55 protein-coding genes, 2 tRNA genes and 1 rRNA gene (2 of these 58 only partly in view) are annotated in these 56,072 nt (G+C 73.4%); 39 read left to right on the top strand and 19 right to left on the bottom strand.

All coding sequences use genetic code 11. The features are described 5' to 3' along the window. Positions 1-1,904 carry the 5' portion of a trehalose-phosphatase gene (gene otsB / locus Q3W71_RS10420; RefSeq protein WP_302919656.1) on the bottom strand. Its footprint begins 658 nt before the window's first position, so 1,904 of the gene's 2,562 nt are visible here — the first part of the coding sequence; the start codon lies at positions 1,902-1,904; its stop codon lies off the left edge, out of view. A gap of 41 nt (positions 1,905-1,945) precedes the next feature. Then, the gene (locus Q3W71_RS10415; protein ID WP_302919101.1) at positions 1,946-3,346 is read right to left on the bottom strand and encodes a trehalose-6-phosphate synthase; all 1,401 of its coding nucleotides are present in this window, start codon (positions 3,344-3,346) and stop codon (positions 1,946-1,948) included. A 315-nt stretch (positions 3,347-3,661) separates the two neighbouring features. Here Q3W71_RS10415 and ettA point away from each other — a divergent pair, with 315 nt between their 5' ends. The 4 genes from ettA (at position 3,662) to Q3W71_RS10395 (ending at position 7,212) form a co-directional block, all read left to right on the top strand. Next, the gene (gene ettA, locus Q3W71_RS10410; RefSeq protein ID WP_302919100.1) at positions 3,662-5,338 is read left to right on the top strand and encodes an energy-dependent translational throttle protein EttA; all 1,677 of its coding nucleotides are present in this window, start codon (positions 3,662-3,664) and stop codon (positions 5,336-5,338) included. Between the two features lies 1 nt (position 5,339). Continuing rightward, positions 5,340-5,783 (top strand): thioesterase family protein, encoded by a 444-nt coding sequence (locus Q3W71_RS10405; RefSeq protein ID WP_302919099.1) that lies wholly within the window; start codon positions 5,340-5,342, stop codon positions 5,781-5,783. Further along, entirely contained in the window at positions 5,780-6,496 is a 717-nt protein-coding gene (locus tag Q3W71_RS10400; protein WP_302919098.1) for a hypothetical protein, read from the top strand. Before Q3W71_RS10405 ends, Q3W71_RS10400 begins: the two co-directional genes overlap by 4 nt. A gap of 131 nt (positions 6,497-6,627) precedes the next feature. Continuing rightward, the gene (locus Q3W71_RS10395; protein WP_167179355.1) at positions 6,628-7,212 is read left to right on the top strand and encodes a YbjN domain-containing protein; all 585 of its coding nucleotides are present in this window, start codon (positions 6,628-6,630) and stop codon (positions 7,210-7,212) included. 126 nt (positions 7,213-7,338) lie between these two features. Here the strand turns inward: Q3W71_RS10395 and Q3W71_RS10390 are convergent, their stop codons facing one another. The 5 genes from Q3W71_RS10390 to Q3W71_RS10370 all read right to left on the bottom strand — a co-directional run bounded on the left by Q3W71_RS10390 (position 7,339) and on the right by Q3W71_RS10370 (position 12,469). After that, positions 7,339-7,770 carry a globin gene (locus Q3W71_RS10390; protein WP_302919097.1) on the bottom strand — a complete coding sequence of 144 codons (432 nt, stop codon included), beginning with the start codon at positions 7,768-7,770 and terminating at the stop codon, positions 7,339-7,341. 63 nt (positions 7,771-7,833) lie between these two features. Then, on the bottom strand, positions 7,834-9,273 hold the full coding sequence (locus Q3W71_RS10385; RefSeq protein WP_302919096.1) for an MFS transporter: 1,440 nt from the start codon (positions 9,271-9,273) through the stop codon (positions 7,834-7,836). A gap of 234 nt (positions 9,274-9,507) precedes the next feature. Continuing rightward, positions 9,508-10,656: a mechanosensitive ion channel family protein gene (locus tag Q3W71_RS10380; RefSeq protein WP_302919095.1), complete on the bottom strand. Its 1,149-nt coding sequence runs from the start codon at positions 10,654-10,656 to the stop codon at positions 9,508-9,510. 126 nt (positions 10,657-10,782) lie between these two features. After that, positions 10,783-11,763, bottom strand: a complete 981-nt coding sequence (locus Q3W71_RS10375; protein ID WP_302919094.1) for an ATP-dependent DNA ligase — start codon at positions 11,761-11,763, stop codon at positions 10,783-10,785. Between the two features lie 331 nt (positions 11,764-12,094). Continuing rightward, positions 12,095-12,469, bottom strand: a complete 375-nt coding sequence (locus tag Q3W71_RS10370) for a hypothetical protein (protein WP_302919093.1) — start codon at positions 12,467-12,469, stop codon at positions 12,095-12,097. Between the two features lie 381 nt (positions 12,470-12,850). Between Q3W71_RS10370 and Q3W71_RS10365 the strand changes: the two genes are divergently transcribed. Next, positions 12,851-13,384, top strand: a complete 534-nt coding sequence (locus tag Q3W71_RS10365) for an HNH endonuclease (RefSeq protein WP_109902624.1) — start codon at positions 12,851-12,853, stop codon at positions 13,382-13,384. 7 nt (positions 13,385-13,391) lie between these two features. Here Q3W71_RS10365 and Q3W71_RS10360 read toward each other — a convergent pair whose 3' ends face one another. From Q3W71_RS10360 to Q3W71_RS10350, 3 genes are all read right to left on the bottom strand, one after another. Continuing rightward, positions 13,392-14,222, bottom strand: coding sequence for a class F sortase (locus Q3W71_RS10360; RefSeq protein ID WP_302919092.1), 831 nt, complete (start codon positions 14,220-14,222; stop codon positions 13,392-13,394). A gap of 12 nt (positions 14,223-14,234) precedes the next feature. Further along, the gene (locus Q3W71_RS10355) at positions 14,235-14,774 is read right to left on the bottom strand and encodes a hypothetical protein (protein WP_302919091.1); all 540 of its coding nucleotides are present in this window, start codon (positions 14,772-14,774) and stop codon (positions 14,235-14,237) included. Positions 14,775-14,859: 85 nt separating this feature from the next. Continuing rightward, positions 14,860-15,327, bottom strand: a complete 468-nt coding sequence (locus Q3W71_RS10350) for an Lrp/AsnC family transcriptional regulator (RefSeq protein WP_302919090.1) — start codon at positions 15,325-15,327, stop codon at positions 14,860-14,862. 146 nt (positions 15,328-15,473) lie between these two features. Here Q3W71_RS10350 and Q3W71_RS10345 point away from each other — a divergent pair, with 146 nt between their 5' ends. From Q3W71_RS10345 to Q3W71_RS10280, 14 genes are all read left to right on the top strand, one after another. Next, positions 15,474-16,376, top strand: coding sequence for a tryptophan 2,3-dioxygenase (locus tag Q3W71_RS10345; protein ID WP_302919089.1), 903 nt, complete (start codon positions 15,474-15,476; stop codon positions 16,374-16,376). 14 nt (positions 16,377-16,390) lie between these two features. Then, positions 16,391-17,689 (top strand): kynureninase, encoded by a 1,299-nt coding sequence (gene kynU, locus Q3W71_RS10340; RefSeq protein WP_302919088.1) that lies wholly within the window; start codon positions 16,391-16,393, stop codon positions 17,687-17,689. A gap of 76 nt (positions 17,690-17,765) precedes the next feature. Beyond that, complete coding sequence (locus Q3W71_RS10335) at positions 17,766-19,100, top strand: NAD(P)/FAD-dependent oxidoreductase (RefSeq protein WP_302919087.1); 1,335 nt, start codon at positions 17,766-17,768, stop codon at positions 19,098-19,100. Between the two features lie 26 nt (positions 19,101-19,126). Continuing rightward, positions 19,127-20,608 (top strand): 2-hydroxymuconic semialdehyde dehydrogenase, encoded by a 1,482-nt coding sequence (locus tag Q3W71_RS10330; RefSeq protein ID WP_302919655.1) that lies wholly within the window; start codon positions 19,127-19,129, stop codon positions 20,606-20,608. Between the two features lie 46 nt (positions 20,609-20,654). Beyond that, complete coding sequence (locus Q3W71_RS10325; RefSeq protein WP_302919086.1) at positions 20,655-21,464, top strand: 2-keto-4-pentenoate hydratase; 810 nt, start codon at positions 20,655-20,657, stop codon at positions 21,462-21,464. Positions 21,465-21,503: 39 nt separating this feature from the next. Next, complete coding sequence (locus Q3W71_RS10320; RefSeq protein WP_302919085.1) at positions 21,504-22,448, top strand: acetaldehyde dehydrogenase (acetylating); 945 nt, start codon at positions 21,504-21,506, stop codon at positions 22,446-22,448. Next, positions 22,445-23,500, top strand: a complete 1,056-nt coding sequence (gene dmpG / locus Q3W71_RS10315; RefSeq protein ID WP_302919084.1) for a 4-hydroxy-2-oxovalerate aldolase — start codon at positions 22,445-22,447, stop codon at positions 23,498-23,500. The genes Q3W71_RS10320 and dmpG overlap by 4 nt, the downstream gene beginning before the upstream one ends. Then, positions 23,497-24,270: a 2-keto-4-pentenoate hydratase gene (locus Q3W71_RS10310; RefSeq protein ID WP_302919083.1), complete on the top strand. Its 774-nt coding sequence runs from the start codon at positions 23,497-23,499 to the stop codon at positions 24,268-24,270. The genes dmpG and Q3W71_RS10310 overlap by 4 nt, the downstream gene beginning before the upstream one ends. A 211-nt stretch (positions 24,271-24,481) precedes the next feature. Further along, positions 24,482-24,913, top strand: a complete 432-nt coding sequence (locus Q3W71_RS10305) for a RidA family protein (protein WP_302919082.1) — start codon at positions 24,482-24,484, stop codon at positions 24,911-24,913. Then, complete coding sequence (locus Q3W71_RS10300) at positions 24,910-25,434, top strand: 3-hydroxyanthranilate 3,4-dioxygenase (protein ID WP_302919081.1); 525 nt, start codon at positions 24,910-24,912, stop codon at positions 25,432-25,434. Before Q3W71_RS10305 ends, Q3W71_RS10300 begins: the two co-directional genes overlap by 4 nt. Beyond that, positions 25,434-26,474 (top strand): amidohydrolase family protein, encoded by a 1,041-nt coding sequence (locus tag Q3W71_RS10295; protein WP_302919080.1) that lies wholly within the window; start codon positions 25,434-25,436, stop codon positions 26,472-26,474. Before Q3W71_RS10300 ends, Q3W71_RS10295 begins: the two co-directional genes overlap by 1 nt. A 49-nt stretch (positions 26,475-26,523) precedes the next feature. Beyond that, positions 26,524-27,987: an amidase gene (locus tag Q3W71_RS10290; protein ID WP_302919079.1), complete on the top strand. Its 1,464-nt coding sequence runs from the start codon at positions 26,524-26,526 to the stop codon at positions 27,985-27,987. A 72-nt stretch (positions 27,988-28,059) separates the two neighbouring features. Further along, the gene (locus tag Q3W71_RS10285; protein ID WP_088992340.1) at positions 28,060-28,344 is read left to right on the top strand and encodes a hypothetical protein; all 285 of its coding nucleotides are present in this window, start codon (positions 28,060-28,062) and stop codon (positions 28,342-28,344) included. Beyond that, a complete protein-coding gene (locus Q3W71_RS10280) occupies positions 28,331-28,738 on the top strand; it encodes a DUF5130 family protein (RefSeq protein WP_302919078.1) in 408 nt (135 codons plus the stop codon). Before Q3W71_RS10285 ends, Q3W71_RS10280 begins: the two co-directional genes overlap by 14 nt. 303 nt (positions 28,739-29,041) lie before the next feature. Here the strand turns inward: Q3W71_RS10280 and pepN are convergent, their stop codons facing one another. Continuing rightward, positions 29,042-31,591, bottom strand: a complete 2,550-nt coding sequence (pepN, locus tag Q3W71_RS10275) for an aminopeptidase N (RefSeq protein WP_302919654.1) — start codon at positions 31,589-31,591, stop codon at positions 29,042-29,044. A 220-nt stretch (positions 31,592-31,811) separates the two neighbouring features. On the opposite strand from pepN, the gene Q3W71_RS10270 reads away from it, so the two are divergent. The 4 genes from Q3W71_RS10270 (at position 31,812) to Q3W71_RS10255 (ending at position 34,929) form a co-directional block, all read left to right on the top strand. Next, on the top strand, positions 31,812-32,435 hold the full coding sequence (locus tag Q3W71_RS10270; protein WP_302919077.1) for a disulfide bond formation protein DsbA: 624 nt from the start codon (positions 31,812-31,814) through the stop codon (positions 32,433-32,435). A 248-nt stretch (positions 32,436-32,683) separates the two neighbouring features. Further along, positions 32,684-33,106: a hypothetical protein gene (locus Q3W71_RS10265; protein WP_302919076.1), complete on the top strand. Its 423-nt coding sequence runs from the start codon at positions 32,684-32,686 to the stop codon at positions 33,104-33,106. 82 nt (positions 33,107-33,188) lie between these two features. Then, a complete protein-coding gene (locus Q3W71_RS10260; RefSeq protein WP_302919075.1) occupies positions 33,189-34,394 on the top strand; it encodes a DUF1015 family protein in 1,206 nt (401 codons plus the stop codon). A 64-nt stretch (positions 34,395-34,458) separates the two neighbouring features. Further along, the gene (locus Q3W71_RS10255) at positions 34,459-34,929 is read left to right on the top strand and encodes a ribose-5-phosphate isomerase (protein WP_302919074.1); all 471 of its coding nucleotides are present in this window, start codon (positions 34,459-34,461) and stop codon (positions 34,927-34,929) included. Between the two features lie 69 nt (positions 34,930-34,998). Here Q3W71_RS10255 and Q3W71_RS10250 read toward each other — a convergent pair whose 3' ends face one another. Together Q3W71_RS10250 and Q3W71_RS10245 are read right to left on the bottom strand one after the other, a co-directional pair. Then, positions 34,999-35,352, bottom strand: coding sequence for a hypothetical protein (locus Q3W71_RS10250; RefSeq protein WP_302919073.1), 354 nt, complete (start codon positions 35,350-35,352; stop codon positions 34,999-35,001). Positions 35,353-35,376: 24 nt separating this feature from the next. Continuing rightward, positions 35,377-36,600, bottom strand: coding sequence for a GNAT family N-acetyltransferase (locus tag Q3W71_RS10245; RefSeq protein WP_302919072.1), 1,224 nt, complete (start codon positions 36,598-36,600; stop codon positions 35,377-35,379). 111 nt (positions 36,601-36,711) lie between these two features. On the opposite strand from Q3W71_RS10245, the gene Q3W71_RS10240 reads away from it, so the two are divergent. Then, positions 36,712-37,278, top strand: a complete 567-nt coding sequence (locus Q3W71_RS10240) for a hypothetical protein (RefSeq protein ID WP_302919071.1) — start codon at positions 36,712-36,714, stop codon at positions 37,276-37,278. A 169-nt stretch (positions 37,279-37,447) separates the two neighbouring features. On the opposite strand, the gene Q3W71_RS10235 is transcribed toward Q3W71_RS10240, so the two are convergent. After that, positions 37,448-37,714: a hypothetical protein gene (locus tag Q3W71_RS10235; protein ID WP_302919070.1), complete on the bottom strand. Its 267-nt coding sequence runs from the start codon at positions 37,712-37,714 to the stop codon at positions 37,448-37,450. 146 nt (positions 37,715-37,860) lie between these two features. After that, positions 37,861-40,950, bottom strand: a complete 3,090-nt coding sequence (locus Q3W71_RS10230; protein ID WP_302919069.1) for an Hsp70 family protein — start codon at positions 40,948-40,950, stop codon at positions 37,861-37,863. A gap of 217 nt (positions 40,951-41,167) precedes the next feature. Between Q3W71_RS10230 and Q3W71_RS10225 the strand changes: the two genes are divergently transcribed. Then, positions 41,168-41,965: a trypsin-like serine protease gene (locus tag Q3W71_RS10225; protein WP_302919068.1), complete on the top strand. Its 798-nt coding sequence runs from the start codon at positions 41,168-41,170 to the stop codon at positions 41,963-41,965. Between the two features lie 125 nt (positions 41,966-42,090). Here the strand turns inward: Q3W71_RS10225 and Q3W71_RS10220 are convergent, their stop codons facing one another. Next, positions 42,091-42,915 carry an HAD family hydrolase gene (locus tag Q3W71_RS10220; protein WP_302919067.1) on the bottom strand — a complete coding sequence of 275 codons (825 nt, stop codon included), beginning with the start codon at positions 42,913-42,915 and terminating at the stop codon, positions 42,091-42,093. Positions 42,916-43,030: 115 nt separating this feature from the next. On the opposite strand from Q3W71_RS10220, the gene Q3W71_RS10215 reads away from it, so the two are divergent. The 6 genes from Q3W71_RS10215 (at position 43,031) to Q3W71_RS10190 (ending at position 46,962) form a co-directional block, all read left to right on the top strand. Next, positions 43,031-43,513, top strand: coding sequence for a GNAT family N-acetyltransferase (locus Q3W71_RS10215; protein WP_302919066.1), 483 nt, complete (start codon positions 43,031-43,033; stop codon positions 43,511-43,513). A gap of 126 nt (positions 43,514-43,639) precedes the next feature. Continuing rightward, entirely contained in the window at positions 43,640-43,978 is a 339-nt protein-coding gene (locus Q3W71_RS10210; protein ID WP_302919065.1) for a PadR family transcriptional regulator, read from the top strand. After that, the gene (locus Q3W71_RS10205) at positions 43,975-44,802 is read left to right on the top strand and encodes an ATP-binding cassette domain-containing protein (RefSeq protein WP_302919064.1); all 828 of its coding nucleotides are present in this window, start codon (positions 43,975-43,977) and stop codon (positions 44,800-44,802) included. Before Q3W71_RS10210 ends, Q3W71_RS10205 begins: the two co-directional genes overlap by 4 nt. Further along, a complete protein-coding gene (locus tag Q3W71_RS10200) occupies positions 44,799-45,482 on the top strand; it encodes a hypothetical protein (RefSeq protein ID WP_302919063.1) in 684 nt (227 codons plus the stop codon). The genes Q3W71_RS10205 and Q3W71_RS10200 overlap by 4 nt, the downstream gene beginning before the upstream one ends. Before the next feature lie 2 nt (positions 45,483-45,484). Further along, positions 45,485-46,360: an ATP-binding cassette domain-containing protein gene (locus tag Q3W71_RS10195; RefSeq protein ID WP_302919062.1), complete on the top strand. Its 876-nt coding sequence runs from the start codon at positions 45,485-45,487 to the stop codon at positions 46,358-46,360. Positions 46,361-46,371: 11 nt separating this feature from the next. Continuing rightward, entirely contained in the window at positions 46,372-46,962 is a 591-nt protein-coding gene (locus Q3W71_RS10190) for a hypothetical protein (RefSeq protein ID WP_302919061.1), read from the top strand. Between the two features lie 77 nt (positions 46,963-47,039). On the opposite strand, the gene Q3W71_RS10185 is transcribed toward Q3W71_RS10190, so the two are convergent. Further along, positions 47,040-47,429 carry a hypothetical protein gene (locus tag Q3W71_RS10185; protein ID WP_302919060.1) on the bottom strand — a complete coding sequence of 130 codons (390 nt, stop codon included), beginning with the start codon at positions 47,427-47,429 and terminating at the stop codon, positions 47,040-47,042. 474 nt (positions 47,430-47,903) lie between these two features. On the opposite strand from Q3W71_RS10185, the gene Q3W71_RS10180 reads away from it, so the two are divergent. Further along, positions 47,904-48,674 carry a hypothetical protein gene (locus Q3W71_RS10180; protein WP_302919059.1) on the top strand — a complete coding sequence of 257 codons (771 nt, stop codon included), beginning with the start codon at positions 47,904-47,906 and terminating at the stop codon, positions 48,672-48,674. Between the two features lie 54 nt (positions 48,675-48,728). On the opposite strand, the gene Q3W71_RS10175 is transcribed toward Q3W71_RS10180, so the two are convergent. Continuing rightward, positions 48,729-48,802: transfer RNA gene (locus Q3W71_RS10175), tRNA-Gly, on the bottom strand. Positions 48,803-49,113: 311 nt separating this feature from the next. On the opposite strand from Q3W71_RS10175, the gene Q3W71_RS10170 reads away from it, so the two are divergent. The 6 genes from Q3W71_RS10170 to Q3W71_RS10145 all read left to right on the top strand — a co-directional run bounded on the left by Q3W71_RS10170 (position 49,114) and on the right by Q3W71_RS10145 (position 54,557). Then, positions 49,114-49,187 (top strand) — tRNA-Pro (locus tag Q3W71_RS10170). A 138-nt stretch (positions 49,188-49,325) separates the two neighbouring features. Beyond that, the gene (gene tig / locus Q3W71_RS10165) at positions 49,326-50,672 is read left to right on the top strand and encodes a trigger factor (RefSeq protein WP_302919058.1); all 1,347 of its coding nucleotides are present in this window, start codon (positions 49,326-49,328) and stop codon (positions 50,670-50,672) included. Positions 50,673-50,845: 173 nt separating this feature from the next. Continuing rightward, positions 50,846-51,487: an ATP-dependent Clp protease proteolytic subunit gene (locus Q3W71_RS10160; protein ID WP_088992361.1), complete on the top strand. Its 642-nt coding sequence runs from the start codon at positions 50,846-50,848 to the stop codon at positions 51,485-51,487. Between the two features lie 10 nt (positions 51,488-51,497). Continuing rightward, positions 51,498-52,160: an ATP-dependent Clp protease proteolytic subunit gene (locus Q3W71_RS10155; RefSeq protein ID WP_088992362.1), complete on the top strand. Its 663-nt coding sequence runs from the start codon at positions 51,498-51,500 to the stop codon at positions 52,158-52,160. A gap of 207 nt (positions 52,161-52,367) precedes the next feature. After that, a complete protein-coding gene (clpX, locus tag Q3W71_RS10150; RefSeq protein ID WP_109900974.1) occupies positions 52,368-53,663 on the top strand; it encodes an ATP-dependent Clp protease ATP-binding subunit ClpX in 1,296 nt (431 codons plus the stop codon). 96 nt (positions 53,664-53,759) lie between these two features. After that, complete coding sequence (locus tag Q3W71_RS10145; RefSeq protein ID WP_302919057.1) at positions 53,760-54,557, top strand: carbon-nitrogen hydrolase family protein; 798 nt, start codon at positions 53,760-53,762, stop codon at positions 54,555-54,557. Between the two features lie 6 nt (positions 54,558-54,563). On the opposite strand, the gene Q3W71_RS10140 is transcribed toward Q3W71_RS10145, so the two are convergent. Continuing rightward, positions 54,564-54,791, bottom strand: coding sequence for a hypothetical protein (locus tag Q3W71_RS10140; RefSeq protein ID WP_302919056.1), 228 nt, complete (start codon positions 54,789-54,791; stop codon positions 54,564-54,566). Between the two features lie 1,170 nt (positions 54,792-55,961). Between Q3W71_RS10140 and Q3W71_RS10135 the strand changes: the two genes are divergently transcribed. Then, positions 55,962-56,072 (top strand): 16S ribosomal RNA (locus Q3W71_RS10135) (it continues 1,406 nt past the right edge of the window).

Here is a 56,072-nt window from a genome sequence, read left to right as displayed (position 1 = left end):
CGCCACTCGTCCTCGCGGACCGAGCCGCGGGCGTCGGCGACGGCGGCGATCAGGTCGGCCACCGGGCCGAAGACGTCCAGCTGGAGCTGGTGGTTGGCCAGGTTGCCGACCCGCACCGGGCGGGAGCCGGCGTAGCCGGGCAGGGTGTCGATGACCGCCTCGGCGCCCAGTTCGTAGCCGTCCACGGTGTAGAGCGGGTGCAGCCGCTCGGGGTGCCCGCCGGTGCGCTCGACGACGCCGTCGATCCACCGCAACAGCCCCTCGGCCTCCTCGGTCGAACCGAGGTCGACCAGCGCCCGGGCGGTCAGCGCCGCGTCGCGCAGCCAGCAGTACCGGTAGTCCCAGTTGCGGACCCCGCCCAGCTCCTCCGGCAGGGAGGTGGTGGCCGCGGCCAGGATCGAGCCGGTGGCCTGGTGGCAGAGCCCGCGCAGGGTGAGCGCGCTGCGGGCGACCAGGTCCCGCGCGGTGTTCGGCAGCCGCAGCGAGGCGACCCAGTCCTTCCACGGCTGCTCGGCCGCGGCCTGCCGCTCGTGGATCGGCAGCCGGTGGTGTTCCAGGCTCTGCGTGCCGAAGCGCATCTCCAGCACCACCTGGCCGCCGGCGGCACGCAGGTCGACGACCGCCTTCGCGGTCTCGTAGACGCCGTCGCCGGTCACCTCCCACTCGACGCCGGGGGAGTAGAGCGCGACCGGCTCGTTGGAGCCGAGCACCAGCAGGCCGTCGCCGAGCGGTTGCAGCTGCACGGCCACCTGGCCGAACTCGGGCCGGGGCGCGAATTCGATCCGGGCCCGGCCGGTGCCGGTGAGCACCCGGACCAGGGTGGAGTCGCCGCTGACGATGACCGGGCCGTCCGGCGTGGTCTCGCTGTCCGGCGTGTCGAGCCAGTCGGTGACGGTCAGGCCCGACCAGCGGGTCTCCACCGTCATCGTGCCCGAGCGGTACCGCTGGCCCAGCGGGATGCCGCCGCGTTCCGGCGCGACACTGAAGTATCCGGCCGGGCTGCCGCCGACCAGGTCGGCGAAGATGGCCGCCGAGTCCGGCTTGGGGTGGCAGAGCCAGGTGACCTTGGCGTCCGGGGTGAGCAGTGCGACGGTGCGGCCGTTGGCCAGCATCGAGTGCCGCTCGATCGGCACCGCCCGCTCGCCGAAGAGCCAGTGCCGGCGGGTCTCCAGCAGCAGCCCGAGGGCCCGCGCCGCCTCGATCGGTTCGGCGACCCGGAACTGCGCCTGGGTGTCGCCGGGCCCGATCTTGATGCCGACGTCCGGCCCGTGCAGGTTGCCGAAGGCGTTCTCGTCGGTGACGTCGTCGCCGATGAAGAGCACGGCGCTGGCGGAGAGCTGGGTGCGCAGCTGGTCGACGGCGGTGCCCTTGTGGGTGGCCACCACCGACAGCTCGATGACCTCCTTGCCCTGGGTGACCGTGACGCCGTCCCAGGTGGCGGGGCCGCTGCGGACCGCCTCGATGGCCGCCGCGGCGACCTGCGGGTCCACCCCGCGGGTGTGCACCGCGACGCTCGCCGGCTTGCGCTCCAGCCGGATGCCCGGGTGAGCGGCGGCGATCTCGCGCAGCGCGTCGCGCAGCCGGGTGCGTACCGCGATCAGCTCGGGGGAGAGCCGCTCGACGAAACCGATGTCGAACTCGGAGCCGTGGCTGCCGACCAGGTGGACCTCGCTGGGCAGCCGGGAGAGCGCGGCCAGGTCGCGCAGCGCCCGGCCGGAGACCACCGCCACGGTGGTCTGCGGCAGCGCCGCGAGCGCGCGCACCGCCGCCACCGACTCGGGCAGCGGTACGGCCTTGCTCGGGTCCTCGACGATCGGCGCCAGCGTGCCGTCGTAGTCGCAGGCGATCAGGAGCTGCGGCACCCGGGCGATCCGGCCGATGGCCGTGCGCAGCTCAGCGTCCATCACCCCGGTGACGATGGGCGCCGCGTCGCTGACGGACGCGTTCACGCGGCCTCCGCCTCGGGCACACCCAGCTCGGTGAGGAACGACTTGGCCCAGTGACCCACGTCGTGGGTACGCAGGTGGCGTTGCATTATCCGCATCCGGCGGCGGGCCTCCGGCTTCTCCACGTGCACGGCCCGCAGCAGCGCGTCCTTGACCGCGTCCGGGTCGTGTGGGTTGCACAGGAACGCCTGGCGCAGCTCGGTGGCGGCGCCGGCGAACTCACTGAGCACGAGCGCGCCGCCCTGGTCGGCGCGCGATGCGACGTACTCCTTGGCCACCAGATTCATTCCGTCTCGCAGCGGGGTCACCATCATCACGTCGGCAGCGACGTACATCGCGGCCAGTTCACTGCGACTGTACGACTGATGCAGATAATGCACCGCCGGCACGCCGACCCTGCCGAATTCGCCATTAATCCGACCAACCTCGCGCTCGACCTTGACCCGAAGTGCCTGGTAGTGCTCGACCCGCTCGCGGCTCGGCGTGGCCACCTGCACCATGACGGCCTCCGGGACTGTCAGCTTTCCGTCAGCCAGCAGCTCGCGGAAGGCCTTGAGCCGCAACTCGATGCCCTTGGTGTAGTCGAGCCGGTCGACGCCCAGGATGATCGTCTTGGGGTTGCCCAGTTCCTCGCGGATCTCCTTGGCCCGGGCCTGCACCGCCGGGTCGGCGGCCATCCGTTCCATCTCCCGGGTGTCGATGCTGATCGGGAAGGCGCCGGCCTTCACCTGGCGCCCGTCGACCTGGATCATCTGCCCCTCGTAGCGGAGCCCGAGCAGGTGCCGGGCCAGCCGGACGAAGTTCTGCGCGGCCAGCCGCTGCTGGAAGCCGACCAGGTCGGCGCCGAGCAGGCCGCGCAGGATCTCGGTGCGGAACGGCATCTGCATGAACAGCTCGATCGGCGGGAACGGGATGTGCAGGAAGAAGCCGATCCGCAGGTCCGGGCGCAGTTCCCGGAGCATGGCCGGCACCAGCTGGAGCTGGTAGTCCTGCACCCAGACCGTGGCGCCCTCGGCGGCGACGTCCGCCGCGGCCTCCGCGAACCGGGCGTTGACCAGCCGGTACGCCTCCCGCCAGCGCCGTTTGTAGGCCGGCGTCTCCACGGCGTCGTGGTAGAGCGGCCAGATGGTGGCGTTGGACTGCCCCTCGTAGTAGCGCTCCAGCTCCTCGGCGCTGAGCGGCACCGGGTGCAGCCGGATGCCCTCCAGGTCGAACGGCTCCGGGGCGGCGCCCGTGCCGCCGGCCCAGCCGACCCAGGTGCCCTGGTGCTCGGCGAGGACGGGGTGCAGGGCGGTGACCAGCCCGCCGGGGCTGCGTCGCCACTGGCGTCCCTCGGGTGTGCTCACCTCGTCGACCGGCAAGCGGTTCGCCACTACGACAAAGGAGCTGCGGACGGTCACGTTCGGCCACCTCCGGGTGCTGACGGGTCAACCGCATGAGCGTACTGAGCGTAGCTGCGGCGTCTGGGGCCCCGTGCCGGAGTTCCCTACCCGTCCCACCGGCGCCGAACCCTGGAGGTGATCTTGTCAACAGACCGGCCGGCGGACCGCCCGCCGGCACGCCCGCGGCGGGGTGATGTGGGCGTCGCGACGCGTACCTGTCAGGATTGACAGCGGCGTGCGTGCGGCCGGCCCCGGCCGGCGGCCGCGGGTGACGACCAGCCCGCGCCCTCGCCCGCCGGCTCCCAGTCGCAACCTACGGAGGTAGCCCGCACCGTGGCCCAGTACATCTACGTCCTGGAAAAGGCGCGCAAGGCGCACGGCGACAAGGTCGTGCTCGACAACGTGACGCTGAGCTTCCTGCCGGGGGCCAAGATCGGTGTGGTCGGCCCGAACGGCGCCGGTAAGTCCAGCCTCCTCAAGATCATGGCAGGGTGGGACCGGCCGAGCAACGGCGAGGCCCGGCTGATGCCCGGCTACACCGTGGGCATGCTGGCCCAGGAGCCGCCGCTCAACGACGCCAAGACCGTCCTCGGCAACGTCGAGGAGGCGGTCGCCGAGATCAAGGCCAAGCTCGAGCGGTTCAACAAGATCGCCGAGCAGATGGCGACCGACTACTCCGACGAGCTGATGGAGGAGATGGGCAAGCTCCAGGAGGAGCTGGACAACGCCGACGCGTGGGACATCGACTCCAAGCTCGAACTGGCCATGGACGCGCTGCGCTGCCCGCCGCCGGACGCCGACGTCACCAAGCTCTCCGGCGGTGAGCGCCGCCGGGTGGCGCTGTGCAAGCTGCTGCTGGAGGCGCCCGACCTGTTGCTGCTCGACGAGCCCACCAACCACCTGGACGCGGAGAGCGTGCAGTGGCTGGAGCAGCACCTGGCCAAGTACGCCGGCACGGTGATCGCCATCACCCACGACCGGTACTTCCTGGACAACGTGGCCGGCTGGATCCTGGAGCTGGACCGCGGCCGAGCCATCGGCTACCAGGGCAACTACTCCACCTACCTGGAGAAGAAGGCGGCCCGGATGGCCGTCGAGGGCCGCCGCGACGCCAAGATGAAGAAGCGCCTCGACGAGGAGCTGGAGTGGGTCCGCTCCAACGCCAAGGCCCGGCAGACCAAGTCCAAGGCCCGCCTCGAGCGGTACGAGGAGATGGCCACCGCGGCCGAGCAGACCCGCAAGCTGGACTTCGAGGAGATCCAGATCCCGCCGGGTCCCCGCCTGGGCAGCACCGTGATCGAGGTCAACAACCTGGTCAAGGCCTTCGGCGACCGGGTGCTGATCGACGACCTGTCGTTCTCGCTGCCGCGCAACGGCATCGTCGGCGTGATCGGTCCGAACGGCGTCGGCAAGACCACCCTGTTCAAGACCATCGTCGGGCTGGAGGAGCCGACCTCCGGCTCGGTGAAGGTCGGCGACACCGTCTCGCTGTCGTACGTCGACCAGAGCCGGGCGGGGCTGGCCGGTGACCGGACGGTCTGGGAGACCGTCTCCGACGGGCTGGACCACCTCCTGGTCGGCAAGGTCGAGATGCCGTCCCGGGCGTACATCGCGGCGTTCGGGTTCAAGGGCCCGGACCAGCAGAAGCCGACCAAGGTGCTCTCCGGCGGCGAGCGCAACCGGCTCAACCTGGCGCTGACGCTGAAGATCGGCGGCAACGTGATCCTGCTCGACGAGCCGACCAACGACCTCGACGTCGAGACGCTCGGCAGCCTGGAGAACGCGCTGCTGGAGTTCCCCGGCTGCGCCGTGGTCATCTCGCACGACCGGATGTTCCTCGACCGGGTCGCCACGCACATCCTGGCCTGGGAGGGCGACGACCAGAACCCGGCGAAGTGGTTCTGGTTCGAGGGCAACTTCGAGGCGTACGAGAAGAACAAGATCGACCGGCTCGGCGCCGAGGCCGCCCGGCCGCACCGGGTGACCTACCGCAAGCTGACCCGCGACTGACGTGGCCGACCGGTTCGTCTACCACTGCACCCTGCGGTGGTCCGACCTGGACGCGTACGGCCACGTCAACAACTCGCGCTTCCTCACCCTCTACGAGGAGGCCCGGGTGGCGTTGATGTTCGCCGGCGGCCGGGCGTGGGGAGTGGGCTCGTTCGCCGACGGCGTGGTGATCCGCCGGCACGAGGTCGACTACCTGCGCCCGGTCGACTACGCCCTGGGCCGGGCCACCGCGGAGACGGCGCCGACCGTCCGGATCGAACTCTGGGTGGAGGAGATCCGGGCCGCCTCGTTCACCGTCGCCTACGAGTTGTACGACGGCGAGGTGCTGGCCAGCCGGGCCCGCTCGGTGCTGGTCCCGTTCGACCTCGACCGGCAGCTGCCGCGCCGGGTCACCGCCGAGGAGCGCCAGTTCCTCCTGGCGTACGCCCCGCAGGGCGCGGCGTGACCGCGGCCGGTCACCCGGTCGACGCCGCGGGTGGGCACGGGATCGCCGACGTCGCCGACGCGGGCGCCTTCCTCGCCCGGCTGGTCCGGCTGGACCGGGGTGCCCTGGTCCGGCTCCGGCCGGCCGGCGCGCCGGGGCGTACCGCCCTCTGGGCCCGCCTGCCGTGGGGGGTGCTGGTGGTGCGCACGGTGGCCGGCGCGGCGCCGGGCGACGTCACGGTGGGCGCGGGCGACCTGCTGGCGGCGCTCACCGAGGGGCGGGGGGAGTTGCCGGCGCGACGCGACGCGCAGTGGCGGTGGCCGCTGCCGCCGGCGGCCAGTCGCCGGGTGGAGACGCTGCCCGGTGGTGAGCTGCGCCGGATCGCCGAGGCGGCGGCGGGCACGCTGCGCGCCGCCAGCACCCACGGGGTGGCCGGACGGGCGGTGGGGCAGCGGGCGCTGCGCGACGCGCTGCTCGACCACGTGCCGGTCGTGGTGACCCCGGACGACCCGCCGGGCGAGCCGGTCGAGGTGACCCAGCGGCTGGTCCAGGGGCTGGTCCGGATGGGCTTCCTGGGCGCGCCGGGCGGCGGCTCCGGCGACACCGACGCCGCCGACGTCCAGGTGCGTACGGCCGGACGTTGGGTCGGCCTGGTGGGACCATACGGAGCGACCTGGTCGCAGACGGCCACTGATCTTGCCGTACGGCCCTCTGGTGGTCATCCGTTCGGCTGACCCCTGGTCATTCTTCTGGTTTGGGGCTCCCGTTGGGGGGATGCTTCAACCCGGCTGTCCGGGTACCGTCCATCCTCGGATCCAACGCACCGTAGGCGACTGGATCCGCTGGGGAGTGAGGTGCGCGAGCGATGCCGTGGTGGTCATGGCGCCCCGGTCCCGCCAACGGCGGCGATCCGGAAACTCGAAGCGGGATCACAGTGGAGGGCACCGTCCGGGTCGGGCCACCGACCCCCCGGCAGCCGGAGGACGACTCCCCGGCCGTCGACCGGCCCGCCATCCCGGAGATGCGAGCCACGGTCGAGCCGGTCACCCTCGGCCGGGTCTGCGAGGCGCTCGACCTGCTCGACGTGCGTTACCTGGCCGACGGTGACGGCAACCTGCTGGCCATGTGGGAGCGGCACGCGGTGCTGGTCACCCTCGAAGGCCCGGAGGACGAGATCCTGGTGATGCGGGCGCGTCCACACGCGACGGTCCCGCCCGACTGGGCCGACCGGGCCTACCGGGTGGTCAACGAGTGGAACCACACCCGCCGGTTCTGCAAGGCCTACGTCGGCGACCCCACCGAGCGCGGCCAGCTGCCCATCTACGCCGAACTCCAGGTGCCCTTCGGTGCCGGGACGCACGACGCGCTCCTGGTCGAGATGCTCGACTGCGGCGCCGCGGTGGCCACCAGCTTCGTCGACTGGCTGCACGACGAGGGCGCCCTGCTCTGACCGCCCGCCCGCCCGGGCCGCGGTCCGCCGGGCGTGGTCGCCTGTCTACCGGGCCGGCCGCCCGCCGGCTGGCCTACCCGGGCGTGGCTGCCGGGTCGCGAGGCGTGCCCGCCGCCGTGCCGACGGCTACGGCGTCCCGGCGGCCGGGTCCTCCATCACGTTGACCATGAAGTACGCGGCCCGCTCCAGGTAGTCCCAGAGCGCGGTGGCGAGCTCCGGCGGCAGGTCGAGGCGGTCGACGGCCGTGCGCATGTGCCGCAGCCAGGCGTCCCGCTCGGCCGCGCCGATCCGGAACGGCGCGTGCCGCATCCGCAGCCGCGGGTGCCCCCGCTGGGCCGAGTAGGTGTTCGGGCCGCCCCAGTACTGCATCAGGAACAGCGTCAGCCGGTCCGCCGCCGGGCCCAGGTCCTCCTCCGGGTACATCGGGCGCAGCAGCGGGTCGTCGGCGACCCCCGCGTAGAACTCGTCGACCAGCTTGCGGAAGGCGGGCTCACCGCCGATCGCCTCGAAGAGGGTCACCGAGGGCCGGGGACGGTCGGACTCAGCAGCGGGATTCACCGTTCCATCCTGCCAGGTGCCCCCGGGCCGAACCCGGGGGAGGGACCGGGGTACGGGTGTAAGTCAGCTCACCGCGTGCCGGGGCCGCCCCGGTTCGCCGGGCCGGCCGGCGACCGGACCGCCGCCCCCGTCCGACGGCCGTTCGCCCGCCCCGCCCTCGCCCCGGTCCGGCGCGCCGCCGGTCTGCTCCACGGTCGGGTCCTCGGCCGGCTCGGCGGCCGCGCCGCTCGCCCGTTCCGCCGCGGTGACCGCCGCGTCGACGCTGGCCCGGCTCGGCCAGCGCAGCGCCACCAGGGCCATCAGCAGGACGCCCGCCGCGCTCCACCACCCGACCACCGCCGGGATCGGGAACCGCTCGGCGAGCAGCCCGGTGGCCAGCACCGCCACGCCCTGGATCACCTGCACCCCGCTGGCCATCACGCCGAACGCCCGGGCCCGGAAGCCGCTGGGCAGGGCGCGCACGAACAGCCCGTTGGCCATCGGCAGCATGCCGGCGACCGCGAACCCGCAGGCGCCGGCGAGCAGGGCCACCACCGCCGGTGGCGGGTCGAACAGGGCGGGCACCAGCACCGCCGGGGCGAGCACCGCGAGCGGCCGCATCAGTGCCAGCCGCCGGTCCGGCCCGAACGCCCGGCCGACCACCAGCCCGCCGAGGATGAAGCCGACCGGGTTGGCGGCCATGATGACGGCCTGCGCGACGCCGGTGTCCATCCCCTCGCCGCCGTGCTCGCTCGCCCAGGCCGCGGCCAGCCCCTCGGGCACGATGGAGAAGAGCATGGCGCTGAACACCAGCACGGCGATGGCCCGCAGCACCGGGGTGCCGAACACGATCTGGAACCCCTGGCCGGTCTCCCGGAGCAGGTGGCTGCGGTGCGCGGCGGTCATCGCCGGCGGCCGGTCGGAGACCCCGAAGCGGGTCAGCGCGGCCGAGACGGCGAACGTCGCCGCGTTGATCAGCAGGGCGACGGCCGGGTTGAACGCCGCCACGGACGCGCCGACGAGGTAGCCGACGACCTGCGCGGCCTGGCCGGCGCTGGCGTTCAGGGAGAGCCCGAGGACGAGCCGGTCGCCGGTGAGCACCAGCGGCATCAGCGCGGACTTCGCGGCCTGGCTGGGCGGGTTGGCCAGGGTGGCGGCGAAGAGCAGCACCAGGATCGCGTTGACCGGCATGTTCGGGATGGCGATGACCGCCATCAGGGCCATCCGGATCAGGTCGCAGGCGACCATCACCTGCCGGTAGCGGTGCCGTTCGGCGAGGGTGGACAGCAGCGGGCCGCCGACCAGCCAGGGCAGGTAGCTGATCGCGAACGCGACGGCGGAGAGCGCCACCGAGCGGGTCTCCCGGTAGACCAGGAGGGTGACGGCCGCCTTGGCGATGTAGTCGCCGACCCAGGAGAGCGCGCTCGCCGCGAAGATCGCCCGATACTCGCGCTGGGCGAACACCTCGTGGAAGGTGGCCGGCCCTTCCCGAGAGGGTCGCTCGTCGGACACCGTCGCCTCCATCGTTTCCCGGGTGCAACCGCTCGTGGCGTACGCGCCCGGGAAACCGTCGTCAGATCTACGGATCAGCGAGGACGTGATCACGTTCCGGGGGGAACGCGTGCCCCGGATTCTGCCCGATCGTCTGACAACTGGCTAGGGCGAACGGCTTGATCGTCGCATCCCCGACTGAACGAACGGACGATACCCGAGGGGCCGGCCGGCCCGCGACCCCATGCTGCTCGGCCACCCGGCCACTCAGGTGGCGCCGCCCTGACCGGTCTCGCCGGGGCCGCCGGCGGCCATTCCCGGGTAGAGGCGGGCGGCCGCGATCCGGGCGGTGATCCCGGAGTTCTCCAGCGCCTCGGTGAGCCGGCGGCGCAACTCGCGGCCGACCGCGAACTGCCCGTCGGCGGTGGTCTTGACGACGGTGCGGATCACCGCGCCCTCCACCGTCATCTGCTCGACCCCGAGCACCTCGGGCGCCTCGACGATCTCCGGCGACAGTTCCGGGTCGACCGCCACCGACGCGGCGGCGGTGCGCAGCACCGCGGTGGCCTCCTCGGTGCCGGCGAAGCCGATCGGCAGGTCGACCACGACCAGGGCCCAGCCCTGGCTCTTGTTGCCGACCCGGACGATCTCGCCGTTGCGGATGTACCAGAGCACCCCGCGCCCGTCCCGGACGGTGGTCACCCGCAGCCCGACCGACTCCACCACCCCGGTCGCCTCGCCCAGGTCGACCGTGTCGCCCACGCCGTACTGGTCCTCGATGAGCATGAACAGGCCGGCGATCAGGTCCTTGACCAGACTCTGCGCGCCGAAGCCGAGCGCCACCCCGGCGATGCCCGCGCTGGCCAGCAGCGGGGCGAGGTCGAAGCTGAACTCCTTGAGCACCATCAGCAGCGCGATGCCGAAGATGAACGCCGTGGTCAGGCTGCGCAGCACCGACCCGATCGCCTCGGCGCGCTGGCGCCGCCGTTCCGGCACGAACTCGCCCGGCTCGGCCGCGGCGGTGGGGATCCGCTCCCGCAGCGGCCGCAGCATGGTGGGCACCCCGGCGGCCGTGGTGGTGCGCACCAGCCGGCGGATCGTCCGGTGCACCAGCCACCGGGCGGCGACCGCCAGCAGCAGGATCAGCACCACGCGCAGCGGCTTGAGCAGGATCCAGTAACTGCCCTCGGCGAACCAGACCGAGTTGGTGATCTCCCAGGCCGCCTTGCAGAGCGCCTCCTCCAGGCACTGGGGGCTCGGCGTCGGGTCCGGGCTCGGCGCGGGTTCGGCGAGGAACAGGCTGACGGAACTCACCGTGTCTTCGTACCGCACCCCGGGTGGGCTCTCCGCGCCGACCCACCGCCGGGGTGACCGGTGCCGCCGGTACGCCCGCCCACCGGGTGCGAAACCGGTCATCGTGGCGGGCGCGGAGGAAGCCTCACCGGGGGACCGGCGCCGTCGAGGCGGCGGTGGCCGGCTTCCTCGCCTCGTGCGGTGGCGCGTGGGACGCCGCCGCCACCGACCGGCCGGCGCCGCCGATCCCTACCCCGGCTCGTCGAGCAGCAGCGGCACGTCGTGGGCGGACAGGTCCAACCGTGGACGCAGGTACCGGACCCCGTGCCGCCACCGGTGATGCTCGTACGCCGTGTCGACCTCGATCTCCGCCACCACGATCGGTTCCACCTGGGTGTACCGCAGGGGCTCGGGACGGTCGAGCTGGCCGGACCAGGCGGCGGGGAGCGGCTGTGGCCACGGGTGGGTCACCGGGCCGCCCGGACGCCGCGCCCGCGGGGGTGTGAGCAGGGCGCTCAGCTCGCGGCGCTGCCCCTCGCCCAGGGGGTGCGTCCGGCCGGTGTAGCGCAGCCGCCCGCGCCGGTCCAGACGCCCCACCAACGCGCTCTCCGGAGCGTCGATCGTCCCCGTGACACCGCCGATCACCGCCTCGGTGGTGCAGTAGGCCCGGAACTTCCGCCAGCCCCGCCGGCCCGCCTCGTAGCGTCCGCCCAGCTCCTTGATCATGACACCCTCGACGCCCGCCGCTGTCCAGCTGCCCAGCCACTCGGCCGCCTGGGCCACGTCGGTCGTCTGCGGCGACAGGGTGATCGCCGGGGGCGCTCCCGCCAGCAGGTCGACCAGGAGGGCACGACGATCGGCGAGCGGGACGTCGAGGAGCGGCCCACCCGGCGGCGCGCTGAGCACGTCGAACACGACGTAGTGAGCGGGGTGGCGGCGGGCGGTGGCGAGCAGCTGCCGGCCCGCGGTCACCCGACGTTGCAGCAGAGCGAAGTTCGTCCTCTCCCGCTCCCAGGCAACCAGCTCCCCGTCGAGCACCACACCGGGCGGTACGGCGGCCCGTACCGCCCGGGTGATGTCCGGGAAGTAGGTGCTGAGGTCGCGGCCAGCGCGGGACTGGAGGTGGACGCCGGCGGCCGAGCGGAAGGCCAGCGCTCGCCAGCCGTCCCATTTCGGCTCGTACGCCAGCCCGGCGCCCTCGGGTACGGCGTCGACCGCCACGGCGAGCATCGGCGTGATGGGCGGTCGTAGCGCCGCGCCGGCGGCCGGGCCCGCTCTGCGCCGGGCCGGGCTCACCGTGCCGGTGGCGCCGCCTGTCGGTCGCGAATCGCTGTCACCCCCGCCTCGGATACTCCAGGGTGCGGCTGCGCTCGCGCTGGTAGATGCGGAAGGTTGGATACCCGGCCCCGGCCACGCGAGCCCGACCCGGGCCGGCGCCGTCGAGGTCCGGCGCGCAGCGGTGCGTCGAGGGGCCACCGGTCGATCAGCGGTCGGTGCGGGACCGGTCCCGGGAGGTGACCCCGGGGGCGCGCTGGCGGTTCACCCGCACGCCGCCGGCTGGTCAGGGTGCCCGCCGGCCGTCGATGGCGCGCCGGAGCACCTCCGCGGCGGCCAGCCGTCCGGCTGCCCGGTTGATCGCCGCCGACGAGTCGACGTCGTGGACCAGGATGCGGCGCAGCACGACCCGGACCGGGGGCGGCTGTCCGCCGCAGAGCCGGACCAACTCGGTCCGGATCCCGTCGGTGAAGCCGTCGACGCACTCCTGGCGCAGGTCGGCCGGGCCGGGTGGTCGTCCCTCGAACCGTGCGGTGAAGGCGTAGGCCGGATGTGGCTCGACGTCCGCGAGCACGACGGCGATCCCGCCGCAGGCCGTCTGGGTGCCGTGCCGCACGTGCACCGCCCGGATGGGGGTGGTCCAGTCCGGCTGGTCGGTCATCGCCTGATCATCGCAGCGGCCGTCCGGTCGGGGATCGTTCTGTCCGGGGTCATCGGCATCTTCGAGCCCCCTGGCCTGCGTGGACGGCAGGGCGGCGAGCGAAAGATCATCGGGCCCGGATCCGGCGCACCTGACACCGGCAGGGGGCCGTCGACCGCTGTCCCGTGGCGGAAGAGTTCACCCAGGTCGGCACGGCGATCAGCCGCAGTCCGGATGATCTCTCTGCCAGATGAGAGATTAGTACGTGCAATCCCGGTTCCGATCAGGGACTATTGGCGCAACGGATGTCGGTGATCCGGCCGGCGTCGGCCGCGGTGAGCGCTGTGCCCGATCCCGGTCGACGGTGGCGAGTGGGGCCGCTGGACCGGGAGGGTGAGCGCGATGCCTGACATACGACCCACGGTGGGCTCCGGCGCGCTGGTCCTCAACGCCACCTACGAGCCGCTGTGTGTCGTGTCCGTCCGTCGTGCCGCCATCCTCGTGCTCTCTGCCAAGGCCGTCTGCGTCGCCGACGGCGACGGTGTCCTGCACAGCGCCCGCAACGCGTTACCGGTGCCGTCGGTCGTCCGGCTCACCCGGTTCGTCCGGGTGCCCTACCGCACCCACGTCGGGCTGTCCCGCCGGGCCATCTTCGCCCGCGACGGCTGGCGGTGCGCGTACTGCCGGGGGCCGGCGGAGACCATCGACCACGTCTTCCCGCGCAGCCGGGGTGGCCGGCACGCCTGGGAGAACGTGGTGGCGGCGTGCGCCAAGTGCAACCACACCAAGGGCGACAAGACCCCGGCCGAGCTGGGCTGGCGGCTGCACGCGCTGCCGGCCGCCCCGAAGGGCGTCGCCTGGCGGGTGCTGGGCCACCGGGCGCCCGACCCGCGCTGGGCCGACTGGCTCGACCTGCGGGAGCCCGAGGCGGCCTGAGCCCCGCTCACCCGTCGCGCGCCCGCACCAGGGTGGCGAAGACGACCACGTTGTCGGCGTAGCCGGTCTCCCCGCCGACCCAGCGGCCGCCACAGGTGATCAGGCGCAGGTTGGGGCGGCTGAAGTCGCCGTACACCTCGTCCACCGGCAACCGCTCCTTGTCGAACCGCTCCACCGAGTCCACCTCGAAGACCGCCACCGAGCCGTCCTCGCGGCTGACCTCGACCGGGTCGCCCGCGCGCAGTTGACGCAACCGGTGGAACACCGCCGGCCCGGTGCTGGTGTCGACGTGCCCGACGATGACCGCCGGCCCGTACTGGCCCGGGGTCGGGCCCTGGTCGTACCAGCCGGCCTCCTGGGCGCGGTCGGCGTCCGGCACGGCGATGCTGCCGTCCGGGGCGATGCCGACGTTGTGCACGGGCGCCGCCAGGTCGATCGGTTGGCTGCTGATGCCCACCGGCCGGCTCGCCGGCAGCACCGGGAACTTCTTCGGTGGCGGCCGCAGGCTGGCGGTGAACCGGTCGGGCAGCATGCTGATCCCGGTGACCCGCTCCACCCCGAGCATCGCCACGATCAGCACCATCAGCGTGCCGATCACCAGTACCGGCAGGCCGGGGTTGGCCGCGGCCAGCCGTCGACCGGGCGCCCAGCGGTGCCGGGGTCGGGCCGGCAACGGCCGGGTGGCGGGGTCCGGCGTGGCGACGCTGGCCGAGACGGCCTCGCCGGCCACCCGGCGCAGCCGCCGGGTGGTGGCCACCACCGCCCGTCCGGACGCCCGCAGCGCCCGGCGGGCGGCCGCCCGGCCCGGTCGCGGGGTGCGCGCGCGAGAACCGGCCATGGCGGCGGGGGGTCAGGAGCCGGCCCCGGTCCGACGGCGGTTGCCGAACACCCCGAAGGCCACCACCACGGCGACCACGGCGACGCCGCCGACCAGCAGCAGCGAGCCGGTGCCCCGGCCGCCGGCGGTGGCGCCGCCCCCGGTCGCCGGCCCCTTGCTGGGCTGCTCCATGTTCAGCACGGTCAGCGTGGTGGTCGCGGTCTTGCCGTTCTGGCAGCGCAGGTCGACCGGGTAGTCACCGGGCTGTTTGTTGGCCGGGATGGTCGCCTGACCGGTCAGGAAGCCGTTGTCCGGTCGGAGCACCACCCGCCCGAACGCGTCGGAGTGCACCTCCGCCTGCCGGTTGTTGCCGTTGTCGCAGCCGGCCCGGATGCTCACCCGGGTGCCCGCCTGTGCGCTGTTCGGCGTCACCTCGACGAAGACGTTCTCGGCGGCCCGGGCCGGCGTCGCGCCGACCAGGACGAAGGCCCCGATCACGACGAAGACCCCGAGCAGCCGGATGATGGTCGACGGGGCGCGGAGCACGCCTCCGTCCGGTCGCAGACCCCGCATGATCCTCCCTCCCGGCACCGGTGTACCGGTCCTGCTGGGGCGACCCGGCGTGCTTTCCCCCTGGGTGCGGGGCTAACCGGGCCGGTCAGCGGCGCCGGGTGGCGGGGCCGTCGGCGGGCGGCAGCGGGGTGACCGGATGCCAGTCCAGCGGGGTGGAGAGCACCATCGTGCTGGACGGCTGGCCGTACGGGGCGAGCCGGTCGATCACCGCCTCGAACTCGTCGATCGAACCGGCCGCGACCTTGAGCATGCTGCACGCGTCGCCGGTGATCCGGTGGATCTCCAGGATCTCCGGCCACCCGGCGACCTCGGGGTCGTGCAGGATGCACCGGGCGCCGTAGCAGGACATCCGGATCAGCGCGACCACCGTGCGTCCGGCCCGGGTGAGGTCGACGTGCGCGTGGTAGCCGGTGATCACGCCGGACTCCTCCAGCCGGCGGACCCGCTCGGCCACCGCGGGCGGGGAGAGGTGCACCCGCCGGGACAGCTCGCTGAAGGAGAGCCGCGCGTCGGCCTGCAACTCCCGTAGCAGCGCCCAGTCCATGTCGTCCATGAGCAGACCTTACGTTCTCCAACCGGAACCGCCGAACCGCCTTCGCGACGGCAGGTCGTCCCGGCGCAGCGCCGTTGAACAGGCATTCCGTTCGCCGCTGTGACCGGGAGATCATGTCGCCACCCGGCTCACGGAGGAGACGACAGGTGAAGCAGACGGAGCTGCCGGCGCCCGCGCCGGCCGCGGTGGTGCGCCCCACCACCCCGCAGCAGCGGGCCGCTCGGGCGCAGCGCAACGGTGGCAAGCCGACGCTGGAGTTCGCCGAGCGGGTGCCGTACGACGCGTACGTCCGGGCCAGCACCCTGCACCGGTTGCAGGAGCCGCTCAGCGACGACCCGGGCGAGATGTCGTTCCTGGTGGTCAGCCAGATCATGGAGCTGTACTTCAAGCTCACCTGCCACGAGCTGCGGGAGACCCAGCGGCTGCTGCGCGCCGACCGGGTGTGGGACGCACTGGCCCCGCTGCGCCGGGCCGCCCTGCACCTGGAGGGGTTGAACGCGGCCTGGAAGGGGCTGCGCTGGATGACCCCGGCCGACTTCAACCGGTTCCGCAACCTGCTCGGCGAGGGCTCCGGCTTTCAGTCGGCGATGTACCGCCAGCTGGAGTTCCTGCTCGGGCTCCGGGACCCGGCGCTGATCCGGCCGTTCCGCCGGCAGACCGAGGTGTACGCCGAACTGACCGCCGCCCTGGCCGCGCCGAGCGTCTGGGACGACGTGCTCGCCCTGCTCGCCGGGCACGGCCACGAGCTGCCGGCCGAGCTGCTGGAGCGGGACGTGGCCGTCGAGCACGAGCCGCACCCCGCGGTGGAGGCGGCCTGGGTGCGGGTCTACGCCGACGCCGGGCCGGAGAACCACCTGCGCCTGCTGGGCGAGGCGCTGACCGAGGTGGCCGAGCAGTTCGGCGACTGGCGGCAGCACCACGTCAAGGCCGTACAGCGGACAATGGGCGCCAAGGTCGGCAGCGGCGGCTCCGCCGGTCTGGCGTGGCTGCAGCGCAGCATGGCCCGGGTGGTCTTCCCCGAGCTGTGGTCGGCCCGGACCGCGATGTGACCGGAGAACGAGACATGGACACCCCCGCACCCCTCGCCGCCGGTGAGGCCGAGGCGCGCCGCCTCGACGCCGCCGACCGCGGCCACCGCCACCTGTTCCACGTGCCGCCGGCCGAGGGCGGCCGCTACCCCGAGGTGGCCTACCTGGCCGGCAACTCGCTCGGACTGCAGCCCCGGGCCACCCGTACCGACCTGCTCGCCGATCTCGACGCCTGGGGCCGGCTCGGCGTCGAGGGGCACCTGGAGGCGGAGCGGCCCTGGCTGCCGTACCACGAACTGCTCACCGGGCCGGCCGCGCGACTGGTCGGCGCCCGGCCCGCGGAGACCGTGGTGATGAACTCGCTCACCGTCAACCTGCACCTGCTGATGGTCAGCTTCTACCGGCCCGCCGGCGCCCGCACCCGGATCGTCATCGAGGACAGCGCCTTCCCGTCGGACAGCTACGCGGTGCGCAGCCAGGCCCGGTTCCACGGGCTCGACCCGGACGAGACGGTGGTCCGGCTCCGGCCCCGTCCCGGCGAGGACACCCTGCGCACCGAGGACGTCACCGGCTACCTCGCCGCCGAGGGGGACCGGGTGGCGCTGGTGCTGCTCGGCGGGGTCAACTACCTCACCGGCGAGCTGATGGACATCCCGGCGATCACCGCCGCCGGCCGGGCCGCCGGGGCGACGGTCGGCTGGGACCTGGCGCACGCCGCCGGCAACGTGCCGCTGGCCCTGCACGACTGGGACGTCGACTTCGCCGCGTGGTGCTCGTACAAGTACCTCAACTCCGGCCCCGGCGCGCTGGCCGGCGTCTTCGTCCACGAGCGGCACCTCGGCGACCCCGACCTGCCGCGCTTCGAGGGCTGGTGGAGCACCGACGCGGCCACCCGGTTCGAGATGACCCCGGTCTCCCGGCCACCGGCCACCGTGGAGGCCTGGCAGATCTCCAATCCGCCGATCTTCGCGATGGGCCCGGTGCGGACCTCGCTGGAGATCTTCGACGCCGTCGGCATGCCCGCCCTGCGCGAGCGCAGCATCCGGCTCACCGGCTACCTGGAGCGGCTGCTCGACGAGGTGACCGCCACCCGGCCGCTGACCGTGGTCACCCCGCGCGAGCCGCAGCGCCGCGGCTGCCAGCTGTCGGTGCGGATCGGCGCCGGCAGCGCCGCCGAGCTGACCAAGCGGCTGCGCCACGAGCACGGCGTGATCGCCGACGCCCGGGAGCCGGACGTGGTCCGGTTCGCCCCGGTGCCGCTCTACTCCACGTACCACGACTGCTGGCGGGTCGCCGAGGCGCTCGCCGCGACCGTCGGGGAGGTGACCGCATGAGCGAGCGGAGCGCGCGAATCATCAGGCTCAGCGCGATGGCGCCTCATGGTGGCACGCAGCGGAGCGGAGGGCCGGCATGAGCGCCGAACGGGACGAGATCGCGGTGGTCGGCGCCGGCCTGGCCGGCTGTCTGCTGGCCTGCTTCCTGGCCCGGCGCGGCCACCGGGTGGCACTCTACGAGCGGCGGCCCGACCCGCGTACCGGGCGGGTGGAGCGGGGCCGCTCGATCAACCTGGCGCTCTCCGAGCGCGGCCTGGACGCGCTGCGCCGGATCGGGCTGGCCGAGCAGGTGATGGCGGACGCGCTGCCGATGCGCGGGCGCATGATCCACCCGGTGGACGGCGAGCCGCAGTTCCAGTCCTACAGTGCGACCGGCGACCTGGCGATCAACTCGATCAGCCGGGGCGCGCTGAACAACGCCCTGCTGGACGCCGCCGCCGCGCTGCCGGGGGTGCGGATCGCCTTCGACCACCGGCTGGTCGGCCTCGACCCGGCCAGCGGTGAGATGACCTTCGAGACGCCGGCGGGCAAGACGACCGCCAGCGCGCCGGTCGTGCTCGGCGCCGACGGCGCCGGTTCGGCGGTACGCGGCCAGCTGCTCGGCCACGGCCTGCTCACCGAGAGCCTGGACTTCCTCGACTACGGCTACAAGGAGCTGACCATCCCGCCGCTGGGCGGCGACTTCGCCCTCGACCCCGAGGCGCTGCACATCTGGCCGCGCGGCACCTCGATGATGATCGCACTGCCCAACCCGGACCGGTCGTTCACCTGCACGCTCTTCTGGCCCACCCACGGCACCGCGAGCTTCGCCTCGCTGGGCAGCCCGGCCGCGATCGAGCGGCACTTCGCCACCCACTACCCGGACCTGCCACCGCTGGCGCCGAACCTGGTCGACGACTACCAGCACAACCCGGTGGGCGTGCTCGGCACGGTGCGTTGCACGCCGTGGCAGGTGGACGGTCGGGTCGGGCTGCTCGGCGACGCGGCGCACGCCATCGTGCCGTTCTACGGGCAGGGCGCGAACTGCGCGTTCGAGGACGTGGTGGAGCTGGACCGCTGCCTGGACGAGTGCGCCGACGACTGGGCGGCGGCGCTGCCGCTGTTCCAGGAGCGCCGGCGGGACAACGCCGAGGCGATCGCCCGGATGGCGCTGACCAACTTCGTGGAGATGCGGGACAAGGTCGCCTCGCCGGTGTTCCAGCTGTGGCGGCGGGTGGAGCACGCACTGGAACGGGCGCTGCCCGGCCGGTACGTTTCGCAGTACGAGCTGGTCTCGTTCTCCACCACCCCGTACGCGGAGGTGCGGCGGCGGGTGCGCCGGCAGCACCGGGTGCTGGGGGCGGTGGCCGCCGGTGCGGTGGCGGCGCTGGTCGGTGCGGTCGGCGCCGCGGTCAGCCGAGGGAGGCGCTGATGACGGTGGTCTGGGATCCCCGGTTGATGACCGGGCGGGCGCCGGACGGGCCGGGCCTGCTGCGCAACTTCGTCGCCGGCGAGTTCGTCCCGGCCGGGAAGACCTTCACCAAGGCCAGCCCGGTGACCGGGGAACCGGTCTTCGAGGTGGCCGAGGCCGACCGGTCCACGGTGGACGACGCGGTGGCCGCCGCCCGGGCGGCGCTGCGCGGGCCGTGGGGCCGCCTCGGCGAGCGGGAGCGGGCCGAGGTGCTGCGCCGGGTCGCGGACGAGCTGGAACGCCGCTTCGACGACCTGGTCGCCGCCGAGGTGGCCGACACCGGCAAGGCCATCTCGCAGGCCCGCACCCTGGACATCCCGCGCGGGGCGGCGAACTTCCGGGCCTTCGCCGAGATCGTGGCGACCGCGCCGACCGAGTCGTTCACCACTGTCACCCCGACCGGGGGCCGGGCGCTGAACTACGCGGTCCGCAAGCCGGTCGGCGTGGTGGCGGTCATCGTGCCGTGGAACCTGCCGCTGCTGCTGCTCACCTGGAAGGTGGCCCCGGCGCTGGCCTGTGGCAACGCGGTGGTGGTGAAGCCGAGCGAGGAGACCCCGGCCTCGGCGACGCTGCTCGCCGAGGTGATGGCCGCGGCCGGGGTGCCGGCCGGGGTGTTCAACCTGGTGCACGGCTTCGGCCCGGACTCGGCCGGGGAGTTCCTCACCCGGCACCCGGACGTCGACGCGATCACCTTCACCGGCGAGTCGGCCACCGGCAGCGCCATCATGCGGGCCGCCGCCGACGGGGTGAAGGCGGTCTCCTTCGAGCTGGGCGGCAAGAACGCCGGGCTGGTCTTCGCCGACGCCGACCTGGACGCGGCGGTGGCCGGCTCGGTGCGGTCCAGCTTCACCAACGGCGGCCAGGTCTGCCTCTGCACCGAACGCATCTACGTGCAGCGGCCGGTCTTCGCCGAGTTCACCGAGCGGCTGGCGAAGCGGGCCGGCGAGCTGGCGTACGGGTGGCCGGCCGACGAGGCCACGGCGAACATGCCCCTGATCTCGCACGCCCACCGGGACAAGGTGCTCGGTTACTACGACCTGGCCCGCACCGAGGGCGCCGGGGTGCTGACCGGGGGCGGGACGCCCCGCTTCGGCGACGCCCGCGACGGCGGGGCGTACGTGCAGCCGACGGTGCTCACCGGGCTCGGCCCGGACGCCCGGACCAACCGCGAGGAGATCTTCGGCCCGGTGGTGCACGTGGCCCCGTTCGACGACGAGGACGAGGCGTACGCGCTGGCCAACGGCACCGAGTACGGCCTGGCCGCGACGGTGTGGACCCGGGACGTCGGCCGGGCGCACCGGGCCGGGGCCCGGCTGGACGCCGGGATCGTCTGGGTGAACACCTGGTTCCTGCGCGACCTGCGCACCCCGTTCGGCGGGGTGAAGGCGTCCGGCATCGGGCGCGAGGGCGGCCTGCACTCGCTGGACTTCTACTCCGAACTCACCAACGTCTGCGTGGACCTGTCATGAGCGAGCGCAGCGAGCGAATCACCAGGCGCAGCACCGGGGAGCCGAGATGAGCGATTACGAGGCCGCGGCCCGGGAACTGGTCGAGGCGCGGGAGAGCGGCAAGCCCTGCCCGCCGCTGCGCGGGCGGCTGCTGCCCGAGGGGGACGTCACGTCCGCGTACGTGGTGCAGCAGCTCCAGGTGCGGCAGTGGCTGCAGCGGGGGCACCGGCGGGTGGGCGCGAAGATCGGGCTGACCTCCCGGGCGGTGCAGGAGAGCTTCGGCGTCTACCAGCCGGACTTCGGGGTGCTGCTGGACAGCATGGCGGTGCCCGACGGCGCGGAGGTCGGCCTGGACCGGCTGCTCCAGCCCCGGGTGGAGGCGGAGGTGGCCTTCGTGCTCGGCACGGACCTGCCCGACGAGCGGGTCACCACCGCCGACCTGACCCGCGCGGTCGACCACGTGCTGCCGGCCATCGAGGTCGTCGACTCCCGGGTGGCCGGCTGGGACATCTCCATCGTGGACACCGTCGCCGACAACGCCTCCAGCGGGCTGTTCGTGCTCGGCACCACGCCGCGCCGGCTCACCGACGTGGACCTGCGGCTCTGCGGGATGGTGCTGGAACACGCGGGGGAGCCGGTCTCGGTCGGTGCCGGGGCGGCCTGCCTGGGCAACCCGCTGCACGCGCTGGAGTGGCTGGCCCGCACGATGGCCCGCTCCGGCGATCCCCTGCGCGCCGGTGACGTGGTGCTCTCCGGGGCGCTCGGCCCGATGGTGCCGGTCACCCCGGGCGCGGCGTACGAGGCCCGGATCTCCGGCCTCGGCTCGGTCCGGACCTGTTTCTCGTCCTCGGAGGGGCATCGTGAGCGCGAGGAGTGAGCTCGCGAGCCCGCAGTCGCGAACAGAGGGAGACACCGCATGACTGTCGGGGTGGCCGTGCTCGGGTCCGGCAACATCGGCACCGATCTGATGATCAAGGTGCTCCGGCTGTCGGAGGCGCTGCGGATGGTGGCGATGGCCGGCATCGACCCCGGGTCGGACGGCCTGGCCCGGGCCCGGCGGCTCGGCGTGGCCATCACCGCCGAGGGCGTGGACGGCCTGGTGGCGATGCCCGAGTTCGCCGACGTCGAACTGGTCTTCGACGCCACCTCGGCCGGCGCGCACCGGCGCCACCACGAGGTGCTGCGCGCGCACGGCCGGACCGTGGTGGACCTGACCCCGGCCGCCATCGGCCCGTACGTGGTGCCGCCGGTCAACCTCGACGAGCACCTGCACGAGGGCAACGTCAACATGGTCACCTGCGGTGGGCAGGCCACCGTGCCGATCGTCGCGGCGGTCGGCCGGGTCACCCCGGTGGTGTACGGGGAGATCGTCGCCTCGATCGCCTCGAAGTCGGCCGGGCCGGGCACCCGGGCCAACATCGACGAGTTCACCGAGACCACCGCCCGGGCGATCGAGGTGGTCGGCGGTGCCGAGCGGGGCAAGGCGATCATCGTGCTGAACCCGGCCGACCCGCCGCTGCTGATGCGGGACACCGTCTACTGCCTCTGCCCGGACGCCGACGCCGACCGGGCCGCGATCGCCGCCTCCGTCGCCGAGATGGTGGCGACCGTCCAGGAGTACGTGCCGGGCTACCGGCTCAAGCAGGACGTGCAGTTCGACCGGGTGGACAGCTACCTGCCGACGCTGGGCCGGCACCTGACCGGCCTGCAGGTCTCGGTCTTCCTGGAGGTCTCCGGCGCCGGACACTACCTGCCCGCGTACGCCGGGAACCTGGACATCATGACCTCGGCCGCGCTGCGGACCGCCGAGCGGCTGGTCGCCCTGCGGGCCGCCGGCACGACGGAGGTGGCCGCGCGATGACCGATCTCTACATCCAGGACGTGACGCTGCGCGACGGCATGCACGCCATCGCCCACCGCTACACCGTCGACCAGGTCCGCACCATCGCGGCCGCGGTGGACGCGGCCGGGGTGGCCGCGATCGAGGTGGCGCACGGCGACGGCCTCGCCGGGTCCAGCGTCAACTACGGCCACGGCGCGGCCAGCGACGCCGAGTGGATCGCGGCGGCCGCCGAGGTGCTGACCAGCGCGAAACTCACCACCCTGCTGCTGCCCGGCATCGGCACCATCGCCGACCTGAAGGCGGCGAAGGCGCTCGGGGTGACCAGCGTGCGGATCGCCACCCACTGCACCGAGGCGGACATCTCGGCCCAGCACATCTCCTGGGCCCGGGAGAACGGCATGGACGTCTCGGGCTTCCTGATGATGTCGCACATGTTCGACCCGGCCGGGCTGGCCGGGCAGGCCAAGCTGATGGAGTCGTACGGGGCGCACTGCGTCTACGTCACCGACTCCGGCGGTCGGCTGCTGATGTCCGACGTGGCCGAGCGGGTCGACGCGTACCGGCAGGTGCTGGAGCCGGAGACGCAGATCGGCATCCACGCGCACCACAACCTGTCGCTGGGGGTGGCCAACAGCGTGGTGGCGGTGGAACACGGCCGGATCCTCGGCGCCGGGCCGCTGGGGTCGCCGCACGGCCGGACCGTCCGGGTGGACGCCTCGCTGGCCGGCCAGGGCGCCGGGGCGGGCAACGCCCCGCTGGAGGTCTTCGTCGCGGTCGCCGAGCTGCACGGCTGGAAGCACGGCTGCGACGTGTTCGCCCTGATGGACGCGGCCGACGACCTGGTCCGCCCGTTGCAGGACCGGCCGGTCCAGGTCGACCGGGAGACGCTCTCGCTGGGCTACGCCGGGGTCTACTCCAGCTTCCTGCGGCACGCCGAGCGGGCGTCCGCCAGGTACGGGGTGGACGTCCGGTCGATCCTGGTCGAGCTGGGTCGGCGCCGGATGGTGGGCGGCCAGGAGGACATGATCGTGGACGTGGCGCTGGACCTCGCCGCCAAGGAGGAGTCGTGATCGGGCCGGACATCGCGGGGATCGCCGAGAAGCTGGGTGCGGCCGCCGACACCGCCACCGCGATTCCGCAGCTCGCCGCCGAGACCGGATTGGACGTCGACGGCGCGTACGCGGTGCAGACCGCGCTGCTGCAACGCCGGATCGACCGGGGCGAGCGGCTGGTCGGGCTGAAGATGGGGCTGACCAGCAGGGCCAAGATGGCCCAGGTCGGCGTGGACGAGGTGATCTGGGGCCGGCTCACCGACGTGATGCGGGTGCCCGACGGGGGCAGCGTCGATCCGGCCGACCACATCCACCCCCGGGTCGAGCCGGAGGTGGCGTTCCTGCTGGACCGGCTGCCCCAGCCGGGCGAGCCGGTCGGCGAGTTCCGGGACGCGGTCCGCGCCGTCGCGCCGGCCATCGAGCTGATCGACTCCCGCTACGCGAACTTCACCTTCTCGCTGCCCGACGTGATCGCCGACAACACCTCGGCCGCCGCGTTCGTGGTCGGCCCGTGGTCCCCGGTGCCGGACGGGCTGGACAACCTCGGCGTGCTGCTGGAGATCGACGGCCGGGTGGCGCAGGTCGGCTCGACCGCGGCCATCCTCGGCGATCCCCGCCGGGCGCTGGACGAGGGGATCCGGCTGGCCGGCCGGCACGGGGTGCGGATGCAGCCCGGCTGGGTCTTCCTGGCCGGCGCCGCGACGGCCGCCGTGCCGTTGCGTCCGGGCGCCCACGTCCGGGCGGTCGTCGAGAAGCTCGGCACCGCTTCGCTCCGGGCGGCGTCGTGATCGGGCGGCGCGTGGGGATCGGCGTGGGGGGTCCCGGGCAGCCCACCCGGCTCCGGGCGGTCAGGCTTGATCCCTCCGCCGGGCGGGCTGCCCGGAACCCGGTCGTGGTCGCCGTCCGCGCGTCGGCCGGTGGGCCGCGTCCCCTCGCCGGGCGGGCTGCCCGGAACCCCGTCGTGTTCGCCGTCCGCGCGTCGCTGCCAGGTGGTGGGTCATGAGCGGGGTCGAGGCGCGCGTCGTCGCCGGGAAGGCTGTGCCGCGGGGCGCGTTTCCGCACGTCAAGGTGGCCGGTGGGTTCGTCTTCGTCTCCGGTACGTCGTCCCGGCGGCCGGACAACACCTTCGCCGGTGTCGAGGTGGACGAGTTCGGCACCACCAACCTGGACATCCGGGTGCAGACCCGGGCCGTGATCGAGAACATCCGCGACCTGCTGCGGTCGGTCGGCGCCGAGCTGTCCGACCTGGTGCAGGTCACCTCGTACCTGGTGAACATGAACGACTTCGGCGGCTACAACGAGGTGTGGGCCGAGTTCTTCGACGCCACCGGGCCGACCCGCACCACCGTCGCCGTGCACCAGTTGCCGCACCCGCACCTGCTCATCGAGATTCAGGCAGTGGCCCTTCTCCCCTCAGGAGGTCAGTCGTGAGCGAGATCGCCGAACCGTTCAGCTTTCCCGGGTGGATCGCGGAGAACCAGCACCTGCTCAAGCCGCCGGTGGGCAACAAGGAGATGCTGCCGGGCAGCGACGACTTCATCGTCATGGTGGTCGGCGGGCCGAACCAGCGCACCGACTTCCACGTCGACCCGTACGAGGAGTTCTTCTACCAGGTCAAGGGCAACATGCACGTCAACCTGATGACCCCGGAGGGGCCGCGGACGGTGCACATCCGCGAGGGTCAGATGTGGATGCTGCCGCGCAACACCCCGCACTCGCCGCAGCGGCCGGAGGCCGGCTCGATCGGCATGGTGATCGAGCGGGTCCGCGAGGAGGGCACCCTGGAGAAGTTCCAGTGGTACTGCCAGGAGTGCGGGCACAAGGTGCACGAGGTGGAGCTCCAGGTGCGCGACATCGCCGCCGACCTGCCCCCGGTCTTCCAGGCCTTCTACACCGACGAGAACGCGCGGACCTGCGACAACTGCGGCGCGCTGCATCCGGGGAAGGGCTGATGGCCGCTGCCGTCGAGGGCCGGCCGGGCCGGTCCCCGGTGGTGGACGTGCACACGCACGTCGTACCGAAGGGTTGGCCGGACCTCGGCGCCGCGTGCGGCGGGTCCGGCTGGCCGTGGCTGCGGGTCGACTCCGAACGCGCCGCCATGATCATGGTGGGCGAGACGGAGTTCCGCCCGATCGGCGCGTCCTGCTGGGACGCGCCGACCCGGCTGGCGGACATGGCCGCCGACGGTGTCGACCTCCAGGTCGTCTCGCCCACCCCGGTCTTCTTCGGCTACGACCGGCCGGCCGACCAGGCGGCGAAGGTGGCCCGGATCTTCAACGACCTCACCCTGGAGGTGACCGCGGCCGGCGGCGGGCGGCTGGTGCCGTTCTGCCAGGTGCCGTTGCAGGATCCGGCGGCCGCCTGCGCCGAACTGGACCGCTGCCTGGCCGCGGGGCACGCGGGCGTCGAGATCGGCAACCACGTGGGCGACCGCGACCTGGACGACGGCGGCATCGTCGAGTTCCTCACCCACTGCGCCCGGGTGGGCGCGCCGGTCTTCGTCCACCCGTGGGACATGCCCGGCGGCCCCCGGTTGGACCGGTGGATGGCCCGCTGGCTCACCGGCATGCCGGCCGAGACCCACCTGTCGGTGCTGGCGCTGATCCTCGGTGGCGTCTTCGACCGGGTGCCGGAGACGCTGCGGATCTGCTTCGCGCACGGCGGCGGCAGCTTCCCGTTCTGGCTGGGCCGGGCGGACAACGCCTGGCACCGCCGCGGCGACCTGGTCCGGGGCTCCTCGACCGCCCCGCCCAGCAGCTACGTCGACCGGTTCTGCGTCGACTCGGTGGTCTTCGAGCCGGCCGCGCTGCGGCTGCTGGTGGACACCATGGGGGAGGACCGGGTGCTGGTCGGCAGCGACTACCCGTACCCGCTGGGCGAACGGCCGGTCGGGCAGGTGGTCCGCAGGGCCGACTTCCTCACCGCCGACCAGCGCGACAAGCTCCTCGGCGGCAACGCCCTGCGCTTCCTCGGCCGGTCGGAGTCCGACTGACCGGTCGTGTCTGCGTGCCCGGCGGCAGGTGGGCGGGCAGGATGAGGGGATGGCCGAGCCGCACGACCTGACCGCGCTGGAGCAGGCCGCCGCGATCGCCGGTGGCGAGCTGTCCAGCGTGGAACTCGTCGAGCACCACCTGCACCGGGTCGCCGCGCTCGGCGACACGGTCGGGGCGTTCGTCACCGTCACGCCGGAACTGGCGCGGGCGGCCGCCCGGGCCGCCGACGCGGTGCCGGTCGAGCGGCGCGGGCCGCTGCACGGCGTACCGACCGCGATCAAGGACCTCACCCTCACCGCCGGGGTGCGGACCACCTTCGGCTCGGCCGCCTTCGCCGACTTCGTGCCGCCGGTCGACGCCGACGTGGTCCGCTTCATGCGCGCCGCCGGGCTGGTCAGCCTCGGCAAGACCACCACATCGGAGCTCGGCTGTTCGCTCTACTCCGAGGGGCTGGTCGCGCCGCCGGCCCGCAACCCGTGGCACCTGGCGTACACCGCGGGCGGCTCCAGCGGGGGCGCGGCGGCGGCGGTGGCGGCCGGGCTGGTGCCGGTGGCACAGGGCTCCGACGGCGGCGGCTCGCTGCGCATCCCGGCGTCGCTGTGCGGCCTGATCGGCTACAAGCCCAGCCGCGGGCTGGTCTCCGGCGGCCCGCTCGGCTTCGGCGCCTTCGGCCTGCCCACCAGCGGCCCGATCGGACGGACCGTGGCCGACGTGGCGGCCCTGCTCGACGTGCTGGCGCAGCCGGTGCCGGGGGAGCCGTACCTGCCGCCGCTGCCGCCGGCCGGCGGCTACCTGGCCGCGGCCCGGCAGGCCGCCCCCGGCCGGCTGCGGATCGGCCGGTTCACCGCCCCGATGCTCGCCGACGAACCGGTCCACCCGGACTGCGTCGCCGCCGTCGACCGGGCCGCCGCGCTGCTCACCGCGGCGGGCCACGAGGTGGTCGAGGTGCCGCCGCCGCTCGGGCCGGCGGCGTGGCCGCTGTTCGAGATCGTCTGGTACGTGCTGGCGCTCGCCCCGGTGCCGCCGGAGCTGGAGAGCCGACTGCTGCCGCTGACCCGCCACCTGCGGGCCCGCGGCGCGGCGATCTCCGCGGCCACCCTCACCACCACGCTCGGCGAGCTCCAGGCGCAGGTACGCCTCGGTGTGCACCGCACCGCCGGCTGTGACCTGCTGCTCTGCCCCACCCTCGCCGCGCCGCAGGCGCCGGTGGGCTGGTTCACCGAGGGCGGCGACCCGGCGGAGGATTTCGACCGGCAACGCCGGTTCTCGCCGTACTGCGCCATCTTCAACGTCACCGGCGATCCGTCCGTCTCGCTGCCGGTGGGCGTGACCGCCGAGGGTCTGCCGGTCGGGGTGCTGCTGACCGGCCGGTACGGTGACGACGCGCGGCTGATCGCCACGGCTGCGCAACTGGAGGACTCCAGTGGCGGGTGGGATCGCCACCCCGCAATCTGGCGGGCCGTCGGCTCCGCTAACGTGAATGGCAGCGGAGTCGGGCGGTCGGCGCCATGATCGTCCACCCGACCCGGATGCTCTGGTCTCTCTTTCCGCCTGGGGGCGTTGGGATTGTCTGTTACCGAGACGTTGCTGGTCTTCGTCGGCATCCCGGCGGCCGCGGTGCTGGTGATCGCCGGTCTGGCGTACGCCGGTAGTCGTGGCGGCGGTGGCGGCGCCAAGCGCTACCGGCCGGGTCGGCCCTTCGACTTCACTCCGGTCTGGTTCCTGGCCCGTCCGGAGCAGCTGGCCGACTCGGCCGGCACCGCCCTGGCAGCGGGCGCGCAGGCGCCGGCGCTGACCAGCCGCAAGCAGGAGCAGGCCGGCGAGATGGCGCCGGCCGGTGGAACCGGAGGCGCAAGTGACCGTTGGTGAGAAGCAGGCCGGGCCGGACAATCCGCCCCAGGTGCTGGACGGGCCGTTCTCGACCCGACAGCTGCTGCGCATCGACGAGGCGCTCCGGCTGGCCGACCAGAACACCGGGCTGGTCTTCTCGGTCTTCGTCGGCGGTCTCGACGAGCCGATCCGGGAGCACGCCGAGCGGCTGCACCGCCAGCTCGCCGAGCCCGACAAGTCGGTGCTGATCGCGGTCTCGCCCAACCAGCGCCAGCTGGAGATCGTCACCGGCCGCTACGCCCGCAAGCGCATCCCGGACACGTACGCCAAGCTGGCCGCGCTCTCCATGGTCGCGGCGTTCGGCGGCGGCGACCTGGCCGGCGGCATCATCAACGGCCTGGACCAGCTCGCCAGCCACGCCGGCAAGGGCTGATTCCTCCTCGTACGACGAAGCCCGGTCCGCGTTCCACGCGGGCCGGGCTTCGTCGCGTGCGCGGACGGGCTACCGGCTCGGCACTGGCCGTTGCGGGTGATACCTCAGAGTCATATCGATGACTCTGAGGTATCACGCTCGACCCGGGTACGTCTCTGCCGGGCTGCTGCCGCTGTCGAGCCGACCGTTCGGTCAGCGGCCTGGAGACCGGGCCGAACCTCATCGGCCCGGGCTCGGCGACCTCGACCGGGTCGTCCGGCCCGACGGTTCCGAGCGATAGCGGCCGGGGCCGGTCACGCTGACTCAGGCGCTCTGGGCGTCCCTGGCGCGGGCCTTGAGGGCGCGGACCACGCCGTCGCGGCCCTCGGCGACCAGCCGGCGCAGCGGGCCCGGGTGGCCCTCGGCCGCCAGCCAGGCGTCGGTGGCCGCCACCGTGTCCTCCTCGACCAGGTACGCCGGGTACGCCAACTGCGCGAACTCCTGGGCCGGCTCGCTGTCCCGGCTGGCCCACACCTGGCCCACCGCGGCGAAGTACTTCTCCCGGTAGGGCGCGACCAGCTCGACCTGCGCCGGGTGGGTCAGGCCCTGCAACAGCGCCCGGTGCCGCCAGTTCGGCAGCGCCTCCGGGCCGGTCAGCTGCGCCCAGACGGCTGCCTTGTTCTCCGCCGTCGGCACCAGCGCGTGCGCGTACGCGGCCTCCCGCTCGCCGCTGGCGGTGCGGTCGGCGGCCAGCTCGGCCTCGATCTCCGCCGGGCCGGCCGCGCCGTTGGCCACCAGCGCACCGAGCACCGCCCAGCGCAGCTCGGTGTCGATGGTGAGCCCGGCCGGCACCTCGCTGCCCGCCAGCCAGCCGCGCAGCGTGGCCAGGTCCTCGGCGGAGCGGGCCGCCGAGGCGTACGCGCGGGCCCAGGCGAGCTGGAAGCCGCTGCCCGGCTCCGCGGCGGCCAGCGCCGCCCGGGCGGTACGGGCCAGCTCCGCCCAGCCGGTCGGCGCCCAGGCCGGGTCGGCGTAGAAGGTGAGCGTGGTGGTGGCCTGCCGCAGCGTCGCGGTGACCAGGTTGATGTCGGTCTCGGCGGGCAGCCCGGCCAGCACCAGCGCCATGTAGTCGCGGGCGGCCAGCTCGGCGTCGCGGGTCATGTCCCAGGCCGCCGTCCAGCACAGGGCGCGGGCGAGCGACGATTCGAGGCCGGCGATGTGCTGCACCACCGTCGCCATGGACCGCTCGTCCAGCCGCAGCTTGGTGTAGGTGAGGTCGTCGTCGTTGAGCAGCAGCACGTCGGCGGCGCGCACCCCGCGCAGCTCGGCCAGTTCGGTCCGCTCGCCGGTCACGTCCACCTCCAGCCGCTGGCGGCGCACCAGCCGGCCGTCGGTGAGGTCGTAGAGGCCCACGCCGATCCGGTGGGTCCGCAGCGTCGGGTGCCCGGCCGGGGCCTCCTGCCGGACCACCACCTGCTGGTACGCGCCGTCCGCGTCGATCGTCACCTCGGGACGCAGCGTGTTGACCTGCGCGGTCTCCAGCCACTGGGCGGCGAACTTGCGCAGCTCCCGGCCGGAGGCCGCCTCCAGCTCGGAGAGCAGGTCGTCGAAGGTGGCGTTGCCCCAGGCGTGCTTCTCGAAGTACGTCCGCAGGCCGGCCAGGAACGGCTCCTCACCCACGTACGCGACGAGCTGCTTGAGCACGCTGGCGCCCTTGGCGTAGGTGATGCCGTCGAAGTTGACCTCGACCGCCTCCAGGTCCGGCATCTCGCAGTAGACCGGGTGGGTGGAGGAGAGCTGGTCCTGCCGGTAGCCCCAGTTCTTCCGGATGGACAGGAAGGTGGTCCACGCGTCGGTGAACCGGGTGGCGTGGGTGTTGCACCAGTGGCTGGCCCACTCGGCGAACGACTCGTTCAGCCACAGGTCGTTCCACCAGCGCATGGTGACCAGGTCACCGAACCACATGTGGGCCAGCTCGTGCAGGATCGTGTTGGCCCGCTGCTCGTACTCGAAGTCGGTGACCTGCGAGCGGAAGATGTAGTGCGACTCGGCGTGCGTGACGCAGCCGAAGTTCTCCATCGCGCCGGCGTTGAAGTCGGGCACCCAGAGCTGGTCGTACTTGGGCAGCGGGTAGCGGACGCCGAACTTCTCGTGGAAGAAGTCGAAGCCCTGCTTGGTGATCAGGAAGAGGTCGTCGGCGTCCAGGTACTGCGCCATCGACGCCCGGCAGAACACGCCCAGCTCGATCCCGTCGTGGCTGTCCCGCACCTCGTGGTAGGGGCCGGCGCAGAGCGCGGTGATGTAGGTGCTCATCCGGGCCGACTCGGCGAAGTGGACGGTCTTCAGGCCCTCGCCGGCCGCCTCCTCGCGCGCCACCGGCATGTTGGACACCACCCGCCAGTGCTCCGGGACGGTGGCGCGCCAGGTGTAGACGCTCTTCAGGTCGGGCTGGTCGAAGCAGGCGAAGACCCGCTGCGCGTCGGCCGTCTCGAACTGGCTGTAGAGGTAGGTCTCGCCGTCGACCGGGTCGACCGTGCGGTGCAGCCCCTGCCCGCTGTTGGAGTACGCGAAGTCGGCGTCGACCACCAGGACGTTCTCGCTGTCCAGGCCGGACAGCGTCAGGCCCTTCTCGGCGGACCAGTCGCCCAGGTCGACCGGGTTGCCGTTCAGCGTCGCCGAGCGCACCGAGTCGGCGGCCACCTCGATGAAGGTGCTCGCGCCCGGCTCGGCGCACCGGAACCGGACCTCGGTGGTCGATCGGAAGGTGCGGCCCTCGGCCGCCTGGACGGCGCTCGACAGGTCCAGACTGATGTCATACCCGGTCACGTCGAGCAGGCGGGCCCGCTCGGTCGCCTCGACCTGCGTCAGGTTGCGCACTCCCGGCACGTTCGTCTCCATCCCACTCTCGCCGTACGCCGCGGCGGCGCCCGTCCGCCGACCGCTCGTGGCGGCCGGTCGGATCCGAGTCTTGCATGCACCGGCGGCCCGCGGTGGTCGAGGTCACGCTCTCGTTCCGGTACCACGCCACGGCGCCGGGGGCGAAGATCGGGGTGAGGCGCCGGAACCCCGGCGTCACCCGTCGTGAAGGGACCTCACCGTGACCGAGCGTGCCGCCGTCGACATGTGGTTCGACCCCCTCTGCCCGTGGGCGTGGATCACCTCCCGTTGGCTGCTGGAGGTCGAACAGGTCCGGGACGTGGACATCCGCTTCCACGTGATGAGCCTGTCGGTGCTCAACGAGGGCCGCGACCTGCCCGAGCAGTACCAGGAGCTGATGCGGACCGGCTGGGGTCCGGTGCGGATCTGCATCGCCGCGGAGCAGCGCCACGGCGCGGAGGTGCTGCGCAAGCTCTACACCGCCCTCGGCACCCGGATCCACCTGGGCAAGCAGAACCTCGGGCCGGAGCTGTACGCCGCCGCCCTGACCGACGCCGGGCTGGACCCGGCGCTGGCCGAGGCGGCCGGGAGCACCGAGTACGACGAGGCGCTGCGGGCCAGCCACGAGGCGGGTATGCGGCCGGTCGGCACCGACGTGGGCACCCCGGTGATCCACGCCCCGGGCCCGGACGGCGGCCAGGTCGCCTTCTTCGGCCCGGTGGTCACCCCGGCTCCGAAGGGCGAGGCCGCCGGTCGCCTCTGGGACGGCGTCCTGCTGGTCTCGGCGACCCCCGGCTTCTTCGAGCTGAAGCGCTCCCGCGACCTCGACCCCATCTTCGACTGACCCCCGCCCCGCTCCCGCCCTGTCCGCGTTGACCAAGGGGTTCGGGTCGGATCCGCGCCGGAACCGGACACGAGCCCCTGGTCGACGGCAGGGGCCGGGGAGGCCCTGGGCAGGGGGTAGGGGGAGCGGGTGGGGCAGGGGGCTGGGGCTGGCCGGGAGCGTCACCGGGGTGGTGGGGGGCTCGTTGGCCTCCATGTCCGCCGCAGCGACCCGCAGGGCCGCACCCCGCAGCTCGTGGAGGCATCCCGATGGCCAAGCACCGTGCGTCCGTTGACGATTCCCCGAGCGGTGAGGAGGTGGCCGGCAGCCCCGACGCGGCGTACTGGTCGGTCGACGACTCCCGCTGGCCGGCGCTCCGCCCCGACCTTCCCCCGGACGTGGTCGACCTGCTCGCCCCGCCGATCGTGGTCGGCGTCGCCCGGGTGCCGGCGACCTCCCGGCTGACCCCGCCGGCCGCCGACCGGCCCGCGCCGGTGGCCGCCCGGCCCGCGCCGGCCGGGCCCAGCCGGCCGGCCGTGCCCGCGCCGCTGGGCTCGCCGATCGGCTCGGCGGACCCGGTCGGCCCGGTGGGCGGTCGCCGCGGGCCGCACGCCCCGTCCCCCAGCCACCGCCGGCCGGTCTCCACCGGGCGGCACCGCCGGCAGGCGGGCTCGGCGGAGCGCACCGACTGAGCCGGGGCCCGGCTCTTTCATCTGGTGGACGCGTACGGGTCCGCGGTCGCCGGCCGCCGCGCCCCCGGTAGCGTCAGCGGTCATGACGGTCGTGCATCCGATCGCCCGGGCCTGGATCACCACTGGCGGCACCGGCGCGCAGAACTACGACGAGTTCGCCGACGACGCGGAGATCACCGCGATCATCGAGGCGAACCCGCACAGTGCCCTCGGCATCGAGATGCCGCACCGGGCGCCGGAGAGCCTCGGCAAGTCCTTCCTCGAGGCGCTGCCGGACGCGGTCGCCCGGCTCGCCGAGGCGAAGGCGGACGGCAGTTACACCCCCGCCGAGCAGGTCGTGGTGCTCTACCGGATCAGCGCGCCGGGGGAGGAGTCGGCGTACGGGCTCTTCGCGATGGTGGACACCGACCAGATCTCCACCCGGGCCGACGAGCCCGGTCTGGTGATCCGCAACGAGGACGTCTTCATCGCCAAGGTGCGGGAGCGGGTCGCGCTGGCCGAGGCGCTGGGCCACCTGCTCTCGCCCGTACTGCTGCTGCAGACCGGGCGGGGCGACGAGCTGCACGCCGCGCTCGCGGCCGCCACCGAGGCGGCCGGCGCGCCCGCCGCCACCGACACCGACCAGGCCGGGCGCACGCACGCCATCTGGCTGGTCGGCCCCGGGCCCGAGCAGGACGAGCTGACCGCGCTGGCCGGCGGCGGCGAACTGGTCGTCGCCGACGGCAACCACCGCAGCCTGGCCGCCCAGACCGGCGGGCTGCCGCGCTTCCTGGCGGTGGTCACCACACCCGCGTCGGTGGCCATCCAGCCCTACAACCGGCTGGTCAGCGAGCTGACCACCACGCCGGAGGAGCTGCTCGACCGGTTGCGCGCCGCCGGCGCGCGGGTCACCCCGATCGACGGCCCGGTCGAGGTCCCGGCGACCGGCGGCACCGTGCACCTCCGGCTTTCCGGCCAGGGGTACGCGGTGACCCTGCCGCGGATCGGCGACGGCCGGCTGGAGAACCTCGACCATGCCCTGGTCGAGCGGCTGCTGCTGCGCGACGCGCTCGGGCTGGACCCGGGCGACAAGCGGATCACCTACGTCGGCGGCGACTACCCGGCGAGCTGGCTCACCGGCGAGGTCGACGCCGGCCGGGCCGAGCTGGCCGTGCTGATCGCCCCGGTGACCGTCGACGACTTCGTGGCGGTGAACCTGGCCCGGGAGAAGATGCCGCGCAAGAGCACCTGGTTCACCCCGAAGGCGCGCGGCGGCCTGGTGGCCGCCGAGCTGGCCGGGCAGCTGTGACGAATCCGCCCCCGGACGCCGCCCGCGCGGCGTCCGGGGGCGGCGGCCTGACAGACTGCGCGGTATGCGCGTCTACCTGGGATCCGACCACGCCGGTTTCGAGTTGAAGGTGCACCTGGCCAACCACCTGGCCACGCAGGGGTACGACGTGGTCGACGTCGGCCCGCACGCCTTCGACCCGGACGACGACTACCCGGCGTTCTGCCTGCACACCGGGGACCGGGTGGTGGCCGACGCGGGCAGCCTGGGTGTGGTGATCGGCGGGTCCGGCAACGGCGAGCAGATCGCCGCCAACAAGGTCGCCGGGGTGCGCGCCGCGCTCGCCTGGAACATCGAGACCGCCCAGCTGGCCCGCGAGCACAACGACGCGAACATCGTCGCCGTCGGCGCCCGGCAGCACACCCTGGCCGACGCGACCGCCATCGTCGAGGCGTTCCTCGCCACCCCGTTCTCCGGCAACGAGCGGCACGCCCGGCGGATCGCCCAGGTGGCCGAGTACGAGCACACCCGGACCCTGCCCGCCCTGCCGGCCTGACCGCCGCCGGCCGGGGCGCGGCCAGCCACCCCCGGCCACGGCGGCGGCGTCGCCGGTGGGCTGACCGGCTCAGCGGCGCGGCAGGTCCTCCCGGGGCACCCAGTTGCGGCGCACGATCACCACACGCTCCTCGGCCTCGGCCAGGTCCGCCTCACCGGGCCGGGCGGCGTCCCGGGCCCGCATCGCGGCGGTGACGCTCACCTGCGACGAGCCGGATCCGACCAGGCCCCGCAGACCCCGCTCACCCTCGCGGTCCTCGGGCGGGCCACCCCGCCGCCCGCGGGGCGGATCCCCGCCGTCGTGCACCCCGGCGGTGGTCGCGCTCGGGCCGTCGGCGGCCCCCGTCGCCTCGCCCGGCTGGTGCCGGAGCCGGCGCCGGCGCCGTTCCGCGTCGCCGAGTCGTCGTCGTTCCGCGTCCCCCATCAGCCGACCGTACCGCCCCCGGGATCAGAACACCTCCATGCCGGCCGGGGCGCGGTGCCAGCCGAAGGCCGGTCCGGCGGCGGCCACGGCACCGGGGCGCAGCTCGGCGACCCGGCCCGCGGCGGCCAGCCCGGCCAGCCCCGCCCCGCCGAGGTAGAGCTCCGCGAGACAGCGCACGTCGCAGGCCAGCTCCGCCGGCCGGTCGGTCGGCGCGCACTCCGCGCCCTCCGGGCCGCCGGTCAGCCGCCACCGGCCGGTGTTCTCCGGCAGCAGCTCGTCGGTGACCTCGATCACCAGGTCCACGCCGGTGGCGTACCGGCGGGCGGCGAGCGCGGCCGGCACGTCGACCACCCGCAGCCAGAGCGCGTCGACGAGTTGGGCGCCGAGCCGGCGCGGCTCGTCCACCAGCCGCAGCAGCGGCTCGTCCACCGCCGCCGCCCGGAAGGTGAGCTGCCGGGTCAGGTCGATGGAGAGCAGCATCCGCCACAGCGCCGCGTACGCCCCCGGGGTGGTGGCCACCACCTCGTCGACGAGGGTGTGCCCGCGCGGCCCGGAGCGGTCCCACTCGGCCCGGGTGCGGAACAGCCCGTACCCGTCGACCCCGTCGGGACCCTCGTGCAGCACCACCCGCCGCTCGGTCGCGCCCCCGCGCTGCGTCGCCGGGTCGCCGAGCACGTACCGCCACCAGGCGTCGTTCCGGCTCGACCAGCCCGGCCGGTCCGGGCGCACCCGGTCGTACACCCGGGCCAGCTCGGCCTGGCGCGCGGCCGGGCGGTCCAGGCGCAGCCGGCCCGCGTCCGGCGGCGGCGCGAGCAGCCGCAGCTCGCCGGTGGCGCACTCCAGGGAGAGCCGCTGCGCGGCCAGTCCGTAGCCGAACCGGGGATAGATCCGCCCCTCGCTGGCCCAGAGCACGGCCACCGGCTCCCGGCGGGCGTCGGCCAGCTGCCGCAGCTGGTGGCGCATCAGCGAGGTGAGCAGGCCGCGGCGACGGTGGGTCGGCACCACCCCGACCATGCTGACGTGGGCGGCCGGCACGGTGCCGCCCGGCACGGTCAGCCGGCGGGTGAAGGCGGCGGCGCTGGCCACCAGGTCGCTGCCGTCGCGCACCAGCAGTGCCCGCTCCGGCTCGAAGATGCCGCTCTCGATCTCGTGCGTCTCGGTGTCGAAGCCGCTGTGGAACAGCTCACCGAGCATCCGGGACAGCTCGTGGAAATCCTCGACACGGCCGGGCAGCGGGGAGTTCGTCACGGCTCGTGTCTAACCGACCGGTGCGCGGTCGGCGACCGATTTGCCGGCTGGCTACCCTCGAAACCGGGACGGCGACCGGTGGGCCGCCGCCGGTCCAGGGGAGGGGACGACATGGCAGACCAGACGCAGCCGTGGGCGGAGCGGACCGTCGAGGTGCCGCCGCAGCCGGGGGCCGGGGTGCCGCCGCAGCCCGGCGTCGGGGTGCCCTCGCAGCGCGACGCGTTCCGGCCCGGGGTGGCGTCGGTCGGCCGGCCCCGCACGCCCCGCACCGAGCCGTTCCCGGTGGTCCAGGAGCCGACCGGCACCGGCTGGCCGGGCGAGCCGGCGCCGCGGCGGCCGATGAGCTGGCACCTGGCGCAGTTGCGGCGCGGCGGCGAGTGGAGCGCCGCCGGGGTGCTCTTCGCCTTCGTCTGCTGGGGCATCTGGGCGATCTCCGGCGGCGGTGACCTGACCGGCCCGTTCCTGATCTTCGTGCTGAGCCTGCTGGTGGCGGCCGGGCTCTTCGCGCTCGCCCGGCTGCTCGGCCGGGTGGTGCTGGAGCGGCAACTCGGCCGGGTACGCCGCAGCGCCCGCGGCGCGCACCTGGTGACCGCGGTCTTCCTGGTCGGCCTCGGCGTCGCCTACCTCCAGCAGACCGAGTGGGTCGTGTCGGCCTGGAACTGGATCACCAACAACTGAGCCACCCCCGGTACGCCCCGGGCGGGTCGGCCTGCCGCCGCCCGCCCGGGGGCGTCCGGTCGCGGGCCCCGCGACCGAGGTCGTCTCTCCACCAGGACGGCCGCTGCTTACCCGGCCGGCCGCGGATCATCCGTGGCCGGCCACACCGACCGTGTCGCTGATCGATGGCTCAGTGCGAGCCGCCCTGCCCCTCGGCGTCCGCCTTGGGCGAGGCGACCCGGGCGGCCGGGTCCTCGACGCCGGGCTCGCCGCCGCCCGGTGCCACCATGCCGTCGTAGTTGTAGAGGATGCCGTCCTCGCCGTGCCGCTTCGTGGTCCGCACGTAGCGGTGGATCATCCCGTCGATCTCCAGCTCCAGCAGCGCGCTGTCGCCGGCGTCGTGGGTGCTGCCGTCGCGCGGCCCGCCGACCAGGTGCGCCTTCGTGTTCGTGTCCATGCCGATGCCCTACCCGGGGCGTCCCCCCGCAAAACGGGCGGCCGGCGTGGCCGGGTGGCGGCCGGCGGGTGGCGTCGGGTGGTGGGCGGCGCCGCGTCGGGTGGTGGGCGGCGCCGCGTCGGGTGGTGGGCGGCGCCGCGTCGGGCTCACTGCTCGGCGAACCGGTAGAGCACGTAGTCCTTCTCCGCGCCGCAGACCACCACCGCTGTGTTCCACGAGCAGGTGTCGCTCCGCACGTCCTTGAGCTGCCCCAGCTCGACCACCCTGCCCGAGCTCACCGGCACCCCGGCCACGCTGCGGTCGTCCTCGACCGAGCTGAGCCGGTCGGCGAAGACCAGCAGGTTGCCCGCGTCGATCCGCACGGCCACCCCGTCCCGGTCCTTCAGCACCGTCGGGCCGTCCGGACCGAACAGTGTGCTGGCCGACTCCGGCGAGGTGCGCCGGGCCAGCACATGCTCGCCGAGCGGCACCAGCACGGTCGCCTCCGGCGCCGGCCAGCGCTCCGCCCGCTCCTCGGTGACCGCCACCAGCTCGGCGGTCTTCGCGTCGCCGCCGGCCACCTCGAGCAGGCAGACCCGCCGCTCGCCGCAGGGCACCAGCGCCTCCGGCCGCCGGCCGTCCCCGGCGGTGTAGAGCAGTTCCGGCTTCGCGTCGCTGGTCAGGTCGTACGCCAGCAGCTGGTAGCGCGACTCGTCGTCGGCCACGTAGAGCCGGTCACCGTGCGCCATCACCAGGTCGTCGAGGTCGGCCGCCCCGGCGCGGGTGCGGATCACGGTCCCGGTGTCGGTGTCGATCAGCCGCACCGAGCGGTCCGCGCCGACCTGCACGATCCGGCGGGCGTCACCCCGCCACGGGTCGCGCGGGGTGCCGTTGGGGTACGCCGGTCCGCCCAGCGCCTCGTCGGTGGTGACCCGGTAGACGTTGGTGCGGGCGCCGCCGTACTCGTCGCGCGGGTTGGGCAGGGTCCACGCCTCGGCCCCGTCGTCCAGCCGCAGCCCGACCAGCCGGTCCAGGGTCCGGTCCACGAGCACCGCGACGTTCTCGGCGAAGAGCACGTCGTCGTCGCCCCGGATCGGCTCGTCCCACCGGCGGTCGCCGGACGCGCCGTCCAGGACGATCAGGTCCCGCGGGGTGTCGGAGGAGGTGGCGTCGGCGAAGACCGCGACCGCCCCCGGCAGGGCGACGATCCGGTCCCACCGCTGCCCGGAACCCCCGACCTGCCGGCGCCACCGTTCCCCGCCCGTGCGGGTGTCGATCGCGACCACCTCCAACCGGCCGTCGGGCAGCGGGTGGGCGAGGTAGCCGCGGTCGTCGAGAACCGCTGTGAACATCTCCGTCGGGCGTTCCTCCCCGGCGGGCACCCGGTTCACCTCGGCGACCGGGTTCTGCCACTCCAGGCCGGGATAGCGGTCCCGGGTCAGGTACAGCACCGCCGCGACGGTGACGCCGGCGAGCGCGAGCACGGCACCGAGCGTGATCCACACCGCCCGGCGCCGGAAGAGACCCGGGCCGCCGGGTGGTGGCGACACCGGCGCGGCGGAGACGGGCACGCCCCCCGGCCAGCCCAACCCCGCCGCGGGTACGCCGGGCGCGCCGGCGATCGGCGGTCGCGGCTCGGCGAGCGTGGCGGGTGGCGGGGGCGGGCCGACCAGCGTTGCCGCGGGCGGCGCGCCGGCCCCGACCGCCGGCACGGTCGGTGCTGTCGGGGCCGGGCCCGGCGTCGCCGGGAGGCTCTGCTGGGCCGGTGCCCCGCCGGCCGGGACCGACGGCGGTGTGGCCGGGCTGGTCGGCTGCGCGGGAACGGTCCGCGGCGCCGGTCCGGCCGGCATGGCCGGGCTGGTCGGGTGCGCGGCGGGCACGGTCGGCGGCGCCTGTCCGGGGGCCGGCGCCGCCGGAACCGTCGACGGCGGCGCGGCGGGGCTGACCGGGTGCGGTGCCGCCGGGGTGGTCTGCGCCGGAGGGGCGGCGGGCACGGTGGGCCCGTCGCCCGGCGGCGACACGGGGGTCGGGATCGGCGGGGCGGCCCCGGGTGGCACGGGCGGGACGGGCGGCGGGGCGAGCGCGGGCGCGCCGAAACCGGCCGCCACCCGGGCCGGCCGGGGGAGCGGCAGATCGGTCAGCGCGCCCTCGGCGACCGGTAGCTCCGGCTGCTCCAGCACGGTCGGCGCCACCCCGAGTTCGGCGTGCAGCAGCCGGGCCACCAGCGGGGTGCGGGTGGCGCCGCCGACCAGGAAGAGACCGGCGAGCTGCTGCGGGTGCAGGCCCGCCGCGTCGAGCACCTCCCGGGTGACCGCCACGGCCCGGCGCAGCAGCGGGGTGGCCACCCGTTCCAGGTCGTCCCGGGTGAGCGGGACCGCCGCCTCCACCCCCGGTACGGCGACCGGCGCGACCGCCGCCCGGGACAGCATCTCCTTGGCGCCCCGGACGTTCTCCCAGAGCTGGTGGCGCTCCCGCCACTGGGTCGTCGACTCCGGCCGGGTCAGCGCCGCCCAGCGGCCCGGATGCGCGCCGGCGACCAGCTCGCCGAGCCGGTCGAACAGCGCGGCGTCCACGTCCAGGCCGCCGAGGTCCGCGGCGCCGCCCGCGGTCACCACGGTGAACCCCGAGTCGCCCCACGGGTCGGCGCCCTCGTTGCGAAGCACGGCGACGTCCAGCGTCCCGGCGCCGAAGTCGAAGACCGCGATGACGCCCCCGACCGGCACCGGCCGCCGCAGCACCTGCGTGTAGTAGCGGGCGGCGGCCACCGGTTCGCGCAGCAGCCGGGTCCCGGGCGGGGTGGGGCCGGACATCGTGTGCTCGGCCGCCGACGGCCACCCGGCCAGCGCCAGCGCGTCGCTGAGCACCTGACGGCGCGGCGCGTCCCAGGTCGCCGGGCAGGTGAGCACCGCCGGAGGCAGGAAGCCCACCGCCTCGACCGCGGCCCGGGCCACCGCGTGCAGGGTGGCGGCCAGCAGCTCGGCCGGGGGATAGCGGCGGTCGCCCAGGGCCACCGCGGGTTCGTCGATCCGGCGCTTCGGGTGCGGTTCGTACCGGCCCGGCTCGGTGCGGGCCAGCCGCTGGGCGTCCCGGCCTGCGTGCAGCACGCCGTCCGCGTCGGCGTACACGCCGGAGGGGATGATCGGCTGGCCGTCCACCAGCAGCGGGCGGGTCTGCCCGTCCGGGCGGCGGAGCACCGCCACCGTGTTCGACGTGCCCAGGTCGACGCCGAGGGCGTACCCCTCGTGCTGGCCTGCCATCTGCCGATACCTCCGCGGGACGAGGGGATGCCCGGTCCCGCATGGTACGCAGCCCGCGCCGCCACCGGGTCGGCCGGTCGTCCGGCGCGCCGGCCGGTCGTATGACCGAGGCGGGATGACATCTATATATTGCAATTCATCGATTAAGTTGCGTACGCTCCCGCCATCACAGCTACGGGGCGGTCACAAGCCGCGCCGTCGAGGCTTGGAGGGACCAATGGTGCGTTGGCGCAGACTCGTCGGCCGGTTGGCGGCCGTGTTGGCGGTGGTCACCGCCGGAACGTTCGTGGCGGCCGTGCCGGCCAACGCGGCGCCGGAGGACGGCATGACCCCGTACGTCGTCGGCGGGACCCGGGCCGCGCAGGGCGAGTTCCCGTTCATGGTCCGGCTCTCGATGGGCTGCGGCGGGTCGCTCTACAGCCCGCGGCTGGTGCTCACCGCGGCGCACTGCGTCGGCCGCACCGGCACCAACACCAGCATCACCGCCACCCTGGGCGTGGTCGACCTCCAGTCGTCGAGCCGGATCCAGGTCCGGTCCAACTACGTCTACCGGGCGCCCGGCTACAACGGCGCCGGCAAGGACTGGGCGCTGATCCGGCTCGCCACCCCGGTCACCTCGCTCAGCACCCTGAAGATCGCCAACACCACGGCGTACGACAACGGCACGTTCACCGTCGCCGGCTGGGGCGCGGCCCGCGAGGGCGGCCCGCAGCAGCGCTACCTGCTGAAGGCGACCGTCCCGTTCGTCGACGACACCACCTGCGACAACTACTACGGCGGCGACATCATCCCGAGCGAGGAGATCTGCGCCGGCTACGCCAGCGGCGGCGTCGACACCTGCCAGGGTGACTCCGGCGGCCCGATGTTCCGCCGGGACGCGACCAACGCCTGGATCCAGGTCGGCATCGTCAGCTGGGGCAACGGCTGCGCCCGGCCCAACTACCCCGGCGTCTACACCCAGGTGAGCACGTTCGCCTCGGCCATCGCGTCGGCCGCCGCCAGCCTCGGCGGCTGATTCGAGGGTCGGTGGCCCGGTCGTGTCGGCGGCCGGGCCACCGGCGTACCGGGCCGGCGGGACGCCGGCGCGATGCCCGCCCGACCTGCGGGCGCAGGGAAAGCGGGCCGGTCCGGCGCGTGGCCTCAGTCCGCCGGGCCGATCACCCGCGCCCGGCGCAGCCAGTCGGCGAACCCGTCCTCCTCGACGCCGCCGGTGCTCTCGCCGGCCGCGGCGAGCACCTCCGGGTGCGCGTCCGCCATCGCGACGCCGAGCCCGACGGCGGCGAACATCGGCAGGTCGATCGGCATGTCGCCGAACGCGACGGCGCGCTGGGAGGGCACGTCCAGCACGGCGAGGGCGCGCAGCACACCGCTGGCCTTGTCGACTCCGGCCGGCGCCACCTCGACGGCGCGTGCGCCGGCCTGGCCGAAGGTCGCCGCGACCGGCGGGGTGCCGGCGGCGGACAGCGCGGCGATCAGCGCGGGCGGATCGAGGCCGGGGTGGCAGACGGCCGCCACGCAGGCGTCGACCTCGGGCAGCCACCGGCGCTCCACCACCGCTCGTGGTCCGAAATGGTCGGCTCCCCGGATGGCCCGGTAGGCCGCGGTCATGAACCACGCCCGGCCGTCGTAGACCGCCAACTCCGCGTCCGGCAACTGCCCGGAGAGGCGGTCGAGCAACCCGGTGACGGTCTCGCGCGGCATCCGTTCCCGCCACAGCAGCCGGTCACCGACCGGGTCGTAGCCGATCGCGCCGGTGCAGCAGACGGCGACGCTGAGCAGCGGCGCGAGGGCGCCCAGCGCCCGGATTCCGGCCGGGGTCCGGGCGGTGGCGGCCACCAGCGGGATCCCGGCCGCCCGCAGCGCCCGGCCGGCCGCCAGGGTCGCCTCGCTCACCGTGCCGTCGGCCCGGACGATGGTGCCGTCCAGGTCGGTGACCACGGCCCGTACGTCACGTCTCCCACCCACGAGCCGGATCCTGCCACCCGCGCCCGGTCGGCGCGGTCGGCGTCGCCGGCTCGGGGCGAGCCGGCGCGGGCGGAATCCGGTCGTCACCGCCAACCGGCATGGGCAGACTGAGCCGATGACCAACGCGCAGGTACGGGTGGCCCGCCGCGGTGAGTACGTCGACGAGGCGGCCACGATCTGGGCCGAGGCGACGGCCGCCCGCGACGGCGACCCGGAGGCGGCGCCACTGGACCAGGCTCGACCGGTCATCCAGGCGGTGCTCGACGGCTCGCCACGGTCGATGCTGCTGGTAGCGCTCGACGCCGGTGACCGGGTGGTCGGCTTCGCCGCCGTCGAGCCGGGGGACGCGGCGACCGCCGAGATCCGCTACCTCGGCGTGCGCCCCGACAGTTGGGGCCGGGGTGTCGGTCGGCACCTGCTGCTGGCACTGCCGGGCCAGCTCGCCGGCGCCGGCTTCGTCCGGGGTGAGCTGGCCGTCTACCTGGACAATCCGCGGGCGGTCGCACTCTACGAGAGCGCCGGGTGGTCGCCGTACGGCGACGCCACGCCGCACCCGCGCAGCGGTCGCCTGGAACAGCGGTACCGCCTCGACCTCTAGCCCGCACCGCCGATCCGCCCCGTCGGACGGCGCCGGCGACGTGCGCGCCAGCTAGGTTGTTGCGCTAGCTAGATGGCGGCGCTAGGGTCCTTGCGTGATCTTGCCAGCGGGCCGCGGCGGCGCGCGATGAACCAGGAACGGCGGGCGCAGTGGCTGCGCGGCGTGCTCGACCTCTGCGTCCTCGGGCTGCTCAGCCGCGGGGAGTCCTACGGCTACGAGCTGTCGCAGGCGCTGAAGGCCAGTGGGCTCGGGGCCGTGCAGGGCGGCACCCTCTACCCGGTGCTGCTGCGGTTGCAGCGCTCCGGCCTGCTCACCGCGCACTGGCGGGAGGGCGAGACCGGCCCCGCCCGCAAGTACTACCGGATCAGCCCGGCCGGCAGCGCGGCGTTGCGCACGGCCGCCACCGACTGGACCGCCTTCGCCGCGAGCGTCGGCGCGATACTGCACGAGGAGCCGAACCGGTGAACCACAACGCCTGGCTTGCCGCCCTCACCGGCGAACTGCGCCGGCACGGTGTCGGACCGGACCTGACCGGACACGTCGTCGCCGAGGCCGCCACCCACCTGCGCGAGAGCGGGGAACCGCCGCTGCGGGTCTTCGGGCCGCCCGACGTGTACGCCCAGGCGGTCGCGGACAGCCTCGGCGGCCCCGACCAACGCCCACCCCACCGGCAGCCGGGCCCGGTCCGGCTCGCCGCCCAGGGCATCAGCAAGCGCTACCGGGGACGGACCGTCCTGGACCGGGTCGACCTCACCGTCCGGGCGGGGGAGATCGCCGCGGTGGTGGGCGCCAACGGGGCTGGCAAGAGCACCTTCCTGCGGATCTGCGCCGGAATGCTGAGCCCGGACGCCGGCACCGTCCGCGTGCACGGCACGCTCGGCTACTGCCCGCAGGCCGGCGGCACCGCCGAGTTCCTCGACCCGGACGAGCACTTCGTGCTGGTCGGCGCGGGCCGGGGCCTGGACCGGGCCGCCGCCCGGCGGGCCGGCCGGGCCGGGGCCGCCGTGCTGGACTGGAGCCCGCCGGCCGGCACCCAGGCCCGGCACCTCTCCGGCGGTACGCGGCAGAAGCTGAACCTGGTGCTGGCCCAGCTCGGTGAACCGGACGTGCTGTTGCTCGACGAGCCGTACCAGGGGTTCGACCGGGGGACCTATCTCGACTTCTGGCACGAGGTGTGGCGGTGGCGCGACGCCGGCAAGGCGATCGTCGTCGTCACCCACCTGCTCAACCAGCTGGACCGCGTCGACATCGTGCTCGACCTGACCGCCGCCCGGGAGCCCCGCGCATGACCAAGATCCTCGTGGTGGCCGAGAGCGCGCTGCGCGAGCTGCTGCGCCGCCGTTCCGTGCTGCTCATCCTGCTGCTGCTGCCGCTGGCCTTCTACCTCAGCCGCCGCGGCGACCACCTCGGCCAGTCGATCCGGTTCGTCTGTCTCGGGCTGGGCTGGGCGTTGAGCACCGCGGCGCTCTTCGCCGGCAGCGCGGCGCGCGGGATGGAACCCCGGCTGCGGCTGTCCGGCTACCGCAGCCTGCACCTGGTGCTCGGGCGGTTGCTGGCCCTGTGGACGGTCGGTGCGCTGCTGTCCGCGCCGTACTTCGTGCTGATCCTGGTCGACCAGCACGACGTCCGGTACGGCGCGATCGCCCTCATCATGGTGCTGACGGTGGCCGTCGCCACCCCGTTCGGCCTCCTGCTCAGTGCCGCGCTGCCCCGCGAGTTGGAGGGCACGCTGGTGCTGCTGACCATCGTCGGCCTGCAGATGGTGATGGACCCGGCCGACACCGCCACCCGGGCGTTGCCGTTCTGGTTCAGCCGGGAGATCGGCACGTACGCCATCGACCACACCGACGGCGGCTACCTCACCCGGGGCCTCACCCAGGGGCTCGCGTTCGCTGTCGCGCTCACCGTGCTGGTCGTCGTCGCCGCCGCGGTCCGGCTCCGCCAACGCCGGCACCTGCGGTTCGCGTAGCCGTGATCCAGGCCTTCGCGCTCACCAAGACGTACGGCGGCGTGCGGGCCGTCGACGGCGTCAGCTTCACGGCCCGAGCCGGCCGGGTGACCGGGTTCCTCGGGCTGAACGGCGCGGGCAAGACGACGACGTTGCGGATGCTGCTCGGTCTGACCCGACCGACCTCCGGCAAGGCGTTGATCAACAACACCAGGTTCCAGGACCTCGCTAACCCGCCGGCGCAGGTCGGTGCGGTCCTGGAACAGGGCCTCAGCCATCCGGGGCAGACCGGCCGGGCGCACCTGGTCGCCCAGGCCCTCGCGGCGGGTGTGCGCCGGTCGCGCGCGGACGAGCTGCTCGACCACGTCGGGCTGGCGCACGCCGCCGACCGGCGCAGCGGCGACTACTCGCTGGGGATGCGGCAACGCCTGGCGGTGGCCACCGCGCTGCTGGGAGACCCACCGGTGCTCGTGCTCGACGAGCCGGCGAACGGCCTCGATCCCGAGGGCATCGCCTGGCTGCGCCGACTGCTGCGCGAGCACGCCCGCCAGGGCGGGACGGTACTGATCTCCAGCCACCTGCTCTCCGAGCTGGCGCAGCTCATCGACGACGTCGTCATCATCGCCAACGGGACGATCAGGTGCGAGGCGCCGCTGGCCAGCCTGTACGGCACCTCCGGGCACCAACTGCGGATCCGCGGCCGCGACCCACGCCTACTGTGGCAGGCATTCGAGAGCTTCGGAGCCCGCGTCACCACCGACGGGCACACCCTGGCGGTGGTGGGACTGACCCCCGAGCACGCGGGTGACATCGCCTTCAACGCGGGGGTGCCGATCTACGAGTTGACCGTGGACAAGCCGAACCTCGAACAGATCTTCCTCAACCTGGCGGCCGGCTGATGATCGCACTGGTGAGCAGCGAGCTCTACCGAGCCCTGACGATCCGGTCCAGCCGGATCTCCATCGTCGGGTTCGGCGTGCTCGGCATGCTGTTCGGCGCGCTGAACATCGACGCCTGGGGACTGCTGGCCGGGATGGGCGCCTTCGGGCTGGCCGTCATGATCGTGGCCCAGCACCATCAACACCGTACGGTCGTCCTGCTCTACCTGGCCCGACCACAACGGGTGCTGGTCCTGGTCGGCCAGGTCGTCACCAGCGTGGTCGTGGCCCTGGGCTTCGCGGCGATCAGCGGCGTCACGGTGGTCGCCAGGGGCGAGGCGAGCCGCTACCAGGACATCCTGACGGTCGTGCCGATCATCGCCGTGTTCGCCGCCGCCAACGCGGCGGTCGTCCGTCGTCCCACCTGGCTGTTCCTGGGTTACGCCGGATGGTTCGTCTTCGTCGAGGGCCTGGTCGCCAGGTTCGAGGCACCCCTGCCGTTCTCCGCCTTCCTGGGCGGCGGCACCGGCGATCAGCGCAGCCTCCTCATCGCCGCTGCCTGGACGGCCCTGGCCTGCACAGCCGCGGCCGTCGCCGTCCGCCGCGACCTACCGAGCGACTGACGGCCGCCGGGCCGCGTTCCCGGTCGCGAGACGGCACCGGCGTGATCCTGTTACCGCCGGGCCAGCGCGTGCCGAGATCAGAGTGGGGAAGCAGCGCTCCCGGGCCGTGCTGCCATGACCCACGCGCCGGCCAGGGCTCCGGCAGCGGCGGCGTCGGCGATCACGCACCACATGAGGGCGGCGGAGAGCTGAGGTTGAGGATCGAACAACGAGCCCTGGTCGGCCACCCACCACACGAAAAGCGCGATGGCAGCTGCCGTCGCCGCAAGTGGAGACAGCAGGTCGGGCTTGCGCAGCAGCCCAAGTGTGACCACGACGGCGATGGGCAGCGTCAGAGCGTAATAGGGCAGATAGACCAAGAGATTGACGGCAAACCGCCCACCGGCCTCCAGCTCGCCCCATGCCTGCTGGTCGTGTGCGGAGAAGATCAGGCCGTAGCCGAGGACGCCCCAAGCGGCTGCGACCATGGCAGCGGCCAGTCCTCGCCACACCCGTGGGAGCGCGAGGCTCGTCGGTGACCGCCGCATGCGGGCACCCTAGCTGTCGATCGGCCGAACGCGTGGGGCCAGCAGCGGAGCTGCGTCCGTCTCGAGCCCGCCCATGACCGCTGCCACGGTTACCGGGCCGTGGACGGGGTCAGCCGAAACCGGGCCGCGAGGTCATCGACGAGGGCGTTCCGGGGAGGTAGGCGCTCGGTGAAGGGTGCGCCGCTACCTTCCGGCAACCTCGGCCGGGCAGTGAGGTGGACCAGGACGATCGCCTCGGTGGGCCTGGCCGGCTTCCATCTCCACGACCTGCGGATGGCACGGGAACCTGGTCAATGCGAGATCACGACGGGCGACCCGGACTCGCGTGGGCCTCTGGTGTGGATCTCGAGGGCTACGCTGTGCCGCACCATCACCAGGGGAGGGTCGGTGCGACATCGGCTGCGGGGCGTCGCGATGCTGCTGCTCGGCGCGGTGCTCCTGGGCACGGCCGGCCTGAGCATCGGCTCGTGGTACGGCGGTCGCGGCACCGTACCCCTCAGCCCCGACCGGGCTCGGGCCGTGGCGGCAGAGCTGCTCCCCGAGGCCGAGCCGAACGCCAACACCATGGTGGTCCGCACCTACCGGTACGGCGTCTTCCTGGCAGCTGATGATCTCGGTTCCGCTCGCGCTGACTTCCACTACCGCGGCCGCGCGAACTGTGCGCTCTCCGACCAGCTACGGCGCAACGCCGCATCGCTGGGGTGGCAGGATCTCCATCGCGTTCCGGGCGACCCGTGCGACGGCTGGCGCGCCGAGGCGAACGGTGTGATGGTCACCCTCACTCACCGGGCGACCTGGTCGACGCTGAGCGTCGTGCCGGCCGCGCCGGACAGGTTCCTCGCCTCCGCGCTCATCGGCACCCTCCTCGGCGCTGCTGCCGGTGCGGCGCTGTTCTGGGTGGTGGCGCGGCGACGTCCGCCCGTACCGTGGCTGGTGCGCACGCTGGTGACGGTCGCCCTGCTCCCGGGCGCCGCCCTCACCTGGGCCGACCTGTTCCCGGACGGGCTCGCCGAACCGGTGTGGCCCGCCTGGTGGTCACTCGTTCCCCTGCTGGTGCCGCTGTGGCTCGCACTTCTACTGACCGGACTGTTCGTTCTCACCAGGCGACCGAGCCCGACCGGCCCCGCCACCGAGGCGACGGCCGCCGTGCACGGAACCAGCCCACGTGCCAGCAGCGGTGGCTAGCAGGCTGAGGACCCCAGGTGCCGCGATCATGCGGTTCACCCGGGCCTTCTTAGGTGGAGCGGGCGACGGGAATCGAACCCGCACCGTCAGTTTGGAAGACTGAAGCTCTGCCATTGAGCTACGCCCGCGTACGCCCCGACAGCACAGGGCGCGCCGACAGCGTACCCAATCACTCCACCGCGCGCGCAGCCGCGGCCCGCGCGTCGATCCCCAAGATCCGCACAACTTCAGGGAAAGAGTGGCCTCCGTCGCGCGGAGGCCACTCTTTCCCTGAAGTTGTCGCCAGATCCCGCCCCCGCCCCCGCCCCGCGCCCCGCCGCGGGGGCGGGGCGGGGCGCGGGAGACGCGAGCCCGGGTGTCCGGTTGGTATGCGTTCGGCGGGTTGGGGGAGGACCCGACACGTCCGGTGGGGCGCGACGGCATACACTTCTCGTCGCCACGGGGTGTGGCGCAGCTTGGTAGCGCACTCGCTTTGGGAGCGAGGGGCCGTGGGTTCAAATCCCGCCACCCCGACTGTCGTCCGCGGCCGGTGCCACCGGGCCCGCCGTTCGTGCGGTGCCCGGGCGCTGCCGGCGTGCCCGGCCGGCTCGCCTACACTCGATGGGCTAATTGTGCCCAGACTCAAACCGAGATCCGTCAAGGAGTACGCCTGTGAAGAGCACCGTCGAGACTCTGAGCCCGACGCGCGTGCGGCTCGCCATCGAGGTGCCGTTCGTCGAGCTCGAGCCGAGCCTCAAGAAGGCGTACCGGGAGATCGGCCAGCAGGTCCAGGTTCCCGGCTTCCGCCGTGGCAAGGTGCCGGCCGCCGTGATCGACCAGCGGGTGGGTCGGGGCACCGTCCTCAACGAGGCGGTGCAGGAGGCCATCCCGCAGAACATCCTCGCCGCGGTCCGCGAGCACGACCTGAAGACCCTCGGTCGCCCCGAGGTCGAGATCACCGAGTTCAACGACGGTGACTCGCTGAACTTCACCGCCGAGGTCGACGTCCGGCCGGAGATCACCCTGCCGGACCTGTCCACCGTCGAGGTGACCGTCGACGAGCTGCAGATCGACGACAGCGAGATCGAGGAGCAGGTGAAGAACCTGCGCGAGCGGTTCGCCACCCTCAAGACCGTCGAGCGGGCCGCCCAGGAGGGCGACTACGTCCAGATCGACCTGAACGCGACCGTCGACGGCGAGGACGTGCCGGGCGGTTCGGCGAGCAACATCTCCCACGAGGTGGGCAGCAAGCAGCTGCTGCCGGGCCTGGACGAGGCCCTCGTCGGCCTGGCCGCCGGCGAGAGCACCACCTTCACCACCCAGCTCGTCGGCGGCGACTTCGCCGGCCGCGACGCGGAGGTGGCGGTGACCGTGCGCACCGTCAAGGAGAAGGAGCTGCCGGAGCTCAACGACGAGTTCGCCCAGATGGCGAGCGAGTTCGACACCATGCAGGAGCTCCGCGACGACCTCCGGGAGCGGGTCGCCCGCGGCAAGCGGGTCGAGCAGATCTACGCCGCCCGCGACAAGGCCCTCGAGCAGCTGGTCGAGGCCGCCGACGTGCCGGCGCCGGAGGGGGTCGTCCGCGAGGAGGTCGAGAGCCGCAAGCAGGCGATGGTCGACCAGCTCGAGCGGATCGGCGCCTCGCTGGAGGAGTACCTCGCGGCCGAGGAGAAGACCGAGGAGCAGATCGACACCGAGCTGACCGAGGCGGCCACCCAGGGCGTGAAGATCCAGCTGCTGCTGGACACCCTCGCCGACGCCGAGGACGTCCAGGTCTCCGACGACGAGTTCGGTCACGAGATCGTGCACCGGGCCCAGCGCGCCGGGATGGCTCCGCAGCAGTACTACGACCAGCTGGTGCGCTCGGGCGCGGCCGGCGCGGTCTTCGGTGACGTCCGGCGCGGCAAGGCGCTGGCCTCGGTCATGGAGCGGATCAAGATCACCGACACCGCCGGCAACGAGGTCACCCTCGACGCGCTGCGCGCCGCGAACGAGGCCGAGCACGACCACGAGCACTGATCGTCGGGGCGGAGGCCGCCGTCCGCCGCTCGCGGTGGACGGCGGCCGAAACCCTTTCCGGGGTACGCATTCGGCGCAGCTGCGCCGAGAGCGAACAGTGCCCCGACCGGGACTCTGCGGCCCGGTCGAGCGGTTAGTGTCGGGTAGGACGGTACGGAGAGCGAAGGGCTGCCATGACCGACATGCACATCCCAGCGAAGCCGCTCCGGGCGATCGAGGCCCGCGGTGGCGACAACATTGGCAACCTCGACGACTCGGTCTACAACCGGTTGCTCAAGGAGCGGATCATCTTCCTGGGCAGTGAGGTGACCGACCAGGTCGCCAACCGCATCTGCGCGCAGCTGCTGCTGCTCGCCGCGGAGGACCCGGACCGCGACATCAACCTCTGGATCAACTCGCCGGGTGGCTCGGTCTACTCCGGCATGGCGATCTACGACACCATGCAGTTCATCGACAACGACGTGTCGACCGTCGCCATGGGCATGGCGGCCTCCATGGGCCAGCTGCTGCTCTGCGCCGGCACCAAGGGCAAGCGCTACGCCCTGCCGCACGCGCGGATCATGATGCACCAGCCCTCCGGCGGCCTGGGCGGCACCGCGTCCGACATCGCCATCCAGGCGGAGCAGATGCTCTACACCAAGCGGATGTTCCAGGAGCGGGTCGCGCACCACACCGGGCAGAGCCAGGCGCAGATCGAGGCGGATTCGGACCGCGACCGCTGGTTCACCGCCCAGGAGGCCATGGACTACGGCTTCATCGACAAGGTGATCATCGGGGCCGCCCAGGTTCCGGATGGCGCCGGGACCCTGAGCTGAGGAGCTGACGATGACCGATCTGAGCCTGCCGCCCCAGTTCGCGGCCGTGCACAACCGCTATGTCCTGCCGTCGTTCGTCGAGCGCACGTCGTACGGGGTCAAGGAGTCGAACCCGTACAACAAGCTCTTCGAGGACCGGATCATCTTCCTCGGCGTCCAGGTCGACGACGCGTCGGCCAACGACGTGATGGCGCAGCTGCTGACGCTCGAGGGCACCGACCCGGACCGCGACATCATCATGTACATCAACTCGCCGGGCGGTTCGTTCACCGCGATGACGGCGATCTACGACACCATGCAGTACGTCCGGCCGGACATCCAGACGGTCTGCCTGGGCCAGGCCGCGAGCGCGGCGGCGGTGCTGCTCTCCGCGGGCACCCCGGGCAAGCGGATGGCGCTGCCCAACTCCCGGATCATCATCCACCAGCCGGCCACCGAGGGCGGCTACGGTCAGGGCTCGGACATCGAGATCCAGGCCCGGGAGATCCTGCGGATGCGGACCCAGCTGGAGGAGATGCTCTCCCGGCACTGCAACCAGCCGATCGAGAAGGTTCGCAAGGACATCGACCGTGACAAGATCATGACGGCCGAGGAGTCCCGTGAGTACGGGCTGGTCGACACGATCCTGACCAGTCGCAAGAAGGGGCTGCTGGCCGCCAACGCCGCCAGCTGACCGGTTCCGGGTCGGAGGTCGGTCGGGGATCGCTCCCGGCCGACCTCTGACACACCCGTTTTGGGGGTCGGAGAAACCCCCGCCAGCGGGTAACGTCGGGTCTGTGCCGCTTCGCCGGTGGATCCGGCGGGGTGAAGGAGACGGACGGAGCACAGCGTCCGCAGGTCAGGGCCGGGGTTCCGGCCGATGAGTGCAGGGAGAACGTAGGTGGCACGGATCGGTGACGGCGGCGACCTACTGAAGTGCTCCTTCTGCGGCAAGTCGCAGAAGCAGGTCAAGAAGCTCATCGCGGGCCCCGGGGTCTACATCTGCGACGAGTGCATCGATCTCTGTAACGAGATCATCGAAGAGGAGTTGGCCGAGTCCGGCGAGGTGAAGTGGGAAGAGCTTCCCAAGCCGATGGAGATCTGCCAGTTCCTCGACAACTACGTCGTCGGGCAGGACCAGGCCAAGAAGGCGCTCTCCGTCGCGGTCTACAACCACTACAAGCGGATCCAGGCCGAGGCGGCCGGCGCGCCGGGCTCCGGCAGCGACGCCGTCGAGCTGGCCAAGTCCAACATCCTGCTGATCGGCCCGACCGGCTGCGGCAAGACCCACCTGGCGCAGACCCTGGCGCGGATGCTGAACGTGCCGTTCGCCATCGCCGACGCCACCGCGCTCACCGAGGCCGGCTACGTCGGTGAGGACGTGGAGAACATCCTCCTCAAGCTGATCCAGGCCGCCGACTACGACATCAAGCGCGCCGAGACCGGCATCATCTACATCGACGAGGTCGACAAGATCGCCCGCAAGTCGGAGAACCCGTCGATCACCCGCGACGTCTCCGGCGAGGGCGTCCAGCAGGCCCTGCTCAAGATCCTGGAAGGCACGGTGGCCAACGTGCCGCCGCAGGGTGGCCGTAAGCACCCGCACCAGGAGTTCATCCAGATCGACACGACCAACGTCCTCTTCATCTGCGGTGGCGCGTTCGCCGGCCTCGACCAGATCATCGAGGCCCGCACCGGGCAGGGCGGCACCGGCTTCGGTGCGCGCCTCCGGTCGGTCTCCGAGCGGTCGACCGACGACATCTTCGGCCAGGTCATGCCGGAGGACATGCTGAAATTCGGCCTGATCCCGGAGTTCGTCGGCCGCCTCCCGGTGATCACCAACGTGCGCAGCCTCGACCGCCAGGCGCTGGTGCGGATCCTCACCGAGCCGCGCAACGCCCTGGTCCGGCAGTACCAGCGCCTCTTCGAACTCGACGGGGTCGAGCTGGAGTTCGACCAGCCGGCGCTGGAGGCGATCGCCGACCAGGCCATGCTGCGGGGGACGGGCGCCCGAGGGCTGCGGGCCATCATCGAGGAGGTCCTGCTCTCCACGATGTACGAGGTGCCGAGCAACCCGGACGCCGCCCGGGTGCTGATCACCCGCGAGGTCGTCCTGGAGAACGTCAACCCGACCATCGTCCCGCGCGAGTTCACCGGCCGGCGCGCCCGGCGGGACCGCGAGGAGAAGTCCGCCTGACCGGCCGGCCGCCGTCGACCGGGCGGCGGTCGCCGAGCATGCCGTCGCGCCAGCCGGCGCTGTCGCGGTAGCCGCTGCGCCCGTACGCTGAACGCCATGCGTGTCGCCGTCTGCCAGCTCAACGCCCGCGACGACCGGAAGGCCAACCTCGCCGCCGCGGCGGTCCTGGTGGAGCGCGCGGCGGCCGCCGGCGCGGACCTCGCGGTCCTGCCCGAGTACGTCGACTACCTGGGCCCGGCGGCCGGGCTGCCCGAGCCGGAACCGGTCGACGGTGAGGTCGGCTTGTTCTTCGCCGACCTCGCCCGGCGGCTGGGCATCTGGCTGGTCGCCGGCTCCTTCCACGAGGCCGGCCCAGACCCGGAGCACACCTGGAACACCTCACTGGTGTTCGACCGCTCCGGCGCGCTCGCCGCCAGCTACCGGAAGATCCACCTGTACGACGTGGAGATCCCCGGGCGGGTGTCGTACCTCGAGTCGGCCACCGTGGCGCCGGGTGACCAGCCGGTGGTGGTCGACGTCGAAGGGCTCCGGGTCGGCCTGTCGATCTGCTACGACCTGCGCTTCCCCGAGCTGTACCGGCAGCTCGCCACCGAGGGCGGGGCCCATCTGCTGGTGGTGCCGGCGGCCTTCATGCTGCACACCGGGCGGGACCACTGGGAGGTCTTGCTGCGGGCCCGGGCCATCGAGAACCAGTGCTTCGTCGCCGCCGCCGGGCAGACCGGCGACCACGAGCCGGGCCGCACCTGCTTCGGACGCAGCATGGTGATCGACCCCTGGGGGATGGTGCTCAGCCAGGTGCCGGACGGCCCGGGCTTCGCCGTCGCGGATCTCGACCTGGTACGGCTGCGGACCATCCGCGCGGAGCTGCCGAGTCTGGCCAACCGCCGGCTCTGACCCCCGTCACCCCTGCAGCAGTACGCCCACCAGCGCGAAGCCGGCGATCGCGGCCGCCGTGACGAGCAGGGCGGTGCTCATCCGGGAGGGCCCGCGCCGCGCCAGCCGGGCCACCGAGACCAGGACGACGAAGAGCACGAAGGCGCCGATGACCAGCTGCCAGAACGGCAGCAGCAGGCCGAGCAGCGCCTCTTCGGCGAGCACCGTCGCCGCCGGCCGGGACACGTCATCCATGCCGAACACTCTGGCACGTCGGAGCCGCTCGCGGGACCGGTGCGCCGGCCAGTACCCGGAGCCGGCGCGGTGCCCGGGGGCTGCTCCGCCCGGACCGGGCGTTCCGATCCTCGGGTAGCCACCAGCAGCGGTGGCACCGGGAGCGGCGCGCGGAGGCGCGTCGTTGTCGACGGCCGGAACACCCCGGCGCTGCCGGTGGCGGCCGAATCGGCGCCGCACCCGGGCCGCCTGCGTCACCCGGAATTCCGGTGCGGCCTCCGGCGTTGGGACCCGTAGAGCGGGCTTTGCGCCGCAAGGGTCACCCGGAACACACCCGTGGGCCTCGGTGTTGGGAGCCGTAGCGGGTTTCCGCCTCGGGCCTCACCTGGAATGCCGGTGCGGACGCCGGCGTTGGGATCCGTAGCGGGCGTTGCGCCGCAGGGGTCACCTCGAATGCGCCGGTGCGCCTTGGTGTTGGAGCCCGTAGCGGGCTTCCGCCGTGTGGTCACCTGGACCGCCGGGTGCGTTGGGACCTGTGGCGGGCTTCCGGCGACGGACGCCGCCCGGAATACCCGGGTGGACCCTGTCGTTGGGACCAGAACCGGGGCTTCCGGCACGGTGCGCCAGCCCCATTGGCTGGCGTTGATTTGCCTTCCGGGACCCCGCCGCGTAACTTTCTCTCTGCACGCGGGAGGCCGGGCAAACCGGCCGAGAACGGGGCGCCAGGCTCGTGGCGGAGACGCCGAGCGAGACTGGGATCGGGCGGTGCGGGTGACCTCGAGAGAAACGGGGTTGCGATCGCGAAGCTGACCGGGTAGAGTTCTGAAGCCGGCAGGAGCCGGGCGGATGGCCGCGAAGCGGCGATCGGCCGGTCTGCGGCTTCCCACGACAGAAACGACCGCCGGCAACGGCGTGCGTCGGCGTGGGTCCGGAACGAGCCAAGCTGATCACCTCAGACCGAGGTTGACGGTGCGGAACGGACCGGGTAGGCTTGAGAGGTTGCCCCAGACGGGGTCCCAGATGGTGGGATTTCGGATGGTGTGTGGTTGTTCTTTGAGAACTCAACAGGGTGCTTGATAAGCCAGTGCCAATTTGATTTATACCCCGGACTGGCTGACTCTCTTTGGGGGTTGGTTGGTTGGGATTCCTTTGGCAACACTTTTGTTGTCGGGATTGCTGTTCGACAAGTTTTTGTTGGAGAGTTTGATCCTGGCTCAGGACGAACGCTGGCGGCGTGCTTAACACATGCAAGTCGAGCGGAAAGGCCCTTCGGGGTACTCGAGCGGCGAACGGGTGAGTAAC

The organism is Micromonospora sp. C28SCA-DRY-2 (assembly GCF_030519475.1).
GTDB lineage: Bacteria > Actinomycetota > Actinomycetes > Mycobacteriales > Micromonosporaceae > Micromonospora.
This window is presented reverse-complemented; position numbering and strand designations above follow the sequence as displayed.

Coding starts and splice junctions, on each gene's coding strand:
- Q3W71_RS10240 (WP_302919071.1), top strand. CDS start 36,712: ATGGCAGACCAGACGCAGCCGTGGGCGGAGCGGACCGTCGAGGTGCCG.
- Q3W71_RS10255 (WP_302919074.1), top strand. CDS start 34,459: ATGCGCGTCTACCTGGGATCCGACCACGCCGGTTTCGAGTTGAAGGTG.
- Q3W71_RS10155 (WP_088992362.1), top strand. CDS start 51,498: ATGACCGATCTGAGCCTGCCGCCCCAGTTCGCGGCCGTGCACAACCGC.
- Q3W71_RS10210 (WP_302919065.1), top strand. CDS start 43,640: ATGAACCAGGAACGGCGGGCGCAGTGGCTGCGCGGCGTGCTCGACCTC.
- Q3W71_RS10375 (WP_302919094.1), bottom strand. CDS start 11,763: ATGCTCGCCGTGGCGGTCGACGCCGTACCCGAGGGCGCCGGGCTGGCG.
- Q3W71_RS10180 (WP_302919059.1), top strand. CDS start 47,904: ATGCTGCTGCTCGGCGCGGTGCTCCTGGGCACGGCCGGCCTGAGCATC.
- Q3W71_RS10295 (WP_302919080.1), top strand. CDS start 25,434: ATGGCCGCTGCCGTCGAGGGCCGGCCGGGCCGGTCCCCGGTGGTGGAC.
- Q3W71_RS10380 (WP_302919095.1), bottom strand. CDS start 10,656: ATGACCGGTTTCGCACCCGGTGGGCGGGCGTACCGGCGGCACCGGTCA.
- Q3W71_RS10320 (WP_302919085.1), top strand. CDS start 21,504: ATGACTGTCGGGGTGGCCGTGCTCGGGTCCGGCAACATCGGCACCGAT.
- Q3W71_RS10355 (WP_302919091.1), bottom strand. CDS start 14,774: ATGCGGGGTCTGCGACCGGACGGAGGCGTGCTCCGCGCCCCGTCGACC.
- Q3W71_RS10225 (WP_302919068.1), top strand. CDS start 41,168: ATGGTGCGTTGGCGCAGACTCGTCGGCCGGTTGGCGGCCGTGTTGGCG.
- Q3W71_RS10385 (WP_302919096.1), bottom strand. CDS start 9,273: ATGGAGGCGACGGTGTCCGACGAGCGACCCTCTCGGGAAGGGCCGGCC.
- Q3W71_RS10160 (WP_088992361.1), top strand. CDS start 50,846: ATGACCGACATGCACATCCCAGCGAAGCCGCTCCGGGCGATCGAGGCC.
- Q3W71_RS10260 (WP_302919075.1), top strand. CDS start 33,189: ATGACGGTCGTGCATCCGATCGCCCGGGCCTGGATCACCACTGGCGGC.
- Q3W71_RS10360 (WP_302919092.1), bottom strand. CDS start 14,222: ATGGCCGGTTCTCGCGCGCGCACCCCGCGACCGGGCCGGGCGGCCGCC.
- Q3W71_RS10250 (WP_302919073.1), bottom strand. CDS start 35,352: ATGGGGGACGCGGAACGACGACGACTCGGCGACGCGGAACGGCGCCGG.
- Q3W71_RS10145 (WP_302919057.1), top strand. CDS start 53,760: ATGCGTGTCGCCGTCTGCCAGCTCAACGCCCGCGACGACCGGAAGGCC.
- Q3W71_RS10325 (WP_302919086.1), top strand. CDS start 20,655: ATGAGCGATTACGAGGCCGCGGCCCGGGAACTGGTCGAGGCGCGGGAG.
- Q3W71_RS10290 (WP_302919079.1), top strand. CDS start 26,524: ATGGCCGAGCCGCACGACCTGACCGCGCTGGAGCAGGCCGCCGCGATC.
- Q3W71_RS10140 (WP_302919056.1), bottom strand. CDS start 54,791: ATGGATGACGTGTCCCGGCCGGCGGCGACGGTGCTCGCCGAAGAGGCG.
- Q3W71_RS10335 (WP_302919087.1), top strand. CDS start 17,766: ATGAGCGCCGAACGGGACGAGATCGCGGTGGTCGGCGCCGGCCTGGCC.
- Q3W71_RS10200 (WP_302919063.1), top strand. CDS start 44,799: ATGACCAAGATCCTCGTGGTGGCCGAGAGCGCGCTGCGCGAGCTGCTG.
- Q3W71_RS10370 (WP_302919093.1), bottom strand. CDS start 12,469: ATGACCGACCAGCCGGACTGGACCACCCCCATCCGGGCGGTGCACGTG.
- Q3W71_RS10305 (WP_302919082.1), top strand. CDS start 24,482: ATGAGCGGGGTCGAGGCGCGCGTCGTCGCCGGGAAGGCTGTGCCGCGG.
- Q3W71_RS10350 (WP_302919090.1), bottom strand. CDS start 15,327: ATGGACGACATGGACTGGGCGCTGCTACGGGAGTTGCAGGCCGACGCG.
- Q3W71_RS10230 (WP_302919069.1), bottom strand. CDS start 40,950: ATGGCAGGCCAGCACGAGGGGTACGCCCTCGGCGTCGACCTGGGCACG.
- Q3W71_RS10395 (WP_167179355.1), top strand. CDS start 6,628: ATGCCGTGGTGGTCATGGCGCCCCGGTCCCGCCAACGGCGGCGATCCG.
- Q3W71_RS10365 (WP_109902624.1), top strand. CDS start 12,851: ATGCCTGACATACGACCCACGGTGGGCTCCGGCGCGCTGGTCCTCAAC.
- Q3W71_RS10185 (WP_302919060.1), bottom strand. CDS start 47,429: ATGGTCGCAGCCGCTTGGGGCGTCCTCGGCTACGGCCTGATCTTCTCC.
- kynU (WP_302919088.1), top strand. CDS start 16,391: ATGGACACCCCCGCACCCCTCGCCGCCGGTGAGGCCGAGGCGCGCCGC.
- Q3W71_RS10330 (WP_302919655.1), top strand. CDS start 19,127: ATGACCGGGCGGGCGCCGGACGGGCCGGGCCTGCTGCGCAACTTCGTC.
- Q3W71_RS10235 (WP_302919070.1), bottom strand. CDS start 37,714: ATGGACACGAACACGAAGGCGCACCTGGTCGGCGGGCCGCGCGACGGC.
- Q3W71_RS10265 (WP_302919076.1), top strand. CDS start 32,684: ATGGCCAAGCACCGTGCGTCCGTTGACGATTCCCCGAGCGGTGAGGAG.
- Q3W71_RS10215 (WP_302919066.1), top strand. CDS start 43,031: ATGACCAACGCGCAGGTACGGGTGGCCCGCCGCGGTGAGTACGTCGAC.
- dmpG (WP_302919084.1), top strand. CDS start 22,445: ATGACCGATCTCTACATCCAGGACGTGACGCTGCGCGACGGCATGCAC.